This window comes from Mongoliimonas terrestris (assembly GCF_001927285.1).
Lineage (GTDB): Bacteria > Pseudomonadota > Alphaproteobacteria > Rhizobiales > Pleomorphomonadaceae > Chthonobacter > Chthonobacter terrestris.
The window spans coordinates 113553-170738 of record NZ_MSIG01000005.1; the positions used below are offsets into that span (position 1 = coordinate 113553).

Below are 57186 nucleotides of genomic sequence, written 5' to 3' on the forward strand. Positions count from 1 at the left end.
CCGGTGGCGCCGCGCATACTCGGCCAGGAACCAGCGGCCCTTCTCCGTCTCCATGACGGCAGCCTCGATGGCCTCGTAGTCGGCCTGGAGCGACGGCGCGGGTACGGACGATTCAGGCAGAGACGGTGCGGTCATGATGTCCCCGATGCCGGCATGCCAATCCTGCCGGCACGATCTCTGGAAGGAAGCCAGGGGGGCCGAACCGGTCGACTCACTGGCAGTTTCACCGATCTTTTCGGTGATTCCCTATTTTCAGTTTAACGTTGGGCGAGGCTGGATCAATTGCCGCTCCCGCATCCGCCGCCGATGGTCCGTCAGCGTTGCCGAAAGGATGCGGGCGACGGCCGATTCCGGCCCCTTCCGCCGCCGTGCTCAGCCCCACAGCGCCGGATCCGGCGGGAACACCGTGGAGCCGTCGTAGCGCAGCCCCGGCGACCGGTCCCGCGCCAGCAGCAGCGGTCCGTCGAGGTCCACAAAGCGGGCCGTCTGGGCGAGGATCAGGGCGGGCGCCATGGCGAGCGAGGTCGCGACCATGCAGCCCGCCATGATGGCGAGCCCCGCGTCGTCGGCGGCCTTGGCCATCCGCATGGCCTCGGTCAGCCCGCCGGCCTTGTCGAGCTTGATGTTCACCGCTTCGTAGAGCGCCGCAAGGCGCGGAATGTCGGCGGCGGTATGGGCGCTCTCGTCGGCGCAGACCGGCACCGGGTGGGGGAGGTCGGCAAGCACGCCGTCCGCGTCCGCCGGGAAGGGCTGCTCGACCAAGTCGACGCGGGCCTCCAGACAGGCCTCCATCATGGCGCCCCAACCGTCGACGGACCAACCCTCGTTGGCGTCGACGATGATGCGGCTCTCCGGCGCGCCGGCCCGGACGGCCCGCAGCCGCTCCACGTCGCCGGCCCCTCCGAGCTTGATCTTCAGAAGCGGACGGTCCCGTGCCGCCTCCGCCGCCGCCCGCATGGCCTCCGGCGTGCCGAGCGACAGGGTGTAGGCGGTGACGAGCGGCTCCAGCCCGCCCATGCCGAAGACGGCGGCGGCCGTCGTGCCGCCCGCCTTCGCCTCCAGGTCGACGAGCGCGCAGTCGAGGGCGTTCCGCGCGGCGCCGGCCGCCATGGCGGCGCGAAGATCCTCGCGCGAACCGCCGGCCTCGACCAGCGTCCGGACGGTCTCGATCGCGGCCGCCACCGTCTCCGGCGTCTCCCCGTAGCGAGGGTAGGGCACGCACTCGCCGCGGCCCGCGTGCGGCCCCTCGGCGATCGTCGCCACCACCACCACCGCCTCGGTCTTCGACCCCCTGGCGATGGTGAAGGAGCCGGCGATCGGCCACCGCTCGACGGCGATGGAAAGTTGACGATGCATGTGCAGCCTTTCCGCCACGGGCGCACGGGAAAAGGGTTCCAGCCGCCAGCCTCAAAAGAGATTGAACGGCTTGCCGTCGACAGGCCATCCCGTCAAGGGATAGGACGGTTGGAGAGCAGCCGCGAGATCGGGGGATCGTGCGCCGCTTGCGTGTTGGAGTGCCATGGCGGACAGGACCACGCCGGCGGCCGTTGCGCCGGGACCAGGGGGCGAAGCATCCGACCAGCCGATCGACGTGACCGCCGATCGGGCCGGTGCGCGCGTGCGCCTTTCCGGCGACTGGACCATCGAAAACGCCGGCGACCTGGAAGACCGGCTCAACCCCGACACCCTGGCCGCCACCGCAACCACGATCGTCATCGACGGCACCGCCATCGACCGGTTCGACACCGCCGGCGCCTGGCTGGTGGAGCGCACCCGCCGCACGCTCGACGGGCGCGGCCTCAATGTCTCGCTTACCGGCTTCTCTCCGGGCCAGACCACGCTGATTGCCGCCGTCGACAAGATCGGCCGCACCGAACTGCCCGAGGTGCGGCCGGTTTCCCCGGTCGTCCGTTTCCTCACCCTCGTGGGGCGCGGCGCCGCGGAGGTGATCGGCGACGCGAACGCGCTCGCCGCCATGCTGGGCGAGTTCCTGGTGGCGCTCGGCGGCACGCTCGCCTGGCGGCGGCGCATGCGCTGGCCGGCCTTCGTCAACCACATCGACCGGGCCGGCTTCCAGGCGGTGCCCATCATCGCCCTGATGAGTTTCCTCATCGGCATGATCATCGCCCAGCAGGGCGGCTTCTACTTCCGCTCGTTCGGCGCCGAGCTCTTCGTCGTGGACCTCGTCGGCGTGCTCGTCTGCCGCGAGATCGGCGTCCTCCTTACCGCCATCATGGTGGCCGGCCGGTCCGGATCCGCCTTCACGGCCGAGATCGGCTCCATGAAGATGCGCGAGGAGATCGACGCTCTCACGGTGCTCGGCGTCTCGCCGGTGGACGTGCTCGTGGTGCCCCGGCTCCTCGCCCTCGTCATCGCCCTGCCGATCCTCGCCCTCGTCTCCGATCTTGCCGCGCTTGCCGGCGCCTGGGTGGTGGCGGTCTTCTACATCGGCGTGCCGACCGACACCTTCCTGATCCGTCTGAAGGAGGCGCTCACCGTCACCACCGTCGTGGTCGGCCTCGTCAAGGCGCCCTTCATGGCGCTCATCATCGGCCTCGTCGCCTGCGTGGAAGGCATGAAGGTGAAGGGTTCGGCCGAATCGCTCGGCGAGCACACCACCGCCTCGGTGGTGAAGGCCATCTTCATGGTGGTGGTGATGGACGGCGTCTTCGCCATGCTGTTCGCGTCCTTGGGGATCTGACCGCCATGGCCGGACCCTTCCCCGACGCCCTCCACCCCAGCGCCCCGGACACGGCCGGCGACGGCGCCGGCCACGCCCGCACCGACCGGGAGGTCATCATCCGCGGCCGCGGCCTGACGGTCGGCTTCGGCGACAAGCTCATCCTGGAGGACCTCGACATCGACGTCTTCCGCGGCGAAGTGCTCGGCGTCGTGGGCGGCTCCGGCACCGGCAAGTCGGTGCTGATGCGCACCATCATCGGCCTCAACGCCAAGCGCGCCGGCACCGTGGAGGTGTTCGGCCGCGACCTCGACGAGGCGAGCCCGGCGGAGCGCAACCGCATCGGCCGCCGCTGGGGCGTGCTCTTCCAGCAGGGCGCCCTCTTCTCCTCCCTCACCGTGGCGCAGAACGTGGCAGTGCCGATCCGCGAGCATCTGCGCCTGCCGGCGGCGCTGACGGACGAACTGGCGCGCCTGAAGATCGAGCTGGTCGGCCTGCCGGCGGACGCTGCCGACAAGTATCCGGCCGAGCTCTCCGGCGGCATGATCAAGCGCGCCTCGCTCGCCCGCGCGCTCGCCCTCGACCCGGACATCGTCTTCCTCGACGAACCGACGGCGGGCCTCGACCCGATAGGCGCGGCTGACTTCGACTCGCTGATCGCCAACCTCTCCGACACCCTCGGGCTGACCGTCTTCATGGTCACCCACGACCTCGACAGCCTTATCGGCATCACCGATCGCATCGCCGTCCTTGGCAACAAGCGCGTGCTGGTGGACGGCACGTTCAAGGAGCTGAAGACGGTCGATCATCCGTGGGTCGACGCATACTTCAACGGCGAGCGCGCCGAGCGCCTCAAGATCGATTAGGCTACAGAATTCATGGAATCTCGGGCGAACTACGCGGCGATCGGCCTTTTCGTCCTCGTCATGCTGATGACGGGGCTGGGCTTCCTCTATTGGCTGACCAACGCCGGCGAGCGCGCCCGGCAGGTGGACGTGCGCATCGTCTTCAACGGCGCCGTGACCGGCCTCAACACCGGGTCCGCCGTGCTCTTCAACGGCATCAAGATCGGCGAGGTCTCCAACCTCGCCCTCGACGAGCGCGACCCGAACACGGTGGTGGCCATCATCAGCGTCGACCGCACGACGCCCATCCGCACCGACACGCGGGCGACGCTCTCCTACCAGGGCCTCACCGGCGTCGCCAACCTGCAGCTGGAGGGTGGCTCGCGCAACGCGCCGCTCCTCGTCGACTCGGTCGGCGAGGAGAACGGCATCCCCACCATCCAGGCGCAGGTCTCCCCCTTCCAGGACATCCTGGAGAGCGCCCGCAACGTGCTCACCAAGGCCGACAGCGCCATGACGGCCATCGACGAGTTCGTCACGGAAAACCGCCCGGCCGTCAGCCGCACCGTCGCAAACGTGGAGACCTTCAGCCGCGCGCTCTCCGACAACGCCGGCGCCGTCTCCGGCGCGCTGGAGGCTGTCGGCGAGGCGGCCGCCGCGGTCGGGGACATATCCGGCGATCTCCGCGGCTCCGCCGCCCGGCTTGAGGATCTCCTCACCGCCATCTCGCCGGACGACGTGCGGCGCGCCGTCGGCGAACTGGTCACCTCCGCGGAGCGGCTGAACACCGTGCTCGCCCGCGCCGAGACGGTGGCGAACGGCATCGACCCGGCGACCGTCAACGCCGCCATCACCAACGTCTCGGAGGCCGCCGCCAGCCTCAATGCCACCATCCAGCGCGCCGGTGCCGTCGTGGAGGCGATCGATCCGGCCGAGGTGGACCGGCTGATGGCCAGCCTCTCTACCGCCGGCGACGACATTTCCGCCGCCGCCCGCCGCGCCGACGGCCTCCTCGCCGCGGTCGACCCGTCCCGCATCGGCCAGATCGTCACGTCGGTGGACGTGGTGTCCCAGAATCTGGCGGACGTGTCGGCGACCATCGGCAACGTGGTCACGTCGGTGCGCGAAACCTTCGACCAGGCCGGCACGCTGATCGGCGCCGTCGATCCGGAGAAGGTCCGCTCCACGGTGGACGATGTGTCGTCTTTCGCCGGCCAGCTCCAGGCCTACGGGCCGCAGGTGGACGGCATCCTCACCGACGTGAAGTCGGCCTCCGAGAGCCTGCGCCGGCTCGGCGCCACCATCGACGAGCGCAACGGCGACGTGAACCGCACCATCACCGAGGCGCGCAACCTCGTCCAGCAGCTGAACGGGATCGCGTCCCGCGCCGACGGCGTCCTCCAGAAGATCGACGGCTATGTGGAAGGCGACGGCGAGGGGCTGATCCAGGAGGCGACCGCGACGCTGCAGTCGATCCGGGCCGTGGCCGACACGCTCGCCGCCGAGGTGGGGCCGATCACCAGCAACGTGGCTCGCTTCTCCGACCGGGGCCTCTCCAGCTTCACCCAGCTTGCCGAGGACGGACGGCGCGCCCTGTCGCGCCTCGACCGGGTGCTGTCGGGCGTGGAGCGGAACCCGCAGCAATTCATTTTCGGCGGCGAAGGCGTGCCGGAGTACCAGCCGCGCCGGCGGTGAGGAGGTTCAGCGTGCATCGATCGGGACGGGGGCAGGGCGCCACAGGCGCCGAGCAGGGCGCCACCACGGGTGCCAAGCGGGGCGCCATGGGCGGCGAACAGAGCGCCACAGGCGCGGATCTGAAGGCGCGGGCCGGACGGGCGGCGCGGAGTGTGGCGGCGTTCGCGGCGGCGCTCGGCATGTCGGCGTGCGCCTCGCTCGGCGGCGGCGGTCCGGCGCCGGACATCTACGACCTCACCGCGCCGTCGGCCTTCGAGGCGGTAGGCGGCGCGCGCACCCAGGCGCAGCTGCTCGTGCCGGTGCCGACCGCCATCAGCGCGCTCGCCACCTCGCGCGTGGTGGTGCGGCCGAGCGCGGCGCAGATCGCCTATTTCCCGGCCACCACCTGGAGCGACGAACTGCCTGCGCTCGTGCAGGTCAAGCTGATCCGGGCCTTCGAGAACGCCGGCAAGGCGCGGGCGGTTGGCCGGCCGGGCGAGAGTCTGGCCATCGATTTCCAGGTGATCGTCGACATCCGCGCCTTCGAGCTCGACCTTGCGTCCGGCCGCACCGCCTACGTGGCGCTCGGGGTGAAACTCCTCGACGATCGCAGCGGCACCGTCCGCGCCTCCCGCGTGTTCGAGGCCCGCGTGCCCGCGGCGAGCGACAGCCCCGCCGACGCGATCGCCGCCCTCGACGCCGCCGCCTCGCAGGCCTTCACCGCGATCGTCGCCTGGACGGCATCGACGCTCTGAGGCCCTCTCGAGCCGGTTGAACCATCCGGTCGCCGGAAAAAGTGCTCCAGCCGTCTTGGATGCGGAGCGACCAAGCGACGACCTGTCGAGCCCTTCATGTCGGAAAGCGCCCCAGGCGCAACCCCCGACACGACTGCGGCGGTTCGGACCTACCGACCACGGACAGTAAAAAGGGCGCCCGGAGGGGCGCCCTTTCTGGTTTCGTCGGCGCTGCCGGCGGGTCAGCCGAGCTTGCCGCTCGCGTGGGCCAGCATGGTGTAGACCTTGCCGGTGTCGCTGTTCAGGTAGGTCTGGGCGAGAGCGCCTTCCGGGTCCTTGCGGGCAGCGTCGTCGTAGAGCGAGCGGAAGTGGTCGATGTAGCGGTCGACCGCCACGCGGAAGTCCGCGTCCCGCTGGTACTTGCGGCGGATCTCGTCGAAGGTCTGCTGGCCCTGCAGGTTGTAGAGCCTGCGGGTGAAGACGTTCGTCTCGCCGCGCCGGTAGCGGTTCCAGAGGTCCACGAAGGCGTCGTGGTCGATCGCCCGGGCGATGTCGACGGAGAGCGAGTTGAGGCTCTCGATCATGTGCCCCGGCGTCCGGCCGGCGTCGCCGGTGCGGTTCGCCTCGGCGGGACGGCTTTCCGCCGACCGCGGCGTGGCGGGACGCTCGTCGTCCTGCACGCGCCGGAGGAGGTCGGAGATCCAGCCCCGCTCGCGGGATTGCTCGCCGCCCGGCGCCGGCTCGGCCCGGCGCGGTTCCTCATAGACGCGCGTCGGCCGTTCCGGCTGGGCCGGACGCTCAGGCTGGGCCGGCCGTTCCGCCGCCGGACGCTCGGTCGGAGCGGGCTCGGCCGGACGGACCGGCTCCGCCGCCCGCGGCTCGGGCGCGCGGGGCTCGGGTGCCCGCGGCTCAGGCGCCCGCTGCTCCGGCGCCGGACGCTCGATCCGCGCCGGGGCAGGGCGCTCGACCGGGGCCGGACGCTCCGGCGCCGGCGCACGGGCCGGGCGGCTCTCCAGCAGCGCGGCACCGCCGCGTCCGCCGATCGACGCCTGACGGGCGACGATGTCGTTGAGCTCGCCGAGCGCCTTGATCTGCTCGCTCACCACGCGCCGCATGGCGTTGGTGTGCTGGGCGGTCTCCTGCGGCAGGTCGAGCACGCCGCGGGAGATGTCCTGGCGGATCTGCTCCAGCTCGCGGGCCACCACCCGGGTCGCCTTGCGCATCTCCTCGGCCGCCTCGGCGAAGCGGTCCACCGCGCCGCCGATCGACCCGTTGATCTCGCCGACCAGCTGCTCGCGCAGCGACCGCACCAGATCCTGGGTCTTCTGGCCTTCCAGTTCGGCCGTATGGCCGAGCGACTGGATCTGCTCGGCCACGCTGGTGGTGGCCGCCTCGGCGCTGCGGGTGAGCATCATGCCCACCTCGCGGAGCCGCTTCTCGGACGCCGCCAGGGTGCCCTGCATCAGGCTGGCGAAGCCCGCCGCGGAGCGTTCGATGGCGCCGTTCCGCTCGGCGATCTCCTCCACGAGCCGCGACATGACCGCGGCGCGCTCCTCCACCGTGCCCTCGAAGGTGCGGCTGGACTGCTCCAGCTGGTCGGTGGCGGTCTGCAGCGCCCGGGCCTGCTCGGAAAAGCGGGTGGTCACACCCGTGATCTCGCCGAGCACCCGCTCCGAGAGGGTGTCGAGGGTCGACACGGTCTCGGCGATGTCCCGGGCCGAGGCCGCCGTATCGGCGGTCACCCGGTCGATGGTGACGCGCAGGTCCTCGGTCTGCTGGCCGAGGCCGAACTCGATGCGGTTGAGGTTGTGGGCTGTCTGGTCGAGCAGCGTCTTCAGCCGCTCGTTGGCCTCGCCCAGTTCGCCCACCACCACCGCGACCTCGGTCTTGATCTGGTCGCTGGTGCCGTCGAGCGCGTCGACGATCAGGCGGCCCTGGCTGTCCAGGCTCGCCAGCATGGTCCGGGAGGCTTCGGTGAGCGCCCGCGTGGCTTCTTCGCCGGTGGCGGCGATCGACTGGCCGATCGCCGCGCCATCGTCCGACAGCGCCCGCAGCACCGCCTCGGCGGCCGAGCGGACCCGCCCGGCGATCTCCGCGCCGCGCCCGTCGAGGGTGGCGGTCAGGCGGCTGGTGCCGTCGGTGAAGCTCCCCGCGATGGCGTCGGTCTGGCCATCGAGGAGACCGGCAAGCTCCACCATCCGGTCGCGCAGCACGCCGGCGAGCCGCTCGGTCCGCTCGTCGAGGCCGGAAGCCACCTCGTCGACCCGGCCGATGAGCACACGGTCGATCGCCTCGGTGATCTCCGCCAGCCGGCCCGCCGCGTTGGCGACGGCGGCGGTGAGGGCCGCGCTGGAGCGCTCCGTCTCGCCGGTGAGGCGGGTGGAGATCTCCTGCACGGAGCCCAGCAGGTTGGAACGCACGCGGGCGGTCTCGCCCGACAGCCGGTCGGTGACGTCGTCCACCGAGGCGGCCAGGATGTCGCGCGCCCGGCCGCTTTCCTCGCCGATGCGGTCGGCGAGGCGGTCCAGGGAGCCGGTCAGGATCTCGTGGCTGCGCACGCTCTCCTGGGTGATGCGGCCGGTCATCTCGTCGAGCGAGTTCGCCAGGATGTCCCGGGCCCGTGCGCTTTCCACCGCCAGGCGCCCGGTGATCTCGTCGAGCGAGCCGGCCACCAGGTCGCGGGCACGGGTGCTCTCGTCGGCGAGGCGCCCGGTCATCTCGTCCATCGAGCCCGCAAGAAGGTCGCGCGCCCGGATGCTCTCGTCGGTCAGGCGGCCCGTGACGTCGTCGAGCGAGGTCGCCAGGATGTCCCGGGCGCGCAGGCTCTCGTCGGCGAGGCGGCCGGTGATGTCGTCGATCGAGCCGGCGAGCAGGTCGCGGGCCCGCAGGCTCTCCTCCGCCAGACGGCCGGTCACCTCGTCCACGGACCCGATCAGGATCTCGCGGGCGCGGGTGCTCTCGTCGGTGAGGCGGCCGCTGACCTCGTCCACCGAGCCGATCAGCAGCGTGCGGGCGCGGGTGCTCTCGTCCGCAAGGCGGCCGGTCGCTTCGCCGACCGAGCCGACCAGGAGGTCCCGGGCGCGGGTGCTTTCGTCCGCGAGGCGGCCGGTGACCTCGTCCATCGAGCCGACCAGGATGTCGCGGGCGCGGGTGCTCTCACCCGACAGGCGACCTGTGACCTCATCGATCGAGCCGACCAGGAGATCCCGCGCGCGGGTGCTTTCGTCCGCAAGGCGGCCGGTGACCTCGTCCATGGACCCGACCAGGATGTCGCGGGCGCGGGTGCTTTCGTCGGCGAGGCGGCCGGTGATCTCGTCCATGGAGCCGGCGAGGAGGTCGCGGGCGCGGCCGCTCTCCACGCCGATCCGGCCGGCGACCTCGTCGAGGGACCCGACCAGAAGATCGCGGGCGCGTTCCGCCTCGCTGCCGATGCGCAGCGCCACGTCGCCGAGCGAGCCGGTGACGATGTCGCGGGCGCGTTCCGTCTCGGAGACGACGCGGGTGGCGGCGGTTTCCACCGAACCCACCATCTCCAGGCGGGCGCGGTTGGATTCCCGCTCCAGCACCTGGGCGGCCTCGATCATGGCGCGGGCGAGGGCCTCGCGGGCGGTCTCGGTCTCGCTGGTGATGGCGCCGACGATGGCCTCCAGGCGCTCGCCGAGGTTCTGCTGCAGGGCGGCCGTGCGGTTGTCCAGCGTCTCGGCGACCTCGAACACCTTGGAGCCGAGCGACACGTTGATCTCGGTGACCTTGTCGGCCAGCGTCTCGGTGAACTCCTCGGTGCGGTTCTCCAGCGCCTTGGTGATGGAGGTGAGCCGGCCCTCGATGGCGTCCACCATGTCGGTCTGGCCGGCGTTGAAGGTCTGCGCCAGCTCGCGGGTGCGGGCGGCCAGCGTCTCGGTGATCTGACGGGCGCGGGCGTCGAGCGCCTGGTCGATGCGCAGCGTCCGCTCGTCGAGGGTCGAGGCGACCGCCTCGGTCTTGGCCGCCACGTTGCTGGTGGCGGTCTCCAGGCGGCTGCCGATCTGGCTGTCGAACATCTCCAGCTGCGCGGCGAGCGCGGAGGCAAGGCCGCCGGTGCGCTTGTCGAGTTCGCCGATGATGGAGCCGGTGCGGCTTTCCACCGCCTGCACGAAGGCGTCGGCGCGGCCGTCGATGGTGCCGGCGATGGTCTCCGTGCGGCTGTCGAGGGCCCCGACCAGGGCGGCGAGCCGCTCGTCGAAGAGGCTCGCGATCCGCTCGGAGCGGCCGTTGAGGGTGTTGTCGATGACCTCCGAGCTCGCCGCGACGGCGGCCTGGATGGCGGCGGTGCGGGCCGCGAGCGCTTCCTCGAAGGCCCGGACGCGCTCGGCGAGCGAGCCGTCCAGCGCCTCGGTGCGGCTGACGAGGCTGTCGACCAGCGACGCCGCGCGGCCGTTGACGATCTCGTCCAGCGTCTTCAGGCGATGCTCGAACGTGGTCGACAGGCTGTCCGCGTTGGTGTCGAGGAGATCCGCGATGCGGCTGCCCGCCATCGCGATGTTCTCCTGCAGGCGGTCGCCGCGGGTGTTGATCGCGGTGGCGATCTCCGCCCCGATCGACGACAGGCGCTCCGCCAGCCCATTCTTGGAGGTGTCGAGGACGCCCTCCACCGACTGGGTGACCTGATCCACCAGGGTGCGGATGGCGTTGGCGCGCTCGTCGAGGAGACGGGCGATCTCCAGGCTCGAGGTGTCGAGCCGGGTCGTGATCTCCGTCGCGTCCGACACGGTGCGGGCGAGCGTCTCGCGGGCGTGCTCGGTCTCGGTGACGAGCGTGGTGGTGATCTCGCCGAGGCGGCTCGTCAGGTTCTCCTGCAGCGCGGCGGCGCGGCTGTCGAGGGTCTCGGCCACCTCGAACACCTTGGCGCCGAGGGCGAGGTTGATCTCGCCGATCTTGCCGGCCAGTTGCTCGGTGAAGGCTTCCGTCCGGTCGTTGAGCGAACCGGTGACCGCGTCCAGGCGGCCCTCCAGCGCCGTCACCATCTCGGACTGGCCGGTGGAGAAGGTCTGGGCGAGGTCGCGGGTGCGGGCGAGCAGCGTCTCGCTGATCTGGCGGGCGCGGTTGTCGAGCGTCCGGTCGAGGTCCGAGGTGCGGCCGACCAGAGTGTCGAGGAGAGTGACGGCGCGGCCCGAGACGATCTCGTCCAGCGCCTTGATGCGCTCCTCGAAGGTCGCCGACAGGGTTTCCGTGCGGTCGTCGAGCACGTCGGTGATGCGGTTGCCCGCCACCGTGACGGTCTCGGCCAGCGCGTCGCTGCGGGCGCTGATCGTGCGGGCGATCTCCGCGCCGACGACGGCGAGGCGTTCGGAGAACTGCTCGCCGGAGCCGCTCAGCAGCGTCTCCGCCGACTGCGCCGCCTGGTCGATCAGGCCGCGCATGGCGTGGGTGCGGTCGTCGAGGACGCGGGCGACTTCGCTGCTGGTCTCGGCGATCCGGTCGGCGAGGGCGCTGCCGTTGACCGTGATGGCCGTGCGCATGTCCTCGCCGGTGAGCGACAGGCGGTTGACGAGTTCGGTGCCGCGCGCGGCGATCTCGCCGGTGATGCGGCCGCCGGTCTCGTCCAGCCGGTCGGTGATCTCGCCGCCGCGGATGGCGAGGTCGACGATGACGCTCTCGCCGGTGGTGCGTAGCGTGCTGTTGATCTCGTCCATGCGGGCGGCGATCGTCTCGGAGAGCTCCGCGCCCGACCGGTTGACGGCCTCGCTGATCTCCACGGCCCTTGCGGCGAACTCGTCCGCGAAGCCGCGACCGGTGCGCTGCAGGGTGTCGGTCGCCTCGGCGCCGCGGATCTCGATGGTGGAGCCGATCTCCGCCGCGGTGCGGACGAGGGTGTCCTCCAGCGAGCGGGTGTGCTGGTCGAGCGTGCCGGCAAGATCCGCCGAGCGGGTCTCCAGCGCGCGCGCCAGGTTGTCGGTCCGCTCCTCGATGGTGCGGGCGAGAATGCCGGTGCGGTCCTCCAGCGTCACCGCCATGTGGTCGGTGCGCTCGGCGATGGTGTCGGCGAGAACGCCGGTGCGCTCGCCGATCGTGTCGGCCAGGACGGTCGTCCGCTCGGCGATGGTGGTCTCCAGCGCGTGGGTGCGCTCGCCGATGGTGTCGGCAAGGGCCGCCGTACGGGCCGCGATCGTGTCGGTGAGCGTCGCCGTGCGGGCGTCGAGCGTGCTCGCCAGGGCGTCGGTCCGATCGGTGAGCGCGGAGGCGAGCACCAGGGTGCGCTCCGCCAGCGTGTCCGCCAGGGCGCCGGTGCGCTCGCCGAGGGCCGCCGACAGCACGTCGGTGCGCTCCGCGATCGTCTCGGCGAGAACCGCGGTGCGCTCCCCGATCGTCTCTGACAGGTGGCTGGTCTGAGCCTCGATGGCGCCTGAAAGCGCGGTCGACCGCTCCTCCAGCGCGCCCGACAGCGCCAGGGTGCTGGACTGCAGCGCGTCGGTGAGGGCCGCGGTGCGGTCCTCCAGGGCGATGGAGAGCGTGCCGGTGCGGGTCTCCAGCGTGTTGGCGAGGAGGCCGGTGCGCTCGTCGATGGCCACCACGATGGCGTCCGACCGGTCGCCGAGGATGCGCTCCAGCTCCGCGGTGCGGTTGGAGAGGGTGGAGCCGATCTCCTCGGCGCGCACCGCGAGCGTGGTGCCCAGGCGCTCGGTCTGCTCCTGCACGGCGGAGGTCAGGCGGGCGCCCTGCTCGGCGAGCGTCAGGTTGAGGTCGCTGCCCCGGTTGGCCAGCTCTTCCGTCACGGTCGCGCCGGTCTCGGCGAGGCGGGCGTTGATGGCCTCGCTCTGCACCGTCAGCGTGCTGACGATCTCCTGGCCGCGGCTCGACAGCTCGTTCGCCACGTCGGAGCCGATCATGGCGAACCGGTCGACGAAGGCGGTGGTGTCGGCGGTGAGCCGGGCGGTGATGTCCTGGCCGGCGGTCTCCAGGCGCACCGCGAAGGCGTCGCCGCGCTCGGTCACGGCGGTGATCATGCCGCGCCCGGCGCCGTCGAAGGCGTTGGTCAGTTGGTCGGCCTTGTCGCCGATTTCGCGGCTGAGATCGCGGGCGGTGGCCTCCAGGCGGCCGGTGATCATGTCGCCGGCGATGCGGATCTCCTCGGCGAGGCCCTGGTGGGCGCCGGCGATCGACGAGCGCACCCGCTCGGCATTGGTGACGACCGCCTCGCGCTGGGTGATCAGCTCCTCGATCAGGCCGCGGATGCGGATTTCGTTTTCCGAATAGCTGCGCTCCAGCGCCGCAACCTCGTTGTGGACGAGCACCTCCAACTCGCTCGCCCGGGCCAGCGCCCGCTCCACGCCGTCGCCCATGGCGGCGACCTCGCGGCGGATCGCCTGACCGACGGTCACCACATTCTCCTTGGCGACCGCCTCCGGCTCGGCAAGGCGCACGGCCACCTCGGCCAGAGCCCGGGCCGCCACGCGCATGTCCTGCGCGCGCCAGATCATGATGCCGATGGCCCAGAAGAGCAGGATGGGCAGGATGATGCCGAGGCCGAACAGCAGCACGTCGGGCCGGCGCAGCAGTTCCGGGAAGGGCGTCGCGGCGGCCAGCACCGGGGCGAGCGCCTGGGAGGCGAGCCAGAGGCCGCCGGCCGCCCACAGGAAGGAGACGATCAGGCAGATCCAGAACGGCGTGGACGAGGGCCGGCGCTGGATCTGGTAGAGCACGTTCGCCGCCGAGCGGCGGTCGTCGTTGGCGGGGGTGCGCGGACGGGTCAGGCCCGAACGCGGGGCTTCCGGCTCGTTCGCCGGCTCGCCGAGGCCGCGGGGCGGCTGCGGGGGCGGCGGCGGAGCATCCACCCGGGCGCGACTTGCCTGCGGCTTTTGGTCGGGCTCGCCAAAGAGTTCGGTGTCGAAGCCGCTCGGGTCGGTGTCGGCGGTACCGAAGTCGATCTTCAGCGCCTCCTCGACCGCGGAGAGGGCCGCTTCCGCCGGATCCGTCACTTTGGTGTTCTTCGCCATGGTCCCCTGGTCCCCTCGCGTCCGTACTCGATCACAGACCGGCCGCTTCTCCCGAAGCCGGGTCGCCGCCATCACCGAAGTCGCCAGGGGCGGGATTGTTCGTGGCCTCCGAACCTTTCCGCGCCCGCGGCGACCGGCTCGCCCGCGATATCAGCCGGGGGAGCTAACTCCCCACAGGCAAACGACACCCGGGCAGACGGCGCTGCCTCTACCGTAATGGCACAAGGACCCATTCCGAACAAGAAATGGGCTTCCGACGACCCCGGTTGTTAACATGCGGTTAACTGCGATCGTCAGCCGAGCGGGCTGCGGCGGCCAAGCCCTGGCGTCGCCGCAACGCTTCCATAATACTGGCGGGGTCCCGTCGCAGAAGAAAGCCCCCGCGGCGAGCGCCCGCCCGGCGCCTTCCCTTAAAAACGTTGAGGTTCCCGGGCCTTCCCGCCCTCGGGAAGCGGACGCGGGCCCATCCCGCCGCCCGCTCTGCCGGTGCCGCGCGGGCCACTCGTCCGCGGCCGGCTGGGCCGCTCGCGAGGACCCTGGCCGGTTCGTTAAGGACCATTAACCATATCCGCAAAAACCTGCCGCCGCGGGCCCTGCCGGCCCTCCCGCCGGCCCGGTCTTAAGCGATCGGAAGGCGCCGCCCGTCCAATCTCCCCCCAGTCCGCCCGTCACGGCGGGCGATCGACGTGCCAGGGGAGTGCCCATGACCAACGCCGTTCTGAAGCCAGCCGCCGTCGACGACGATTCGGCCGCCCGGCCGGTGGATCTCGCCCATCTGGCGCGGCAGACCCACGGCAACCGGGACCTGGAGCGCGAGGTCCTGCACCTTTTCCTGATCCAGTCCGAGCGCCTCATGAAACGCCTTCTGGCCGCCGACGGCGTCCGCTCCGAGCTCGCCCACGCCCTCGTCGGCTCCGCCCGCGGCATCGGCGCGTGGACGGTCGCCGACATCGCCGCCACCGTCGAGACCGCGTCCCGGCACGATCCGCAGGGCGGCGCCGAAGCCCTGGCGGAGCTCGCGCGGGCGGTGTTCGCCGCCAACGCCTACATCCGCACCGTGATCGTCTGACCGCCGGCCGTCCTCGCCGGACGGGTCGGGCCGCGCGCCCTCAAGGCGATTGCGCTGCCGCATCCGCTTGACGCGGCGCCCGCGGGTCTATTTTTTGGGGCCACCAGACCACGCCTGCCCCTTAGGAAGCACCCCGACGATGCCCAAGATCACCTACGTCGCGTTCGACGGCGCCACCTACGACGTGGAGGCGCCCGTCGGCTCCACCGTGATGGAGAACGCGATCAAGCATATGGTGCCGGGCATCGAGGCGGAATGCGGCGGCGCCTGCGCCTGCGCCACCTGCCATGTCTACGTGGACGAAGCCTGGGCCGAGGCGGTGGGCACGCCCGAGCCCATGGAGGAGGACATGCTCGACTTCGCCTTCGACGTCCGCCCCACCTCCCGCCTCTCCTGCCAGATCAAGGTGAAGCCCGAGTACGACGGTCTCGTGGTGCGCGTCCCGGAACGGCAGGCCTGAGCGGGCCGGGCCTACCTCCACGTTCGGGCGCGTCTGATCACACGTTCAGCAGCAGATACTCCCGCTCCCAGCTCGAGATCACCCGGTTGTAGAGGCGCCATTCCAGGCGCTTCACGTCGATGTAGGCCTCCACGAAGCGGGGGCCGAGGACGCGGCGGAGGGGTTCGCAGGCTTCCAGTTCGGCGAGTGCGTCGGAAAGGTGGGAGGGCAGCGAGACGCCGAGGGTATGGGCGTCGATCTCCACCACCGGCTCCGGATCGATCGCCTCCTCCAGGCCAAGCAGGCCGCAGGCGAGGGTGGCCGCCATGGCGATGTAGGGGTTGCTGTCCGCGCCGATCACCCGGTTCTCCACCCGGCGCGACTCCGGACCGCTGTCAGGCACGCGCAGGCCGCAGGTGCGGTTGTCGCGGCCCCAGTGCACGTTGATCGGCGCATCGGATTCCAGGCGGATGCGCCGGTAGCTGTTCACATTGGGGCAGAAGAGGCTCATGGCCGTCGGTACGTAGCGCTGCAGGCCGCCGATGTAGTGGAGTAGCGCCGGGCTGTCGCTGCCGTCGGGCTCGGAGAAGATGTTGCTTCCGTCGGAGATCCGCACGATCGACTGGTGGATGTGGGTGGCCGAGCCCGGCATGTCCTGATGCGGCATGGCCATGAAGGTCGCCACCATCCGGTGCCGGCGGGCGGCGAGGCGGGCGGTGCGCTTGAAGAGGAAGGTCTGGTCGGCCCGTTCGATCGGGTCGCCGTGCCGGAAGTTCATCTCCAGCTGCGCCGGTCCGGCCTCGTGCGCCATGGTGGCGATCTCGATGCGCGACGCCTCGCAGTGGTCGTACATCAGGTTGACCACGTGGTCGAAGTCGTTGGCGTGCTCGATGCCGTAGGCCTGGCGCCCGCTCTCCTTGCGGCCGGAGAGGCCGATCGGCACGGAAAGCGGCAGGTCAGGATCGTCATTCTCTGCCGTCAGGTAAAATTCCAGCTCCGGCGCCACCACGGGCCTCAGACCCCGCTCCGCGTAGAGGTCGAGCACCCGGCGCAGCACCTGCCGTGGTGCGAAGTCCACCGGCCGGCCGTCGGCGAAGAAGCAGTCGCAGATCACCTGGGCGGTCGGCTCCTCGTACCAGGGCACCACCCGGAGCGTCGTCAGGTCGGGCACGCAGCGCACATCCCGGTCGAGCGGGTTCACCACCTTGCTGCCGTCGGCGCTGTCGCCCGTCACCGCTTGGAAGAAGACGAACTCCGGCAGCCGGACGCCCTCCTCGATGATGCGGATGAAGTCTTCCCGGGGCACGATCTTGCCGCGCATGATGCCGTTCATGTCCGGCACGATGCACTCCACCTCGTCGATGCGGTTCTCCCGCAGCCAGAGAATGGCATCGGCCGGATTGGTGAGGCGGACGGGAGGCGTGGTCGGGTGCGCCATGGTCGGCGGGATCCTCGGATGAGTCGCTGTGATCAGAGACTAGAGCGCTTTCCGACCTGACGGAATCGGCAGCTCCACAAGAAGACGGTCTGGACCTGAAGATACGGACCGGTCCGCTCGTCGCCGAGCGGCTTCAAGCCGGATCGCCGACCGCTCCGCGGCCGGACCGGCCGAGAAGGACCGCCGCCGCGCGTTCTGGCGGTGGCGCGCTCAGATCTTGGCCGAGGACCGCGCTCCGATCCGGCGCGCGTCGGGCAGCATCGGCTCCCTGACGGCACGAACCGGGCGCTCGAACGCGTCCCGCCACGGGAGAAGGTCCTCCGCGGGCATCGGCCGCGCGAACAGGAAGCCCTGCACGAAGCGGCAGCCGAGGTCCTTCAGGAAGGCCAGATCGGCCTCGGTTTCCACGCCTTCCACCAGCGTCTCGACGCCGATCGAATGGGCAAGACGCAGCATGCTGCCGATGATCTTGCTGCGCGCCGCCGCGTCGGTTTCGCGCAGGAAGGAGCGGTCGATCTTCAGCATCGCCGGCCGCATCCGCGTCATGTAAGCGATGTTGGAGTAGCCGGTGCCGAAATCGTCGAGGGCGAGGCGGATGCCCATGGCGGCGAAGTCGGCGAGGTTGGCCCGCACGGCCGCATTGTCGGCGAGGAAGACGCCTTCGGTGATCTCCAGTTCCAGGAAGCCGGACGGGATCTTGTGGCGGTTCAGGACGTCGGCCACCGTGCGGGCGAGGGTGCTCCGCTGAAAGTGCCGCGCGGAGATGTTGACCGAGAGCCGCGGCGGCGACGCGCCGGTCTCCAGCCACTTGGCGATCGTGCGGCAGGCGGTTTCCAGCACCATGCAGTCGATCTCGACGATGAGGTCGGATCGTTCGGCGATGGCGATGAACTCGCCCGGCTGCATCGCTTCGCCGGTGTCCGGGTTCGTCCAGCGGATCAGGCCCTCGGCGCCGACCATGCGCCCCGTCACGAGGTCCACCTGCGGCTGCCAGAGGAGATGCATCTGCTCGTCCGCGAGCGCCCGGCGAAGGCCGGCGCGGGTCCGGTCCACCGCGTCCCGGCGCGTCTTGATGGCCGGCTCGAACATCACGATCCGCCGCTTCCCGAGATCCTTTCCCTCGTAGAGCGCCAGGTCCGCCTTGAGGAGCACGTCCGCGAGCGTCGGCCCGTCGTCCGGCCAGATCGCCAGCCCGCCGCTCAACTGACCGTCGATGTCGTCCTGGTCGACGGTGACGCGGATCGGGTGCGCGTTCGCCGCGGCCATGCACTGCAGGATTTCGGCCCTGGTCTTGTCGCCGCACGGCCACGCGGCCACGAACTCGTCGCCGCCCCAGCGCGCCGCCTTGGCGCCGGCGGGCAGTTCGGCGCGCAGCCACGCGGACACCGCCTTCAGCAGCCGGTCTCCGGCGGCATGGCCGTAGCGGTCGTTGACCGTCTTGAAGTCGTCCAGGTCGATCACCGCCAGCACGTGCCGGCCCCGTTCCACCGGTTCGTCCATCCAATTCGTGAAGGCCCGCCGGTTGGGCAGACCGGTCAGGACGTCCTGGTTCAGGGCCGTCGCCATCTGCGCGTGGTGCCGCCGGTGGGAGACGAGGAGCACCAGCACGCCCATGGCCAGCACCGACAGGATCGCGATGCTGACCACCACCTTGACCTTGAGCTTTCCCATCTCCGCCTGCTGGCGGTTGATGGCCCGGTCGGTCCCGACCTCGATTTCCAGCACGTAGGCCGAGAGCGCATCGAGCAGCCGGTCATTGGCCTCGATGATCGGTTGGATGGTATCCCGTCGAACGGGCCTTCCGCCTTCAAGGAGACCCGTCAGGCGCGCCTGCACGTCCCCGGCCAGCCCCTGCAGCGCCACGAACGCGTCGGTCCGCGTTGGGCTGGCGTGAACCTGGAAGACCTCGAACCGATTGTGGAGGTCGTTGGCCGCCCGCCGCAGGATCGCCATCCCGTCGGGTCCGGCGGCGCCGGCGACGAGCGCGTCGAGCACCGTGCCGACCGTCACCACCTCGGCATAGGCGTAGCGCAAGCCGCGGATCTTGTAGAAGCCGTAGGCCGGCAGGTCCTCTTCCACCTCCGAGAGATCGTTCCAGCTGATGATCGCGGGTCCGGCGGCCAACGCGAGGGAGAAGATCAACCCCAGGTACAGGAACAGCCGATCGGTCCGGCTCGAACGCACCATTGCCGGCCCTCCTGAGGCATGGGCTCACTCATCGGCTCAGAATAAGTCCCCATGCAGAAACAAACAATGAATCTGTTCATCTCCGCGCAATGATCGTAGTTATGCTATGTCTGTTGGATCCTATCGTCAGCGGCCCAGGTCCTTCATGGCCCGGTCCAGACCCTCCAGCGTCAGCGGCACCATGCGGTCGCCGACGATCTGGCGGATGAGGCCGATGGAATGGGTCCAGTCCCAGGCGCTCTCCGGCAGCGGGTTGATCCAGGCGAGCTTTGGCCAGGTGGCAATGATCCGAGCCAGCCACACGGCACCGGCCTCCTCGTTCCAGTGCTCCACCGACCCGCCCGGATGACTGATCTCGTAGGGGCTCATGGCGGCGTCGCCGACGATCACCACCCGGGTGTCGGCTGGAAAGGTCCGCAGCAGGTCCACCGTCGGCACTCGTTCGCCGTGCCGGCGGGCGTTCGCCTGCCACACCCCTTCGTAGATGCAGTTGTGGAAATAGTAGTGGTGCAGCGACTTGAACTCCGACCGGGCGGCGGAGAAGAGCTCGCTCGTCACCCGCACGTGGTCGTCCATGGAGCCGCCCACGTCGAGGAGGAGCAGCACGCGCACGCTGTTGCGCCGCTCCGGCCGCAGCTTCACGTCGAGCCACCCCTGGCGGGCGGTGGCGTCGATGGTGGAGGAGAGGTCCAACTCCTCCGGCGCGCCGCTGCGGGCGAAGCGCCTCAGCCGCTTCAGCGCCAGCTTGATCTGGCGGGTGCCGATCTCCACCCGGTCATCGAGGTCGCGGAACTCGCGCCGGTCCCACACCTTCACGGCCCGCCGGTGGCGGCTCTCGTCCTGGCCGATGCGAACGCCTTCCGGGTTGTACCCGTAGGCGCCGAACGGGGAGGTGCCCGCCGTGCCGATCCACTTGGATCCGCCCTGGTGGCGCTCCTTCTGCTCGGCGAGACGCTGCTTCAGCGTCTCCATCAGCGCGTCGAAGCCGCCGAGCGCCTCGATCTGCCGCTTCTCCTCCTCGGTCAGGAAGCGCTCGGCCATCTTGCGCAGCCAGTCCTCAGGCAGCGCCTCCGGCGCCACGCCCTCCACGGACCCCTCCAGCCCCTTGAAGACGCTGGCAAACACCCGGTCGAACCGGTCGATGTTCTTCTCGTCCTTGACGAGCACCGTACGGGCCAGATGGTAGAAGGCCTCCACCTCCTTGCCGGCCAAGTCCGCCTCCATGGCGCCCATCAGGTCCAGGTATTCGCGCAAGGACACCGGCACGCCGGCCGCTTTCAGGGCGGTGAAGAAGGTCAGGAACATCGTTGCCGTCCGCCGGACATGGAATCGTCCTATACTGTGTGCCTCTTCGGGCCGCCCGTCCCGCCTCGCGGCGACCGCGGCCGCCCGCCCCACCACCAGGATCCGATCCCGATACCATGGCGCGTCTCTTTCTCCTCCGCCACGCGAAATCCTCCTGGGACGACGCGACCTCGCCGGACTTCGACCGTCCGCTCAACATCCGCGGGCGCAGCGCGGCGCCGATGATGGGCCGCCACATGGCCGACCATGCGCTGTTTCCCGAGCGCGTGCTCTGCTCCACGGCCCGGCGCACCCGCGAGACGCTGGCCGGCCTTCTGCCGCACCTGTCCGGCGACATGGAGATCCAGCTGATGCGGTCCATCTACACCGCCTCGGAGGCCGGCTACCTGGACATCCTGCGCCGGCACGGCGGCGGCACCCGCTCGCTCATGCTGATCGGCCACAATCCGGGCATGCAGGACACCGCGCTGTCGCTGATCGGCAGCGGAAACCCGGCCTTCGTCGACGAGATCCGCGACAAGTTTCCGACCGCCGGCCTCGCCGTCATCGACTTCGACCTTGCCGACTGGGCCAAGCTCGCTCCCGGGTCCGGGCGCATCGTCGCCTTCTTCCGCCCGCGCGAGATCGAGGTCGTCGGCGGCCCCGCCCTCGTCGAGGTGGACGACTGACGCGGCTCGGATCGCAGACGGACTCTGGCGTCCGGCCCGCCAAACGCCTAAATGGGCGGAGACTTCATTCGGGGCACACCACTTGCGACTGACATCCCTCTCTGACGAGGCGCGTATCGCGCTTGAAAACGTGTCCGACTTCGCCACGAGCCTCGGCTCGCCGTCGCTTCGGCTCGGCGTCACGGGCCTGGCGCGGGCCGGCAAGACCGTCTTCATCACCGCGCTGGTGCACAATCTCATCCACGGCGGGCGCCTGCCCATGTTCGAGCCGGTGCGCTCGCGCCGGCTGACCAGCGCGTCGCTGCAGCAGCAGCTGCACGACGGCGTGCCGACCTTCGACTACCGCGGCCACGTCAAGAAGCTCGTCGAGACCCGGGTCTGGCCGGAATCCACCCGCCTCATCTCCGAGATGCGGCTGACCATCGCCTACGAGAGCGCCAGCTTCCTCGGCCGCAAGCTCGGGCGCGGCAAGCTCAACCTCGACATCGTCGATTATCCGGGCGAATGGCTCCTGGACCTGCCGCTGCTCGGCAAGGACTTCCGCACCTGGAGCCGCGAGACCATCGAGCGCGCCCGCTATCCGGCCCGCCGGTCCATCGCCAAGGCGTGGCTGGAACATCTCGTCACCGTCGATCCCTCCGAGCCGGCCGACGACGAGGTCGCCGAGCGCTCGCACCGCCTGTTCGCCGGTTATCTCGCTGCCGCCCGCGCCGACGCGCATGCCCTCTCCATGGTGCCGCCCGGCCGCTTCCTGATGCCGGGCGATCTGGCGGGCTCGCCCGCGCTCACCTTCGCGCCGCTCCCCGTCCAGGAGGGCGGCTCGGTGCCGAAGGGGAGCCTGTGGGAGCTGATGGAGCGCCGCTACGAGGCCTACAAGGACGTGGTCGTCCGCCCCTTCTTCCGCACCCATTTCGCCCGCCTGGACCGGCAGGTGGTTCTCGTCGACGTGCTCGCCGCCCTCAACGCCGGTCCCGCCGCCGTGCTCGACCTGGAGGCCGCGCTCGCCGAGATCCTGTCCAGCTTCCGCCCCGGCCGCTCCACCTGGCTCAGCTCCGTGCTGACCCGCCGGATCGACCGCATCCTTTTCGCCGCCACCAAGGCCGACCACCTGCACCATTCCAGCCACGACCGGCTGGAGGCCATCCTCAGCCGCCTGCTCGACGCCGCCGTCGCGCGCGCCTCCTTCGCCGGCGCCGAGGTGGACGTGCGCGCCATCGCGGCCGTCCGCGCCACCCGCGAAGCGACCGTGCGGCGGAACGGGGAGCCGCTCGAATGCATCCTCGGCGTGCCGCAGGAGAACGAGGTCTTCGACGGTCGCCGCTATGACGGCAGCGAGGAAATCGCGTTGTTCCCCGGCGACTTGCCGGACGATCCGGATGTCCTCTTCGAACGGGTTCACAATTCGATTCCGGACGATTCCTTCGTCGCCGAGCGCGGCGGCGCCGCGGCGGTGGCGGCGGCCCGCCGGCAGGCGACCGAAACTCTCATCCCGGATCTGCGTTTCCTCCGCTTCCGGCCGCCGCGCCTGGAGATGACGGCCGAGGGCACCACCTTGTCGTTGCCGCACATCCGGCTCGACCGGGCGCTCGACTTCCTGATCGGGGACAAGCTGGCATGAAGGGACCCACCCGTCGGCCGACCGCCTTCCGGATCGGCGACGAGGATGTCGCCGTCTCCCGCGATGGCGCGCCGGTGCCTCGCACGGCCCGGGTGGTGGTGGAGCCGGAGCCAGAAGACCGCGCCATGCCGGGTCCGCCGGTGCCCAAGCGCAAGGGCTTCGGCTGGGGCAAGCTGTTCTGGGGCGCCCTCGGCGTCCTCGTGTCGCTGGCGGTCGGCCTCTGGGTCGACCAGCTGATCCGCGACCTCTTCGCCCGCAACGACGCGCTCGGCTGGCTCGCTACCGGTGTCGCCGTGCTCGCCCTCGTGGCCGCCGGCGTCGTGATCGCCAAAGAGGTGATCGGCGTCGCCCGCGTCCGTCGCATCGATGCGCTCCGCGACCGGGCCGCCGCCGCCGCCGCGTCGGACGACGCCGTGGAGGCGACCGCCGTCGCCCGCGAGCTCGCCACCTTCTACGTGGACCGGCCCGAAACCGCCCGCGGCCGCCGCGCCCTCCAACGGCACCTCGACGAGGTGATCGACGGCCGCGACCTCCTGGTGCTCGCCGAGCACGACCTGATCCAGCCGTTCGACGACACCGCCCGCCGCCTCGTCGCCGACGCCGCCAAGCGGGTGTCCGTGGTCACCGCCGTGTCCCCGCGCGCCGTGGTGGACATCATCTTCGTGCTCGTCGCCATCCTCGGCCTCATCCGCAAGCTCGCCGACCTCTACGGCGGCCGTCCCGGCCTCCTCGGCTTCCTGTCGCTCACCCGCCACGTGGTCACTCATCTGGCGGTCACCGGCGGCATGGCGATCGGCGACGGCCTCGTCCAGCAGATCGTCGGCCACGGCCTCGCCGCCCGCCTCTCGGCCCGCCTCGGCGAAGGCGTCGTCAACGGCCTCCTCACCGCCCGCGTCGGCCTCGCCGCCATCGAAGTCTGCCGCCCGCTCCCCTTCCTCCACGCCCCCCGCCCGGGTATCAGCGAAGTCATGGGCGGCTTGATGCCGAAGAGCGACAAGCCCACCGACGACGGCCGCGACGAGGACCGGGGAGGACGGTGACGATCCGGCCAGACCGGCAGCCGTTCTCGCGCCGCACCCACCCCCCGCACGCCCATCGTCATGGTCCGCGAAAGCGGACCACCCACGCTTTGGGGTGGGGTGGGTAACGTGCTGATTGAAAATACCTATCGCCGCGCCCCATGAGAATGCGTGGGTGGTCCGCCTGCGCGGACCATGACGATCGTAGAGAATTGGAAGGGATAGGTGTGTCCCCCGCAACGGGCGCGACCTCCCTACTGCCTACTGCCTACTGCCCACTGCCTCATCCCCCTGCCGCTCACCGACCCTCCCGCCGCGCCATGAACGCCAGCCGCTCGAACATGTGCACGTCCTGCTCGTTCTTCAGGAGGGCGCCGTGCAGCGGCGGGATGGCGGTCTTGGCGTCCTTGGCGCGGAGCGTCTCCGGGTCCACGTCCTCGTTGACGAGGAGCTTGATCCAGTCGAGGAGCTCCGAGGTCGACGGCCGCTTCTTCAGGCCCTGGACGGCGCGCACGTCGAAGAAGACCGAGAGCGCCTCCTCCAGGAGCCGCTTCTTCAGGCCCGGATAGTGCACGGCGACGATCGCCTCCATGGTCTCCCGGTCGGGGAAGCGGATGTAGTGGAAGAAGCAGCGCCGTAGGAAGGCGTCCGGCAGGTCCTTCTCGTTGTTCGACGTGATGATCACCACCGGCCGGCGCGCCGCCTTCACGGTGCGGCCGGTCTCGTAGACGAAGAACTCCATGCGGTCGAGTTCGAGGAGGAGGTCGTTGGGAAACTCCAGGTCCGCCTTGTCGATTTCGTCGATCAGGAGCACCGGGCGGACGTCGCTCTCGAACGCCTCCCAGAGCTTGCCCTTGCGGATGTAGTTGGCGATGTCGCCGACGCGCGGATCGCCGTGCTGGCTGTCCCGGAGGCGCGAGACGGCGTCGTACTCGTAGAGGCCCTGGGCCGCCTTGGTGGTCGACTTCACGTGCCACTCGATGAAGGGGGCGCCAAGGGCGGTCGCCACCTCGCGGGCGAGCACCGTCTTGCCGGTGCCAGGTTCGCCCTTGATGAGGAGCGGGCGCTTCAGGGTGATGGCGGCATTGACCGCCATGGTGAGGTCGCCCGTCGCCACATAGTCCGTCGTGCCCTGGAACCGCATACCCTGATCCTTGCCTGTCCGGGCGTGCCGCCGTCGCCGGATCTCGTGACCGGAAAGCATAAGGGAGGCCCCGGCCGGATCAAGCGTGCCATCCGCCACTGCGCCAGGGTGGCGACCCGGCCGATCCTGCCCGGTTCGCGGATGCCCCGGCAACTTCTGCCGGGTGCGGCGCAAGGTGCCGAGACGTTAACTCAACCGAAACCCTGTCGGGGTGTCAAAGCCTTGAAATAACACGGAAAGCAGCCGCCGACGAAGCTGGCACGACGTTTGCGCTTGAGGAACCCGGCAGCCCGGTGCGGGCCCTTGTGTGCGTCCTCAAGAGGAAAACGATCGTGGGTATCCTCTCTGCAATGAACAAGTCGGTGAGCGGCCTCAACGCGCAGTCCTTCGCGCTTGAGAACATCTCCGGCAACATCGCCAACTCGCAGACCACCGCCTACAAGCGGACGGACACGAGCTTCCAGGACATGATCCAGGGCTCGTCCAACAAGCCCGCCAACATGACGTCCGGCAGCGTCAGGGCCACCGCCCGGTCGACCCTGACCTCCCAGGGCGGCATCGAATCCTCCGGCAACGCCACCTACATGGGCGTCAAGGGCGCCGGCTACTTCGTCGTCCGGGAGAAGAGCGGCGAGGTGGACGGCTCGTCCGTGTTCAACGCCACCCCGCTCTACAGCCGGCGCGGCGACTTCCAGCTCGACCGGGAGGGTTTCCTCGTCAACGGCGCCGGCCACTACCTGACGGGCCTTGCCATCGACCAGAGCACCGGCAACGCCATCGGCGACACGCCGGAGGTGATCCAGATCGGCAACGACGAATTCCCCGCCGCCGCCACAACGGTGATCGACTACAAGCTCAACCTGCCGAAGGTCCCAACCACCGAGACCTGGGACGCGGCGCCGGAGGGCGACGACCTCCTGGCGGAGAACAACACCGCCTTCGTGGAGAACACCATCTCCGGCCAGACGGTGACCATCTACGACGCCACCGGCCAGCCGCTGAACGTCCAGTTCCGCTGGGCCAAGCTGACCACCGGGGAGGGCGAGAACACCCAGTGGCAGGTCTACTACAAGAGCGACAGCGACGCCGCCGACGGCGAGCAGATGTGGACCGGGATCGACCAGGTCTACGAGTTCGACGCGGACGGCCAGATGGTCGAGCCCGCCGAAGGCCAGGTGGATCTCACCGACATCGTGGTCGACGGCTCCACCTTCCCGACCATGCGCATCCAGCACGGCACCTCCGGCATCACCCAGTACGCCGACGAGAACGGCGCCGCCCGCGTCCGCCAGCTCACCCAGGACGGCGTGCCGTCCGGCAGCTTCGTCGACGTCTCCATCAGCGACGGCGGCCGCATCACCGCCAACTACTCCAACGGCAAGACGCTCGACATCTACCAGATCCCGCTGCGTTCGTTCGCCGGCGAGTCCTGGCTGAGGGCCGTCGACGGCGGCGCCTACATGGAGACCAAGGAGAGCGGCCCGCCGATCTCCGACGCCACCGGCTCCATCGTGGGCTCGGCGCTGGAGAGCTCCAACGTCGACATCGGCGAGGAATTCACCAAGCTCATCGTCACCCAGCAGGCTTTCTCGGCCAATTCGCGCGTCATCTCCACCGCCGACCAGATGATGAGCGACGTCCTCAACATCATCCGCTGATCGGCCGGATGCGACCGGCGTCGGGTGATCCGGCGCCGGTTCCTCGTTTGTGAGTTCCGCCGCCATGGGTATCGGGTCCGCGCTCAACATCGCTCTGATGGGCCTCAAGTCCACCCAGTCGGGCTTGGAGGTGACCGCCGGGAACGTGGCCAACGCCGGCTCCACCGGCTACAGCCGCCGCGTTCAGACCACGTCCGCCCAGGTGGCCCTCGGCGAGACGATCGGCGTCAAGGCCGACGTGGTCAAACGGGAGCTGAACCTCTACGTCCAGAAGCAGTGGCGCACCAGCGCCGCCAGCGCTGAGTACGCCACCATCCGCGCCGACGCCCTCGACCGGCTCGACCAGATGATCGGCGGGCCGAACAACGTCAATTCGCTCGACAGCGTCTTCAACGGTTTCAAGCAGGCGATGGAGACCCTCGCCACCTCGCCGGAGGACCGGGCGAGCCGGATCGAGGCCGCCGCCGCCGCCGAGACCGTGGCGACGCGTCTGCGCAGCCTCTCCACCGACGTGCAGACGCTCCGCCAGGATGCCGAGACCTCGATCTCCGCCGACGTCGCCGAGGCCAACAACCTCCTGCAGCAGATCTCCAAGCTCGACAGCCAGGTGGTCGCCCTCGGCGCCGGCAACCAGAGCACCGCCGGCGTCATGGACCAGCGCGACGCCGCCATCGACAGCCTCGCCAAGTTGATGGACATCCGCGTGGAGGAGCAGGACTTCGGCGCGGTCGCCATCTACACCGGCGCCGGCCAGCTCCTGTTCGACGACCGGGCCGCCACATTGTCCTTCGACGAGCGCGGCGGCGTCTCGCCCCAATCCACCTGGAGCCTCGACCCGGACGAGCGCAGCCTCGGCACCGTCACGCTGACCGGCCTCGGCTCCGACGGCGTCGACCTCTTCGCCTCCGGCGCCTTCCGCACCGGCTCGATCGCCGCCCACAAGCAACTGCGCGACGAGACGCTTGTGGCCGCCCAGGCCCAGCTCGACGAACTGGCCGAGAAGCTGACCTTCGCCCTTGGCAACCGCAACGACCCGGGCACCGCCGTCACCGACGACCTCGGCCGCGAGGGCTTCTCGGTCGACCTCTCGAACTTCGCCGAGGGCAGCACGCTCTCGGTCCGCTACACGGTCGACGGCGAGACCCGCAGCGTCACCTTCGTCGGCACCAAGGACGGCGTCACGCCCGACCCGGACTTCACGGCGGACCCGAACGACACCGTCATCGGCATCGACAGCACCCAGTCGATCGACGACATCATGGCGGCGATCGCCGGCGCCATGCCGGACGTCGCCGCCGAGGTCGACGGCACCACGCTCAGCGTCTTCGACGACGGCCCGGACGGCGGCACGTCGATCGGCGAGGCCCGCGCCTCCATCCCGTCGCCGAGTCTCCAGTCGGGCGACGCCACCTTGCCGCTCTTCATCGACACCGGCACCGCCGACGGCTTCTATTCCGGCTTCAACGAGGGGCGCAGCCAGAAGGCCGGCTACGCCCAGCGCATCGCCCTCAATCCGGAGGTGAAGGCCGACCCGGCCTACCTGGTGAAGATGGCCGCCGACACCCCGGCGAGCGACAACACCCGGCCCCGCACCATGGTGGACGCGTTCACGAGCCTCACCTTCACCTTCTCGCCGGATACGGGGGTCGGCTCTATTTCGTCGCCCTTCTCCGGCAGCACCGAGCAGTTCATCCGCCAGATCGTCTCCACCCAGGGGTCGGCGGCGGAGAACGCCAAGGCGGTCAAGGAGGGCCAGGACATCGTCACGGCCAACCTCGCCGACCGCTACGACGGCAGCCGCGAGGTCGACCTCGACAACGAGATGGCCCAGCTCATCGAACTCCAGACCGCCTACCAGGCCAACGCGAGGGTGCTCGCCGCGGCCCGGGAAATGCTGAACTCCCTGATGCAGATCTGACGGGCGCCCGGGGCCTCGGCCCGCGCCGCCTCGACGGGATGACCAACGATGCCGATCTCCAACGTCGCCTTGCGCACCACCATGGCCCAGCTCGCCACCATGCGCTCGCAGCTCGACACGCTGCAGCAGCAGCTCGGCACGGGCAAGAAGGCCGACACCTACGGCGGTCTCGGCGCGCAGCGCTCCATGTCCGTGTCGTTCCGTGCCCGGGTCGCCGAGGTGGAGAGCTACACCGCCTCCGTCAGCCAGGTGTCCCTGCGGGTGAAGCTGATGGACAGCGCCCTCAACCGGCTCGGCGAGGTGCCGACCGACATCCGCTCGGCCATCGATCCGAACTCCTACGTGCTCCGCCAGGACGGCAAGACCGACGCCCAGAAGGTGGCCCGGATCGGCCTCGACGAGGTGATCGGCCTCCTCAACGTGCAGGCCGACGGGCGGTATCTCTTCGCCGGCAAGGACAGCGAGACCAAGCCGGTCGTGGACCTCAACACCATGCTGGAGGGCGACGGCAGCCGCTACGGCCTGCGCCGCGTCACCGAGGACCGGCTGATCGCCGACCTCGGCGTGGAGGGTCTCGGCCGGCTGGAGCCCACCGTTGCCGGCGCGACGGCGAGCCTCGACCTGCAGAATCCGCCGTCGGAGGTGTTCGGCTTCTCCATCGCGTCGTTCGAGAACGACCTCACCGGCACCACGCTCGCCGGCGACGAGACCACCGGCCTCTCGGTCACCTTCTCCGACACGCCGCCCGCGGCGGGCGACACCTTCCGCCTGTCCCTCAACAACCCGGACGGCAGCACATCCGCCATCACGCTCACCGCCACCACGGCGGACCCGCCGGCCGACGGCGAATTCCTGATCGGCGCCGACGCCGACGCCACCGCGGCCAATTTCAACGAGGAACTGACCGCCCAGATCCGGGCGAAGGCCAAGACCGACCTTTCCGCCGCGTCCGCGGTCCAGGCGGGGCGCGAGTTCTTCGACACCTACGGCGGGGCCAACCCCAAGCGCATCGACAGCGCCAGCACCGATCCGGCCGATCTTGCCGTCGCCATCGAGCTCCGCGACGGCACGGCGGGCGACACGGTCGTGTGGTACCGCGGCTCCAACGAGGCGATCGACCCGGACGATCCCGCCACCAGCCCGCGCAACGACGTGAAGGCCCGCATCGACACCAACGTCGACATCAGCTACGGCGCCCGCGCCAACGAGGAGGGCTTCCGCACGCTGGTCTCGTCGCTCGCCACCGTGGCGGTGGCGTCCTTCAGCGCCGACGAGCCCAAGGACGGCGCCCGCTACCAGGCCATCATGGAACGAACCCGCGACGCCCTCGCCTTCGACCAGGGCGCCTCCGGCCCCAAGGACGTGCACGCCGAGATCGCCGTCGCCGCCAAGGTGGCCAACGACGCCAAGGACCGGCATGCGGTGAACAAGGGCGTGATGCTCGACATGGTCGACGGCATCGAGGGCGTCAGCATGGAGGAGGTCGCCGCCGAGATCCTGTCGCTGCGCACCCGCATGGAAGCCAGCTACTCCGCCACCGCCCGCATCTCCCAGCTCTCGCTGGTGAACTACCTCTGACGGGTCGGCAGGCAGCGATCCCGGCCGCCTCGTCATCCGACGGAAGTCCGCAGCGCCACCGCCGTCCCGCCCACAACGCCATCCGGCGAAAGTCGGCAGCACCACCGCCGCCCCACCCGCATCGTCATCCCGACGAAAGCCGGGATCCAGTCGAAGGCGGTCCGAACCGCACCGGCGTGTCGTTCACGCCCTCAACGCCACCATCGTCATGGTCCGCGCAGGCGGACCACCCACGCATTCCTTCCCGCAGGAAATCGTCCTTGCGCCAGGCCCTCGCCAAACCGCGCATTGCGTGGATGGTCCGCCTGAAGCGGACCATGACGACCGGGAATGTAAGCGGCAGGACGGGATAGGATCGGTCTTTCCGGAGGACGCGATCGGATCGGTCGTTCCGGTCAACCATCCACGCACTTCGCAACGCGCCCGAGCCGCCATTCACGTCCCCATCGTCAAGGCCCGCTCGGCGCGAACCGTGACGCAAGGGCACCGAGGGGAGGGCGCGCGGGGACGGTCGTGGGACGCGAGGGCGATACCGCGCCTCGACCCACCCCGTCTCAGCCGGCCGATCCGCGCAGGCCGGCAGCGATGTTGGCGTTGATGAAGATCAGGGAGGTGAGCTTGTCCGGCTGCGGGTCCGAAAGCACCCGCATGGAATGGGAGAAGATGAACACGGCCATGTTGGCCACGTTGGTCTTCACCTCCGGCGGCAGCGGATTGTCCGCGCGCGTGGCCGAGGTGGCCAGGATGGTCCAGAGTTTCCGGTTGAAGGTGATCGCGTCGTCGAGGTCGGCGCGGCCCTGGTCCCAGTTGTCCCGCACCGCCTGCAGCCTGGCGGCCGCCTTGATCAGCAGCGAAGCTTCGAGCTCACGCGGATTTGCCGTCGTCTGCTGGGTCCGCTGATACGCTTGAGCTACCTGATTGTACATGGCTTATCAGCTTCTGCTCGTACTCGATAAGGGCGCGGGCTTCTTTTAGAGCTTTGTACAAGGAGTTGCTTAAGATATTGTTACTTATCCGCGTGACATACGGTATAGCACTTGGCGCAGCTTCGATGATGTCGCGCACGAACTCGAAGTATTCTTCCTGGAACTTGGTGACTTCCTTGGAAAGATACATCAGTTGTACTGCGAGATAGATTCGCTTGGCAGGGCTGTCCGCGGTCTTGGCCGTGAGGATATCCTTCTCGCGAAGGATGGGCGCATTGCCTTCGATGAAGAGGCGCGTGCGCTGGTTGTCGTTCGTGATGACCGACTCGCCGATGATGATCCGTTCGCCGGGCTTCAGTTCAACCTTGAGTGCCATCTCGTCCGTCCCCTTTCTGGGGCAGAACGGACCGACTTATCCGAGAAGCCTGAGGACGCCCTGGTCGGCCTCGCTCGAGATGGTCAGCGCGTTCGCCGAAAACTGTTGCCGCAGCTGAAGGGCCAGCAGGTTCGCCGCCTCCTCGTCCTTGTCGGCCGCCGTCAAGGTTTCCGATCCGCTGATCAGCGTACCGGCGAACCCTTTCATAAAGCTTTCCCGGTTCTGAAGGATCGTGAGATTCATACCCAAGCTGGTGGCGTCCAGCCGCAGCGTCTCGCGGGCGGCCTTCATCACGTCCGTCAGCGCCTCCGCGTTCGCCGCCTCGAACCAGCTGCTCTTCTCGCCGGGGAGGGTGGCGAGGGTCTCGGTGCCTCCGCCATTGGTGGAGGTCAGCGTCACGTTGGCGGCCGCCTCGAAGGTGACGGTGCCGTCGGTGAAGCTCGCCCGAAGGCCGACGTCGAGCTTGGTGAAGGCGCGGGTCAGGTCGCCGACCGTGGTGGTGGCCGTGATGGTCAGGCTCGCCAGCACGGTGCCGTCGCTGTCGGTCGCCGCCAGTTCGTCGCCCTCTGCGAACACCCCGAGCGCGTCGACGAGCCGAGAATTCTCGGCAAGCGGCTCGCCGCCGTTCTGCAGGGCGAGACTCGCCCGTCCGATCGCGCCTTCCTCCAGGCGGGGCAGGCCGAGGCGGCCGGTGATGTCGGTGTAGTCCACCGCCTCGATGGCGAGGGCGTCCACCCGGTCGTCGCTGAAATAGAGCTTCAGGTCGTTGCCGGGGCCACCGAGCAGGTTTTTGCCCTGGTAGCCGCTGTCCTCCGCGATGCCTTCCAGATCCGTCAGCGCCTCGTTGAAGGTCTTGGCGAGGGCCGCGCGGTCGAACGCGTTCGGGTTCTCCGCCGCCCGGCCGATCAGCGCGTTGGCGGCGTCCACCACCTTCTGCATGGCGGTGATGCCGTTGTCCGCGGCCTTCACCACCTGGATGCCCTGGCCCAGCTGCTCCACCACCCGGCTGAGCGCCGCTGCCTGGTCGCTGAGGGAGCGGCCGGTGAAGTAGGCGCTCGGGTCGTCCACCGCGGTGTTCACGCGCTTGCCGGTGCCGATGCGTTCCCCGGAAATCCTCGCCTGCTCGATGGCCGTCTGCATGGCGAGCAGCGTGTTGCGATTGGCGCGGGTCATGGAAACGTCGGACATGGGAGCGGTCTCGGCCTCATGCGGGTTAACACCCTGATAACCATGTTAGGAGCGCTATGGGTTAACGAACCCTTAAGCCGCCCGAAACCGCTGGGGAGAACCGCGCGCGACCCCTCGAGTCGGGCTTCCCGTGCCGCCGCGCGAGGGCAGGGCGAACGGAAACGGGCGGAGCGTCGCCGCCCCGCCCGTCCGGACGTTCGCTGTCGGGAAAGCGCCTCGCCGGCGCCGTCCCGGTTCCGATTCGGCTTAGCCGAGAAGCCGCAGCACGTTCTGGTCGGCCTGGCTGGCGAAGGACAAGGCCGTGGACGACAACTGCTGTCGTGTGTTGAGCGCCAAGAGTTTGGCGCCTTCCTCGTTCTGGTCGGCGAGCGTCAGCCTGTCGGAGCCGGTCTGCAGCGTGTTGACCATCGCCTTGGTGTAGTCCTGGCGGATCTGCACGCTGGAAAGGTTGGTACCGAAGGTCGACGCCTGGGTGCGCAGGGTGGTCAGCGCGGTATTGAGCGAGTCGATCGTGGTGTTGATGCTCGCGTCGCCGTCGTCGCCCACGGACCAGTCCTCGACCGCGGCCAGCGACAGGTTCGACACCGAGGTCCAGCTCACGCCGCTTATGGTCAGCGAGTTCTGGGCGTCGCTGGTGCGCTCGTTGAAGATCACCTTCAACTCGTCGCCGTTGAGGAGGTTCTTGCCCTTGTAGCCGGAGTCCTCGGCGATGTCCTCGATCTGCGTGAGCAGATTGTTGTACTCGCTGGCGAAGGTGTTCCGGTCGGTGGTCGAGGCGCTGGCGAGGGCCTGGTTGGCCTTGGCCTTGGCGCTGTCGACCAGCTTCTGGATGGCCTTAATGCCTTCGTCCGCGGCCTTCAGGGTCTGGACGGCCTGCCCCATGTCGTCGAGCAGCGTGGTCAAGTCGTTGGCGCGGTCGCTGAGGGCGGCGGCGGTGAAGAAGTTGCCCGGATTGTCGAGGGCCGAGTTGACCTTCTTGCCGGTCGCCAGGCGGTTCTGGACCACCTCCTGCACGCTCGAGGTCTGCTGCAGGGCCAGAAGGTTGGCGCGGACGCCGGCAGCAAGTGTGACAGAATTCATGTCGAAGATCCCGTTCTAGGCATTTCAACCGCCTCGTTCTGGGCGGCTCGGGATCGATCCTGGCGGCTTAACCTCAAAAATGCGTAAACCGGAATTGTTAAAGCGCGCGGCGACACCGGCGAGGGAAGCCCCCGCCGGTGTCGCATTTTGCGTGACGCGTTAAGTCTTCGCCGCGATCAGAACAGGCGGAGCACGTTCTGCTCGGCCTGCGAGGCCAGCGACAACGCTGTCGAGGCAAGGCTCTGGCGGGTCTGCAGGGCCAGAAGCTTGGCGCCTTCCTCGTTGCTGTCCGCGTTCACCAGCTTGTCGCCACCCTCCTGGAGAGTGTTGATCATGTTCTTGGTGAAGTTCTGCCGGTTCTCCACCACGGTCAGGTTCGTACCGAAGGTCGAAGCCTGGTTGCGCAGGGTGGTGAGGGCGGAGGTCAGCGAGGTCAGGGTGGTCTCGATGGCGGTATCGCCGTCGTCGTCCGCGGTCCAGTCGGCCGCTTCGGAGAGCGACAGGCCGCTGGAGGCGTCGCCGTAGCTCACGCCGCTGATCGACATGGTGTTCTTGTCGGTGCCAGTCTTTTCGTTGAACGTCACCACCAGGCTGTCGCCGGCAAGCAGGTTCTTGCCCTTGTAGCCGCTGTCGTTGGCGATGCCTTCGATCTGCGTGAGGAGGTCGTTGTACTCCGACGCGAACTTGGCGCGGTCGGTGGTCGACGACGTCTGGGCGGCCTGGTTCGCCTTCGCCTTGGCGGCTTCGACGAGCGTGGTGATGCTCTTGATGCCTTCGTCGGCGGCCTTCAGCGTCTGCACCGCCTGGCCCATGTCGTCCAGGAGGGTGGAGAGGTCGTTGGCGCGGTCGTTGAGCGAGGCGGCCGTGAAGAAGGAGTTCGGGTTGTCGAGAGCCGAATTGACCTTCTTGCCAGTGGCAAGACGGTTCTGGGTCTCAGACATCAGGTTGGCGGTCTGCTGCAGCGAGATGAGGTTCGCACGCACGCCCTGAGAGATAGTAACGCCAGCCATAGTTCTGGTCCTTTCTGGTCTTCGATACGCTTCTCGTCCTGAGAAGTGAGACCATTAGGCCGGCTGACATGTAATGATATCTGAATATATCTAGTTAACAGGCATACAGGTTAATCCGGAACTACTGTTTACCATATGAGATATACGATGAATGGGCTGTTTACGTTAAGCAAACGAAACGCTTAACTATAAGTCCGGGCGCGGTTTCGGCGAGTATATCTTTCATCAACCATCCCGTTTGCGTCTTGCGAGGCAAATTGCGACGGCTGCGAAAACCGGCATGAAGCCACAAGCGGCACGGAAACGGCCGAACGGGTGCCGCCGCGGCCGACAATCGGCAGCAAGGGCGGACCGGGGGAGGGTGGTCTTGGCGTGTGGCGCGGGTCGTAAGCGGCGGATCAGCGCTTCAGGGCGCGCCGGACCTTCATGCGCGCGGAAGCCTTGCCGGCGCGGCGGGCGGGGCCCACGTGATGGATGAACTCGTCGATCACCACTGAAAGGCTGCCGCCGCACTGGAGCCAGCGGTGACAGAAGGCATAGTCTTCGCCGAGCGTGACGGTGCCGGTGTTCGGTACCGCGTCGAAGCAGCGGATATAGCTGCCGTCGAGGCCCATGGCGCGCACGACCGCCGGGGCGGTCCGATCGTGGATGTCGGGAAGCGTATCCCGCATGGTCTCCAGCACGATGCGCTCGATCAGGAGGGCGCCCGTGCCGCACCGGCTGACCGGCGCGAAAGAGCCCTCATGATCGACCAGCCGCGGCGTGGTGCCGTCCTCCGCGTCGACGCCGATCCGGAACGCGTCCTTGTTGGGGATGTATTCGTTCGAGGCGATCTCGACGATGCGCATGTCGTTGAAGCGGCGCGCCATCTTGACCACCAGGTCGCCTTTCAGCGACCGCGCCGGATAGACCGCGCCGACCACCGGCTTGCCGCTGTCCAGCATCTTGTCCATCAGCGGCGGGAAGAAGCCCATGTCGCTGTCGAGGAAGAAGAGGTGCGTGAAGGTCGGGTCGTTCAGCACACGGGACGCGAAGATGTTGCGGACGAGGCGAAGATCGAAGGTCTCGATGAAGTCGAGTTCGAACCGCACGTCCGGCCGCCGCACCGCGTAGGTCTCGATCAGTTGCAGCACGCTCGAGCAATAGTCGGCGCAAAGGTCGCCGTTCGCGGTGGGCGTGGCAATCAGGATGCGGGCGGGCGCCATCGCGGGTCCTCGCGTCAGAGGAAGCCGAGCTTCAGCTTGCTGGCGAAATGGCCGATGAAGCGATGCTCGGAGAAGCGGGTGACCATGGCCTCCACGTTGGTCCAGATCTCGCCGCCGCAATCTTCCGTCCAGAAGCGCGCGAACCCCGCGCCCTCGGCCACCTCGTCGGCGCGCCGGATGGAGGCATGCTCGAAACACTCGATGATGAGGTCGCCGTCGTAGCCGAGCTTGCCGTAGTCGCTCCGCTTCTCGCGGATGACGATGTCGGGGCGCTTCTCGGCCAGCCGCTCCAGGGCGTCGCGGCGGATGAGGAGGATGCCGGCGCCGCAGGTCTTCACCCGGGCGAAGGCGCCGCGCATCACCGGCGCCGGGCCGTTGGGACCGGGTGCCAGCACAAGGTCCTCGTCGCCGCCCACATAGGTGGCCGCCAGGGCCTCCGCCATGTTGGCGTCATCCACCTTGCGCGCCGCCTCGAGGAAGGCCTGCCGGTCGAAGGTGCGGGTGGGGTAGGGGCAGGCGACCACCGGCTTGTCGAAGGTGATCATCTGCTCCACGGTCTCCGGCGAGACCGCCATGTCGGGATCCACCAGCAGAAGATGGCTGACGGCGGTGTCGGCGAGCGCCTGGCTCGCCAGCGCGTTGCGGCAGAAGCCCATCAGCGTGCCGCTGGCCAGCTTGTGCACCATCGGCGTGTTCGGCCGCTTGCGGCGCATGTGATCGATCGTCTTCACCACCATCTGGAAATGCACGGTGGTGATGAGACCACGGGCGTTCGGGGTGCCGAACAGGATCGCCATCGCAGTTTTTCCGCCTCAAGCGCCTCAGCGACCGCTGACGAGCTTCTGTTTCAGGTCGTAGTTGCCCGTCACCACCCGCGTCCCGGCATGGGTGACGAGCGCGTCGGTGGCGACCCAGAGTTCGCCGTGGCACTCCTCCACCCAGCGGCTGGTGAACGACAGGTCCTCGCCGAGGAGCACGCCTTCCGGGCTGCGGCGGGGCGCGAAGAAGCGCACGAACCCGGCCGGCCGGCCACCATTCGGGGCCTTGAGCGTCAGCGACGGGCAGAACAGGCGCATGGTCTCCAGCGCGTCCCGCCGAATGAGGAGAAGGCCCGAACCCGTCTGCCGCGCCGGGATCAGCCCGGCGTTGTTCGCCGCGCCGATCATCCGCTCCGGGGCGAGGTCGATGAGGTCCGGCGTGTAGGAGGCCGCGCACACCTCGGCCAGCATCGGGTTGGCGTAGGTGAGGGCCATGTCGCGCAGCCCGTCCAGGTCGCGGTGGCGCTGCGGGTAGATGGTGCCGATCATCGGCTTGTCGGCCGCCAGCAGCATGTCGATCAGCGCCGGCCGGAAGCCCATGTCCGTGTCGATGAAGAGGAGGTGCGAGTAGCTGTCGTCGTCCAGCACCCGGTTCGCCAGAAGGTCGCGGGCGGCGGCGATGTCGCGCCCCTGGGGCATCTCCAGCTCGAACCGGATGTCGGGGCGGGTCCGCATGTAGCTGCCCACCAGCGACAGGAGGGCGCTGCAGTAGGAGACTTCCACCTCGCCGTCGGCGGTGGGGGACCCGATCAGGATGCGCATGGTCACTCCAGGAAGGTCGGCGGGGCGGGCCGGGTCGAGCGGGCGGCCGCCGAACGGCGGCGGCCCGCCCGATCAGACGTGGCCCATCTGCAGCTTGGTGAGGAAGTGGCCGGCGATGGTGTCCTCCACGCGGCGCTGCACCGGCTCCACGAAGCAGGCCCAAAGCGCGCCGCCGGCCTCGGTCCAGCGCTTGGCGAAGGCGTCGTTATCGCCGAAGAGGGCGTCCGGGCCCTCCGGCATGGGGTCGAAAGCCTGTAGCACCGGGCCCTTGATGCCGAACTGGCGATAGGGATCGGCGCCGTCCGGCAGATAGATGTCCGGATGGGCGGCCTTCAGCGTCTCCATGGCATCGCGACGGATGAGCAGGAGGTCGTTGCCGAGCCGCGTCACTCGCATGAAGCCGTTCTGGAGGATGAGGTCCTTGGTGCCCGGCTCGTTCGGGTTGTCGGTGAGCATCACCGCGTCGCCGCCGCCGGCGTACTCCAGGGCGCAGATCTCCGCCTCCGCGCCGGTCGAAACCTCACGGGCGCGCACCGCGAAGGCATCGCGGTCGAGGGCGCCGGTCGGGTAGGTCGCGCCGAGCACCGGCTGGTCGAAGGCGAGCATGCGCTCCACGAGGCTCGGCCGGAACCCGATGTCCGGGTCGACGAGCAGCATGTGGCTGTAGTCCGGGTCGTTCAGCAGCACGCTGGCGAACGCGTTCCGCGCCCGGTGCACCACCGTCGCCTGGGCGATCTTCAGGTCGAGCGAGATGTGATCGTAGTTCTTCGCGAACGTGGTGAACAAGGTCACCAGGCTTTGCAGGCAGGTGGTGCTGACCGTTTGCCGGTAGGCCGGAATACAGACGAGAATCTTCATAGTCAGACTCCGATATGCTTTAAGAGACCATGAACCGGCAGGGTTAATGCAGGGTTAAGACCTGGATCCAGGATGGAATGCGGGTCTGCCGCCGATGATCAGCGGCTCGGCCACAGCAGAGTCGGCGCCAGCCGCGCGTGGACGCAGGCATTCGCCATCGCCGGGTGGACGCGCCGGCAGGCGGCGAAGCGGTCGCCGTCGAAGGCCGCGAAGGCCGCCGCGGCGCGGGCCTGGAACTCCGGCACGAGGTCATCCGGGATCTGCTTGTGCACCCACCCGAGGAAGCCGACCCGGAAGCTGCTGTAGGCCGGGTAGTAGGCGTCCCGGTCCGGCCGCCCCTCGAACAGCCGATCCACCTCGTCGAGCGCCGTGAACACGTCGAACCGCTCGCGGCCCTTCCGGTTGGTCAGCCGTTCGCCGCCGTCGCTGGCCCGGTAGCGCACGCCGACCTGGTTGAACGCCAGGAAGCGCTCCGCCTCCATGAAGCTCTGCCAGTGGGCGAACACGTCGTTCTGCACCCGCGTCTCGGAAAAGCGGAGGCCATAGCGCCGCGCGGCGGTCGTGCGGTGGATCTTGTTCCAGGGAAAGTTCACGAGGCCGAGGAAGCCCGCGCCGTCGGTTCCCTCGAATCCCACCAGCATCCGGCTGCCCATCTCCTTCGTCCAGATCTCCGCGTCGCCGGCCCCCATGGCGAAGGTCTCGTCGGGCGAATGGGTGAAGACGCTGTAGCGGAACAGGAGGAAGTCGCCGCCGAACTGGTCCAGGTGGCCGATCGCCGCCTCCAGGGTCGGCGCGACGATGCGGTCGTCCGCGTCGAGGAAGAGCGTATAGGGTGCGGTGACGGACAGCATGCCCCGGTTCCGCGCAGCCCCAGCGCCCCGGTTCTCCGACTGGCGGATCACGGTGACCCGCGGGTCCCGGCCGGCCGCGGCCGCCGCCGTGTCGGCCGTGCCGTCGGTCGAGGCGTCGTCCACGACGACCACCTCGGCGACGAAGGACGCGTTCAGAAGCTCCTCGATGAGAGGGCCGATGGTGTCGGCGCGATTGAAGGCCGGAATGACGACGGCGAGCTTCATGGCTGCGGCTCCGGGAGCATGGGTCTCAGGTCGGATGGTCGGCCGGGTCGGCTGCGTCAGGCGCTTCGACCTCAGGCGACGGCCGCGCTCGATCGGCCGGTGCCGGCCTTGCCCGTCCCCGCCTTGGCGGAGCGGAGCAGCGCCGGGATGTCCACGATCCCCCGCACGGCAGCCACCAGCCGGGCCAGCGCCTTGTCGTTCGCGCCGCCGGCGTTGACGCCGTCGTAGAGGTTGGGCGACGGCCCCATGGCGGGTGGAAACTCCCAGTGGCGGGAGCCCGCCGCCGCCGGCGACACCGGGATCGCCGGCACGCCGCCGAGAAGGGTCGCGACCCGGAAGGCGAGATCGTCCTGGGCCGGGGCGAGGGCGCTCAGCGTCTCCATCACGGCAGCGTCCGGAAAGGCGAGGGTCGGGTAGAGCACGCCGCCGCGTCCGGTCGGGAACACGCCGAGCCCACCCGCCGGATCGACGGCGGTGTCCCGGTGAACGAGCGGCCAGGTCTCGTAGGGCGTCATGCCGGTGGCGGTCGCGCCGGCGATGCGGGCGCGGTAGCAGGCGATGGCCGCCGCCGGTCCGGCCGCCCGCACGAGTCCCTCCAGCCAGCGCGGCGGGTAGAGCACGTCGTCGTCGGCGGTCGCCACCCATCCGGGCGTCCCGGCGAGGCGTTCGAGCGTCGGAAGCAGTTTGCGGTAGGGTCCGGTGTTCGGCACCACCATCAGCTCCACCCGCCCGGCCGCGATCTCGCGGCGCGTCAGCGGCGGCAGATCGTCCGGGCGCACGCCCTTGTCCAGCAGGTAGGGCTCCGGCGAGATGGCGAGCATCACCTTGTCGGGCCGCAACGTCTGCTCCAGAAGCGTGACGAGCACGTAGTCCAGGGCCGGCAGCCGGTCGCTGATGACCGCAAGAGAGACGAGGAGGGGGGCGCGGCTCATCGGAAGGCCGGGCAAGCGGTGAGTGTCCGGACCGTCGCGCCAGTGCCGGCACGGCTGTGGGCCGGAGGGACCACGGAAAGCGTCATGGCGGTGCGGCTCGTCTCTTCAGGTGGCATGTGCCGCCGAGAATCCGCCCGTCATGGTTAATTTACGGTTACACTTATGTGCATCCATGCCCGCCGAAGCCAGGCGCCGCAAATGACTGCGGCCCGTCCGACCAGGTCGGCGGGCGTTGTTCGATCAGGCCCCGCGCGGGGAGGCCGGCACGTTGCCTGATCAGGTCGTCACGTCCACGCGTCCCGCGTCCGTGCGGCTGCCGGTCACGCTGTCCCAGGCCTGGATGGCGGCCCGCATGCGCAGCACGGCCTCCTCCGGCACCTGCTGGACCACGTCGCCGGACTGCACGTCGATCTTCTTGAACACGAACTCTTCAGACTTCTTGTCGTATTCAACCTCGCGTTCGACTTCCCGCGATTCCGCGTTGGCCTTCTGCTTGTCGCGGTTGGCTTTCACGGATTCGGCTCGGTTCGCCCGTTCGTCGCTGGAGGAACGGGACTCGTAGCCTCCACGCTCGCTCTTGGGCGTGTCGGTCACGGCCGCCGGTCCCGCCAGATCGGTCCGGACGGCCGTTTCACTGGCGGCCGGCGCTCGCGGCGTCGGCGCGACCAGACCGGCCGCAGCCGGTTTGATGCTGCCGATATCCATTTCGGTGTCCTCGGTTCGGCACCAGACGATATCTGGCGCTCCAAGGCTCAATCTATCGGGGAAGTTTTGCGGACCCGTGTCCCGAATCATTCAAAATTGAACGATTCGGCGTTTTCTCGCGGAGATCCGCCCGCGCCGGCGTTTGGCGAACGGCCGGTTCCAGATCCTACTCAAATCTTACGGAATCCGGCCTGCGGCGAGAAATCGCCGAAAGCCGTCCCCTGCGGGTCAGAAATTGCGATCGACGGCGATCCCGCGCATGGTCGTGTCGACCAGTTCGCCGGGTCGGCCAACCCGCCCGTAGGTGGCGGGACGCTGCTGGGAGCCGACCTCCGTGGCGACCGATCGCATCAGGTCCTCCGCCACGTCGCGGGCGGTCGCCAGCACGGCGAGGTTGATCTGCACCTCGGCGCGGAACACGTCGTGCCGGCGGCGCAGCATCTCGGTGCTGCGCGGGGCGAGGCGGCCGAGGGATGCCACCTCGTCACGGGCCATAAGCATCAGCCGGGTGTACTCGGCCGTCTTCTCCGTCTTCAGGTCGGCGAGTTCGCCGGCCGCCTTCAGCCGACCGGCCTTCACCAGCGCCGTCTCCTCGCCGAGGAGGGTCAGAACGTCGTCCATTGCCGTGTTGAGCTGCCGGATCAGGGCCTCGGCCGTTTCCGGGGAGGTGATCTTCGGCTCGCGCGCGGGGGTACGCGGGGTACTCGTCATGCTGCGCTGTCCTCTTGAATCTTCAGAAGCTCGCGCGCGACCGGTTCGGCCAGTCCAAGGCCGCCCCGCGCCACGAGGTCTTTCGCATAGGTGTCGGTCAGCATCTCCCGCCACGTCTCCGCGCCGGTGCCGCCGCCGGTCAGGGGGTCGACCGGGATCCCCTGCCACATGGTTTTGAGGGCGTCCGCCACGAACACCGCCTCGAACTCGCGGGCGACCGCCATAGCCTTGTCGTGGCCGGCGCCGGCCTGGAGCCGCGGCATGGCGGCGGCACTGCGGATGGCGGCCGTGTCGAGCGCGTTCATCACATCACCTCGACTTCGGCCTGCAGGGCACCCGCCGCCTTGATGGCCTGGAGAATGGAGATCAGGTCGCGCGGACCGAGGCCGAGGGCGTTCAGCCCGTCGACCAGTTCCTGCAGGCTTATGCCCGACCGGACGACCGCGAGCTTGCGCTCGCTCTCGTCCAGCACGTCCACCTGCGTGCGCGGCACCACCACCGTCTGACCGTCGGCCAGCGGATTGGGCTGCGAAACTTCGGGATCTTCCGTCACCAGCACCGTCAAATTGCCCTGCGCCACCGCCACGGTGGACACCCGCACGTCCTGCCCCATGACGATGATGCCGGTCGCCTCGTCCACCACCACCTTGGCGGGGAGGTCGGGCTCGACGATCAATTGCTCGATGTCGGTCAGGAGATCCACGATATTCCCCTGAAATTTGGGCGGAACCGAGACGCGCACCGTGCCCGGATCGATCGGCTCGGCGACGCCGGTGCCCATCAGGTCGTTGATCGCGAGCGCGATGCGGCGGGCCGTGGTCAGGTCGGGGTTGCGCAGCGACAGGCGAAGGCTGCCCTGGGCGGCGAGCTGGTAGGGGATCTCGCGTTCGATCACCGCGCCGTTGGAGATGCGGCCCTGGGTCGGCACGCCGCGGACAATGGTGGCGGCATCGCCCTCCGCCTTGAAGCCGCCGATGGCGAGCGGCCCCTGGCCGATCGCGTAGACCTCGCCATCGGCGCCGAGCAGCGGCGTTACCAGGAGGGTGCCGCCCTGCAGGTTCTTGGCGTCGCCGAGGGCGCTCACCGTCACGTCGATGCGCGTTCCGTTGGTGGCGAAGGGCGGCAGGTGCGCGGTCACCATCACGGCCGCCGTGTTGGCCGTGCGCATGTTGGTGTCGCGCACGTTGACGCCCAAGCGCTCCAGCATGGCCTGCAGGCTCTGCTTGGTGAAAGGCGCGTTGTTCAGGCTGTCGCCGGTGCCCTGCAGGCCGACCACCAGGCCGTAGCCGATCAGCTGGTTCTCACGCACGCCTTCCACGTCGACGATGTCCTTGATCCGCGACGCGGCATCGGCCGCCGGGGCGAACCCGGCGACGAGAAGAAGGGCGAGGGCGGCACGGCCGATCCAACGGGAAAGCATCAGGGGTCCTCGATCGAGCACGGGGGGCGGCATGGCTCCGCGGTTGCCGTCGCAAGCCGCGTGCCATGATCATGCACGCGGAATTCGCGGCAAGTCGCTGAAGATGAAGGTGTTTCGCTTTCACGCTACCCGGCGGCGTTTGCCGATCGTCAACCGTCCCGGCAAGAACTGCCGGTCGCTTAACGGCCCGTTAACCCAACCGGACGGAAATTGCCGTGCGTGGAGAGCAGCGGGCGTTCATGGCGTGGAGTGACATGCGGATCAACGGGACGAGCCGAATCGTCGGGCCCCAGGCCGGAAGCGCCGCACGGCGCGCCGACGCCTCGGGTGCGGCGTTCGCGCCGGCGGCCCCAGACACGCCGGCCCGCTCCAGCGCCGCCACGCATTCACCCATGCTGGGCGGCCTCGACGCGCTCATCGCTCTTCAGGGCCTGGAGGAGGATCTGCCCCGCCAGCGCCGCCGGCGGGCGGTCCGCCGCGGGCACGACATCCTGGACGTGCTGGAGGAAATCCGCATCGCCTTCCTCGGCGGCGCCTTCTCCGGATCTGCCCTCGACAGGGCCGCGGTTCTGCTGGCCGCCCTGGAACCCAGCGGAGATCCGGCGCTCGATGCCCTGATCGAGGACATCGCCTTGCGTGCCGAAGTGGAACTCGCCAAGCAGGGCCGTTTTCTGGAACGGTCCTGACGGGATCTTCGAAACCTGCTGCAACAGCTTGACGATCAACGGCTTTTCCCGTGTTTGTGAAGAGTCGACGAAGATTGTCCTTAGCCGTTGTGGCAACGGCTTTGCATGGCTATATTCCGCCCCGCATTCGAGGCAGGAGAGGATATCGGATGTCGATCGACTTGGCGGAAGACTATCGGCCGACCGAAGACGAGCCGTTCATGAATGACCGCCAGAGGGAGTATTTCCGGCGCAAGCTGCTCACCTGGAAGGAGGAGATCCTCAAGGAGAGCAAGGAAACCCTGCAGCACCTTCAGGACGACAACATCAACCTGCCCGACATCGCCGATCGGGCATCATCGGAGACGGACAGGGCGATCGAGCTCCGCGCCCGTGACCGGCAGCGCAAGCTGATCGCCAAGATCGACGCGGCGATCAAGCGCATCGACGACGGATCCTACGGCTACTGCGAAGAGACTGGCGAGCCGATCTCGCTGAAGCGCCTGGATGCCCGGCCGATCGCCACCCTGTCCATCGAGGCGCAGGAGCGCCACGAGCGGCGGGAGCGCGTCTACCGGGACGACTGATCGGCATCCCGCCCGAACAGGTTTTCAAGATCCGAAGCCGGCTTTGCTGACGATTGAGGCGGCGTACCCTGACCGGTGCGCCGCCTTTTTGCCGTGTCGCTTTATTCCCATCGCGTCGACGGACGCGGCCGTTCCCCATCCGCGTCGACGGACGCGGCCGTTCCCTTGGGGCCAGGAACGGCCGCGTCCATCCGGGTCGACCGGCAATTGGGGAGCGCCGGTCGGCGGGCCGGCGCGGCCAGTGGGGAGCGGGCGCGCGCAGCCGGGTCCGGCCGGCGACCTGGGGAGGGGCCGGCGCGGAGAGGGGGCGGGCCGGCGGCTCGGCTCTTTGCGAGCTGCCGGCGCCGCCGATCAGAAGGGCAGGAGGATGTCGAGCACCTGCTGGCCGACGCGCGGCTGCTGCACGTCGGAGATCTGGCCGCGCCCGCCGTAGGAGATGCGGGCCTCGGCGATCTTGGCGCTGTCGATGGTGTTGTCGGCGGCGATGTCCTCCGGCCGCACCACGCCGGCGACGATGAGTTCGCGCACCTCGAAGTTGATCCGCACCTCCTGGCGTCCCTCGATCACCAGGTTGCCGTTGGGCAGCCGCTGGGTGACGACCGCGGCCACGTCCGTGGTCACGTCCTCGGCTCGGTTCACCGTGCCGGTGCCGCGGGCCGACATGTCGCCGTTGCTGGAGACGAGCGCGTCCGCCGACGTGCCGTCCGGCAGGATCTTCAGGAGCTGGGTGCCGATCACGCCCTGGACGCCGAGGCTGTCGGACGAGGTCCGCTGGCGCTCGGTGGTGTTCTCGATCTCCGCCTGGTCGCTGATCCTCACCTTGACGGTGAGGATGTCGCCGATGCTCCGCGCGCGCTGGTCCTTGAAGAAGGTGCGGGCGCCCGACTGCCAGAGCGAGTTCGGCGCATAGCTCACCGGCTCCATCTGCGGCATGGGCATCTGCACCGGCCGGTAGCCGGGCGAGGCGGTGGGGTTCTCGATCGCCGACAGGGACGGCGGCCGGCCCACCTCCTTCAGCCGGTCGGCCTGGGCGCCGCAGGCGGCGACGGGCAGTGCCGCGGCGAGCGCGAGGGCGGCGCGGCGGCCGCGGATCGGACGGTGGGTCATTGGGTCAGCACTCCGACGCTGGCAATGCGGGACGCCCCGGTGGTGACCTCCACCACCCCGGGGGCGGTGACGATCCCCTGGACGACACGCTTGGACTGTTCGTTGAGGACGCCGACGAGCGCGCCGGAGGCGCCGTCGGCCAGGGCCCGGCCGCGCGCCGACAAGGTCAGGCCCGGCCGCCGGAAGATGATGGTGACGAGTTCGTTGCGGGCGACGAGGCGCGGCGCGTCGAGATCCGTCGGCAGCAAGGTGTCGCCGGCCCTGAGCGGCCGGCGGGCCGCCATGCCGACCGCCTGGGAGAGGTCGGTCATCACGCCGCGCGGCACCCGGCGCCGGTCGATCCGCTCCATCACCACGTCGGACGACGACAGGATAGCGCCCTTGGCGAGGGGCCGGCTCACCACCGGCAGCGTGATCGTCTCCACCGCCGTGCCGGTCAGGTCCACCGTGCGGCTGGTCGTGCCGACGTCGACCGCCACCCGGGCGGAGAAGCGGCCGGTTTGGGTCTGCAGCGCGAAGGACACCAGCACCGCCGGCGCCGCCGCCGAGGCATCCGCCGCGATCGCCTCCAGCATGGTCTCGAAGGTGACCGCCACGTCGTCCGGCCGGGCGGCGACGCGAAGGGCAGCGGCCTCGCGCACCAGCGCTTCCATCACGGCCTCGTCGATGGTCGCCGCCGGGCGCATCACCCGCACGGTGGCGAACGACGGGTAGACGAGCGGCAGGCCGGCGAGCCGGGCCGCCTCGACGGCCTGGTCCACCGGCAGTTCGCCCTCGACGCCCGGGTCGGGTGCCTGGAACACCGGCGTGCCGGCGAGCGGGCCGGCGCCGTCGTAGAGGTCGCCGAGCGTTACGTAGTCGCCGATCACCGTTACATCGCGCTTCAGTAGCGCTTCTGCGGCGGCCGGCCGGGTGGCGATGGCGGCGGCGATCGCCATGGCGATCAGGGTGGCGACGATCAGGCGGGTGAAGAACACTCGGGTCATCGGTCGTTCCCTCACCGGAGGTTGGAGGTGGCCTGAGCCATCTCGTCCGCCGCCTTGATGATGCGCGAGTTCATCTCGTAGGCGCGCTGGGCCGAGATGAGCGACGACAGTTCGGAGACCGCCACCACGTTGGCGGACTCCAGGTGGTTCTGCAGGAGGGTGCCGTAGCCCTCGTCGCCCGGGTTCGCCACCTGGGCGGGGCCGGAGGCGTCGGTCTCCAGGAAGAGGTTGTCGCCGATCGCCTCCAGGCCGGTCTTGTTGACGAACCGGGCGAGCTGGATCTGGCCGAGCACGGTCGCCGTGGAGGCGTTGCCGATGATCGCCTGCACGGTGCCGTTCTGGCTGATGGTGAAGTCGCGGGCGTTCTGCGGCACGGTGATGTTCGGCTGCAGGGCGTAGCCGTCCTGGCTGACGATCGTGCCCGTGGCGTCCAACTCGAACGAGCCGTCGCGGGTATAGGCGGTGCGCCCGTCCGGCATCAGGATCTGGTAGTAGCCTTCGCCGCGCACCGCGACGTCGGTCTCCTTGTCCGTCTGCTCGATGTCGCCCTGGCTCATGATGCGCGGCGTCGCCACCGTGCGCACGCCCGAGCCGACCGAGACGCCCGCCGGCACCAGCGTGCCGGCGTCGGAGGTCTGCGAGCCGACGCGGCGGAGGTTCTGGTAGAAAAGGTCCTGGAAGTCCGCGCGCTGGCGCTTGTAACCGGTGGTGCGCATGTTGGCGATGTTGTTGGAGATGACGTTGACGTTCATCTCCTGGGCCATCATCCCCGATGCGGCGATGCGAAGGGCCTTCATGGGTCGCTTCCTTTCCGCCGTCAGGCTCTGACGTCGCCGAGGCGTTCGATCGCCTTCTGGCGGAGTTCGTCGTGGTTGCTGATCATGCGGCTGATGCTCTCGTAGCTGCGGTTCACCTCGATGAGCCGGGTCATCTCGATGACGCTCTGCACGTTGGAGCGCTCCAGCGCCCCCTGCTGCACCCGGCCGCCTTCGGCCGGCACGGCGCCCTCGCCGGAGAAGAGGTTCTCGCCCTCCTTGGTCAGCGCCCGCTCGTCCGCGAAGGTGACCATCCGGATCCGGCCCCGGTTGCCCTGGTTGGTGGCGATGGAGCCGTCGGCGCCGATCACCACGTCGGTCTCGTTCGGCGCGAACACGATCTCGCCGCCGTCGCCCAGCACCGGCTTGCCGTCGTTGGTGATCAGCCGGCCTTCCGGGTCGAGCATGAAGTCGCCGGCGCGGGTGTAGCGCTCGCCGTCCGGCGTCTGCACCACGAAGAAGCCTTCGCCCTGGATGGCGAGGTCGAACGGGTTGCCGGTGGTCTCGATCTCGCCGGCGGCGTGGTCCGTGCTGGTGGTCCAGTCCTCCACGAAGGAGTGGATGCGGTCGGCGCGCGGGAAGGTGTTCGCCCGCGAGACCGGCATGCGGTACTCGTCCAGCTCGAGCGCGTCGCGCTTGAAGCCGGGCGTGTTCATGTTCGCCACGTTGTTCGCGATCACGTCGAGCTTGCGCCTGAGCACGAGCTGACGTGAGAGCGCCACGAGGGATGTGTTCTCCATCGGCGCAAGGTCCCCAAGTCTCGCGAACCGCTCCACGCTCCCCAGCGGGGCGGCCGCCAGGGGCCATTCGCACGCGCCGTGCCACGGTGCGAAACGAAGCGATTTCAGAGGTTTGGCTGAAAGGCGGCGGACCTGGGCGGGGGCCAATTCATGCCGACCGGCAACGGCGGGCGGCAGCTTTTGCCGGGTGGTTAACCGCTTTTAAAGAATTCGTTAACTCATATGAACGCACTGTCCTCGACAGGGACATGTCCGGTGCCGACGAGTCGGTGCACGGTGGTCAGGCGGGTGCGGGGCGATGGCCAAGAAGCCGAAGAAGGAAGAGAGTGCCGAGGCGCCGGCCGACGGCGAAAAGCCGAAGGGCCTCGTCGGCAAGCTCATGGGCAACAAGCTGATCCTCATCGGCGCGGCGGTCGGCCTGCTCGCCCTGGTGGGCGGCGGCGCGGCCTTCTTCATGATGGGCGGCGAAGACGAGACGGCGGTGGAGACCGGCCCCCCGGTGCCGGCCGAGCCGACCGCGTTCTACTACAACCTTCCCGTGATGATCGTGAACCTGACCTCCTCGGAGGAGCGTCAGGCCTATGTGAAGATCGAGGTGGCGCTGGAGGTGGGCGACCAGTCCATGCTGACGGTCATCGAGCCCAACATGCCGCGCGTGCTCGACGCCTTCCAGACCTACATGCGCGAGCTGCGCGCCTCCGACCTGCAGGGCTCCGCCGGCCTCTACCGCCTGAAGGAGGAGCTCCAGCGGCGCGTGAACGTGGCGGTCTACCCGGCGCGCGTGGACGACGTCCTCTTCAAGAACATCATCATCCAGTAGGCGGGGAGGGGACCTTGGAAAACGAGGACGAGATCGCCGACGACTGGGGCGCTGCGCTCGCCGAGCAGAACGGCGGCGGCGGCGACGACATGGACGATCTCGCCGCCGAATGGGGCGCGGCGCTCGAAGAGCAGGGCGTGGAGAACGCCGACGCGATGGCGGCCCAATGGGCCGCCATGGTGGACGACGGCGACAGCGACCTTGAGAATTCCACCCGCGGCGCCGACCGCGTGCTGAACCAGGAGGAGATCGACAACCTCCTCGGCTTCAACATCGAAGACCATATCTCAGGCGACACCAGCGGCATCCGCGCGCTGATCAACTCGGCCCTCGTCGCCTACGAGCGGCTGCCGATGCTGGACATCGTGTTCGACCGCCTCGTGCGCGAGACCACGACGTCACTGCGCAACTTCACCTCCGACAACGTGGAGGTTTCGCTCGACAGCATCTCCTCCGTCCGCTTCGAGGACTACCTGAACTCCATCCCCCTGCCGGCCATCCTCGCCGTCTTCAAGGCCGAGCAGTGGGACAACTACGGCATCGTGACCGTCGACTCTTCGCTGATCTACTCGATCATCGACGTGCTCCTCGGCGGCGGCCGCGGCACCACGGCCATCCGCGTCGAGGGCCGGCCCTACACGACCATCGAGATGAACCTCGTGCGGCGGATGATCGAGATCATCCTCGCCGACGCCGAAAAGGCTTTCGCGCCGCTCACCCAGATCCGCTTCAACCTGGAGCGCCTGGAGACCAACCCGCGCTTTGCCGCCATCTCGCGGCCGAAGAACGCCGCCATCCTGGTGCAGTTCCGGGTGGACATGGAGGACCGCGGCGGCAAGGTGGAGATGCTTCTCCCCTATGCCACCATCGAGCCGATCCGCGATCAGCTCCTCCAGATGTTCATGGGCGAGAAGTTCGGCCGGGACACCATCTGGGAAGGCCACCTCGCCACCGAGATCTACCACGCCACCGTCGAGGTCGACGCGGTCATGTGCGAGGAGGAACTGCCCCTCTCCATGATCCTCGACCTGGAGGTCGGCCAGACCCTTCTCTTCAACGTGGCGCCCACCGACCCGGTGTCGGTCAAGTGCGGCGACATCCACCTCACCTCGGGCAACATCGGCCGGCTCGGCGAGCGCGTCTCCGTCAAGGTGAACAAGCCGCTCCGCCGTCCGCGCATGACACTCGCCGCCTTCGAGCGCGCGGTTCAGAAAGATCTGGAGAAGACATGACGAGCCTCAATCTCGGGATGATCATCGAGATCATCGTCGCCATCCTCCTGGTCCTGACCATCGCCTACTGCATGGTGCTCAACAAGCGCCTGACGCGGCTGCGCGCCGACGAGGAGGTGCTGCGCGCCACCATTTCGGAGCTGATCACCGCCACCGAGATCGCCGAGCGCGCCATCCTCGGCCTGAAGGCCACGGCGTCGGAGTGCGAGAAGACCCTCGGCGGCAAGCTCAAGGCCGCCGACGGCGCCATCCTGGACCTGGACCGGCGGATCACCACCGGCAACGACATCGTCCGCCGTCTGGTGGCGATTGCCGGCGCCGCCCAGCCCGTCACGCACCCGCAGGCCGCCAGCGCCGCCGACGGCGCGTTCGCGGCCCCGGCCTATGCGCAGCCGCATGGCCATGCCCATGCGGCGCCCGCCACCGCCCGTGCCGGCGCGCCAGCCGGCGCCTTCGCCCAACCTGCCGCGCCTGCTGCGCCCGCGAACCCTGCCTTCTCGGCACCCGCGCCGCACAACCCGGCCACCGCCCCCCGCGAGCCGGTCACCCGGTCGCTCCAGCAGGCGGCCGAAGCCGCGGCGGAACGCCTGACAGCCTTCCGGCGCAACCGTGAGGAAGCCGCCTGATGGTGCGTCTGAGGCTGCTTCCGATCGTTCTCTTCGCCGTCTCGGCCCTTTTCGCGCTGAAGCTGCTTGGTCTTGCCACCGGCGTCGGCTCGTTCGGCGTCGGCCCTGCGCCCGCTGTGGCGGCGGGACCTGCCGCCAAGGGCGGCACTCTCATCGACGCGCCTCTCGATCTGCGCAGCGAGTTCCAGGCCCAGCAGAAGGCGCTGGAGGCGGCCGCGAAGTCGGCGGAAAAAGCCGAGGGCGGCACCGAACACGCGGAGGCGCCACACGCCGAAACGCCGGCGGATGCAGCCGCCGTTCCACCCGCGGAGACACCGCCGGTCGAAGCCCACGACGCCGAAGCGGCGGCCGCAGCCGCCCCCGAGGCCGAAGCCCCGGCGGCCGCGGCTCCCGAAGCCGCTGCTCCGGCCGCGGCCGACGGCCATGCACAACCGGCGGCGGCTGGCGAAGCCGGCCATGGTGCGGATGGTGGAAGCCACGACGCTCCGGCCGATCCCAACAACCCGGTCACCACGGTCCGGCCGCCCGAATACCAGCCTGAAGGCTCCAAGTCGGAGACCACCATCCTGCAGACCCTCTCCGGCCGCCGGTCCGAACTCGACAAGCGCGAGGACGACCTGATGCTCCGGTTGAAGCTGCTGGAGGCGGCCGAGCAGCGGCTGCAGAAGCGGGTCGACGAGCTGAAGTCGATCGAGACCCAGATCACCGCTGCCCGCCAGACCGAGGACACCGGCGCCGAAGAGCGCGTGAAGAGCCTCGTCACCATGTACGAGAACATGAAGCCGAAGGCCGCCGCCGCCGTTTTCGACACCCTGGACCTGCCGATCCTCCTCGACCTCGCCAAGACCATGCAGCCGAAGAAGATGGCCGCGATCCTGGCGCAGATGTCGCCGGCGAATGCCGCCCGCCTGACCACCGCGCTGGCCGCGCGACGCACCGAGACCGTCGCCGCGTCCCCCGCCGGCGCCATCCCGGGCGCCCCCGGCATCGGCCAGACCGAGCCCGGGCTCGACGCCCTGCCGAAGATCATGCCGGCCGGCTCTCAGCCGTGACCGGCCGGCCATCATCCGCGGCTCCAGAAAACCGGCATAAGCCGCGGAAAACGCAAGGACGGCGTAACAGCACATTAAGCGCGACGCATTAGTTTCTCCCCTTGGACGGACCCTTCGTCGGTCCGCGCGTGGGTGAGTGATGGTTGGGTGCGTTGACGAACGTGACGGGCGCATCGGCGCCGCGCTCCGCCGGCTGGTCCGGGCGGTTGCGGCGTTCCTGTGCCTCATCGCCGTCGCGATCGCGCCCGCCGCCGCCGCCGAACGCGCCGAGGTGACGGTGGAGGATGGCGGCGGCTACGGCCGCATCGTGGTGTCCTTCCCGGCGCTCAACCTTTTGCCCAAGCACACGGTCCGCTCCACCAACGGCGTCCTCGTCGTCGAGTTCGACACCGAGGTGGAGATGGACGTCGGCCGCATCCCGATCGTCCTCGGCCGCTATGTCACGATCGCGCGCAACGATCCCGATGGCCGGGGCGCCCGGCTTGCGCTCGCCCGCGCGATCAAGGTCAACACCATGGAGGCCGGTTCCAAGCTCTTCCTGGACCTCCTTCCCGCTGACTGGGCCGGCCCGCCGCCCCGTCTGCCCGACGAGGTGATCGCCGAGCTCGCCCGCAAGGCCGACGAGGCCGCCAAGCTGGCCCGCGAGGCCGAGATCCTGCGGCTCGCCGGCAGCGTGCGCCCGGAACTCGACATCCGCATCGGCCGCAACCCCACCTTCACCCGCATCTCGTTCGACTGGAACCTGCCGTTCCAGGCCGACTTCAGCCGTGGCGAGACCAGCGTGGTGCTGACCTTCGACCGGAAGGCGGAACCTGACCTCGGCCCGCTGAAGGCCGACATGCCGCCTTTTCTGGAAGACATCTCCGCCGACACGGAGAGCGGCGACGGGGTGGTGTTCCGCCTCGTCGTGCAGCCTGTGGCGGACGTGCGCGCCTTCCGGGACGGCGACAGCTACGTGGTCGACATCCAGGGTCCGATCGATGCGGCGAGTCTCGCGCCCGCCGACCGAAACCTGCGCGCCGCGCTTTCCGCCGACACCCCGGACGAATCGGCGCGCAGCGAGCGCGTGACCTCCCTCGGCGCGGAGACGGCGACCCCCGCTCCCGCGCACGAAGATCCGGCGCATGGGGCCGGCGACCATTCCGCTCCGCCGATGGTCGAAGACGCTGCCGCCGCGCCTGTCCGCGAAGCCGCGGCGCCGGCCGGTCGTGACCCGTCCACCTTGCCGGACGACGCGATCGATCAGGCCATCGCCGAGTCCAAGCCCGTCGCTCCGAAGCTGCCGCTCGTGGTGGAGCGCCGCGCTCCCGCCGCCGACACGGCCGACACTGCCCACTCATCCGATGCTGCCCATTCGGCCGACACGGCCCACGCCGCCGATCCGGAGGCGGAGGTTGGGGAGTCCGGCCCCGCCGCGGCCTCGCCCTCGGCCAACGACTCCGACACGTCCGTGGAGGGCGGCGCGCTGCCGCTCGTCGATGCGGCCATCCGGGTGGAGGCCAAGCGCATCGGTCGGGCCACACGCCTGGTCTTCCCCTACAAGACCAACGTGGGCTCGGCCCTCTTCACCCGCGGTCCCGCGCTCTGGATGGTGGTGGAGGATCCCGCGCCGCTCGAGCTCGATTCCCTGCGCGAGGCGCTGGCCGGCATCGCCACGTCCGTGGAACTCATCGATCTCGATGGGGCGCGGGCGCTGCGGATCGTGCTCGGCGAGCCCATGCTCGCCACCCTCAACGCGGACGGCACCTACTGGATCGTCACCATCGGCGACATGGTGATGGAGCCGAGCCGCCCGCTGCCGGTGAAGCGCTCCATCCGCGAAACGGGGGCGAGCGCCCTCGACATTCCCTTCGGCCGGGTGAGTTCCATCCGCACCTTCAAGGATCCGGCGATCGGCGACGACCTCATCGTCGTCACCGGCCTCGGGCCGGCACGCGGCCTGATCAAACCGCAGAGCTTCGTGGAGGTCGACGCTCTTTCCTCCGCCCACGGCCTCGCCTTCGTGCCGAAGGTGGACGACATCCGCGTCACGGCCGGCAACACGTTGGTCAGCATCGACCGGCCGGAGGGGCTGGCGGTCTCCACCGCGGTGCCGAACCAGCGGGCCTCGATCATCGAGATGCCGCGGGCGGTCGGCGCCATCTCGGACGACCGGCCCGGCTACGTGGACTTCGGCGACCTGGAGGCGCGAACACCCGCGGACTTCTGGACAGGTCGCCACGAGCTCAACGCCAGCATCGCCCAATCCAAAACCCGCGAAGAGCGGGTTTCGCGTTGGTACCGGATGGCGGAATTCCTGCTCGCCAACAATCTCGCCTACGAGGCGCTCGGGGTCCTCGACCTGATCGCCGACTTCGCCGCCGACGAGGCCACCTCCCAGCGGATGGCGATGCTGCGCGCCGCAGGTTCGGTCATGGCCCACCGGCCGGCCGACGCGGTTGAACTCCTCGACAGACCGGAGTTCGAGACCAGCCCGGATGCGGCGGTCTGGAAGACGATCGCCCTGGAGGAACTCGGCGACCATCCGGGCGCGCGCCGCTCCTACGCGCGCGGCGACGCGGTGGTCGGCAGCTATCCGAAGCCGATCCAGACCCGCTTCCTCCTCGCCGGGATCGGGTCGGCCGTCGAGCTCAACGATTTCGGTCGGGCGCGCAGCCTGATGACGCAGCTCGACCCGACCTACCTCACCAAGAACGACCTTGCCACCATCGACCTCCTCAACGCCCGCGCGTCCGACGCCACCGGCCACATCACCGACGCCATCGACCTCCTGTCGAAGGCCGTCCAGTCGTCCACCGGCCCGGTCGAGGCGGAGGCCACGTACCGGCTCGTCAACCTGCAGCGCCGGGAGGGCTTGATCACGCCCGACCAGGCGGCCGATCGTCTGGAGCAACTCGCCGTCTCCTGGCGCGGCGACGACATCGAGCTCCGCACCCTGCGTACGCTCGCCCAGCTGTCGGTGGAGCGCGACGACTATCGGCGCGCGTTCGAACTGATGCGCATCGCCAACGAGATCGGCCCGGGCTCGGAGATCACCCGCCTGATGGAAGAAGAGATGCAATCCGCCTTCTCGGCGCTCTTCCTCGACGGCAAGGCCAAGGAGATGCCGCCGATCGACGCGCTGGCGCTCTACTACGATTTCCGCGAACTGACGCCCACCGGCAAGCGCGGCGACGAGATGGTCCGCAAGCTCGCCGACCGGCTGGTCTCCGTCGACCTCCTGCCGCAGGCGGCCGAACTCCTCACCTATCAGGTGGACAACCGTCTGCGCGGCGCCGCCAAGGCCAAGGTCGCCGCCGACCTCGCCCTCATCTACCTCCTCGACAACCGGCCCGACCGGGCGCTCCTCACCTTGAGCCGCAGCCGGCAGGCGGAATTGCCGGTCGCGATCGAGCGCCAGCGCCGGCTGGTGGAGGCGAAGGCGCTCGCCGACACCGGCAAGCCGGATCTCGCCCTGGAACTCCTGAAGCCGCTCAACGGCGGCGAGATCCAGCGCCTCAAGGCCGAGATCCTGTGGGCCGCCGGCCGCTACCAGGACGCCGGCGAGTCGTTCGAACGGCTGGTCGCCGGCCGCTGGTCGGAGGCGACGCCCTTCAGCGCGCGCGAGCAGCTCGACGTGATGCGCGCCGGCATCGCCTATGCGCTCGCCGAGGACCAGCTCAGCATCGACCGGCTGCGCTCCAAATTCGCGCCCAAGATGGCCGACACCCCGAACGACGGCGCCTTCCGCGTCATCACCAATCCGGTGGAGGGCACCGGCAACGCCTTCAACGACATCGTGCTCCGGATCGCCGCCGAGGACACGGTCAACGGCTTCCTGGAGGACTACCGGGAACGCTACATCCGGGGCGACGAGGACGCGCGACCGATCCTGATCGAGACGCCTGAGCCGCCCGCGCTCTCGCCGTCCATCCCCGCGCCGGACGCGCTGGGGCCGGCCGCCCCCGTGTCCAACCTCGACCCGGTGATCGAGCCGGCGCCGCGCCCCCTCGCCGCCGGCTGAGCGCACCCCGAAGCGGGAGCGGCCCGGAAAAAGGAAACGGCACGGACCCGAAGGATCCGCGCCGCCATCCGTCAGCCGATCGGGCCGGTTACTTGGCCGCGATGTCCTTGCCGAGCTTCATGAAGTAGGTCTCGCCGGAGGAGTCGTCGGTACCGTCGTTGTCGGTCACCACGTAGGCCTCACCGTTGGCATCGACCGCGAAGCCTTCCACCTTGTCGACCACATAGCCGTTGAACTGGGCCAGGTCGGGGATCAGGTCGCGGACCATGGTCTTCTTCACCACCGGGATCTCGGCGGCGCCGATGGCGGCCGGGGTGACGCCGGCGAGCGACACCTCGGTCAGCGCCTTCAGCTTGGCCGCCGCGCCGATCTGGTTGTCGCGCTCGATCAGCACCAGCTTGTCGCCGACGGCGGTGATCTCGGAGAGACCCACCCACACGCCTTCGCCCTCGGCCGCCTCGAGCGGGTAGTGGACGACGCCCCAGGCCTTGGTGGCCGGGGTGTAGGCGAGGAGCATGACCATGCCCTTCGGATCGCTCTTCCACTCGCGCTGCACGGCGAGCCACACGGTCTCCGCGTCGCCTTCGCCGACGACGGTGACGCCTTCCAGGCCGTTGGAGGACATGCCGGCGGTGATCTCGGCCGGCAGCTCGATCTCCTCCTGGATGGCGCCGTCGGCACCGACCTTGAGGAGGAGGTTCTTCAGTTCGTTCTTCACATGGCCTTCGGAGGCGACCCAGAAGCTGCCGTCGGCACGGGCGGCGATGCCCTCGAAGTCGAGCTTCTCGCCGGCCTTGCCGTCACGGGTGACGGTGACGGCGTCGGTGATCAGCGCCGGCTTCTTGGTGGCGTCGATGGTGAGGATGCGCGGGGCGCCGGAGAAGATCGAGTCCGTAACCGCGTAGAGCTTGCCGGCCTCGGCGCGGTCCGCCGTCAGGCCCGAGAGGGCGCCGAACGGGATCGGCATGCCGTCCTTGGTGGCCGACGCGATGGTCGGGTAGACGGCCTCGCCCTCGCCGCGGGCGTAGATCATCACGTGGGCGCGCACGCCGCCGTCCTCGATGAGGTCGCCCTCGTTGGCGGTGACGAAGAGGTTGCGGGACGGGATCGGCAACGTGCCTTCCGGGCCGATGCCCGACGGCAGCATCTGCAGGAGTTCCGGCTCGGCGCCGGTGTCGCGGTAGACCGCCACCAGGGACGCGCGCTCGGAGGCGACGAAGATCAGCTTGTCGCTGCCGTAGGTGGCGGCGTCGACGGCCTCGATCTCCACGCCCTTCTTGTTGCGCTTGTCGTTGTAGTGGCCGAGCGCCACCATGGCGTGCTCCAGCGTGGCGCCGCTGTCGTAGGCCACCGACCCGTCGCGATTGAAGATGGTGAAGCCGCGGGTGCCGCCCTTCCAGTCGCCCTCGTTGGCGGTGACGAAACGGTCGTTGTCGAGCCAGATCGCGCCGTCCGGTTCGCGCGGGACGTCGGTCATCGAGCCGGTCAGCTCGATCGCGCCGTTCTTCTCGGTGTCGATCTTGTCCAGCGACACGGTGC

46 protein-coding genes (2 of these 46 running past the window's edge) are annotated in these 57186 nt (G+C 69.3%); 19 read left to right on the top strand and 27 right to left on the bottom strand.

What is annotated here, in order from left to right; all coding sequences use genetic code 11:
* Positions 1-135 carry the 5' end (the start) of a protein phosphatase CheZ gene (locus tag BUQ68_RS08860; RefSeq protein ID WP_075215602.1) on the bottom strand. 1092 nt of this gene lie to the left of the window's left edge, so only the first 135 of its 1227 coding nucleotides appear in the window; its start codon is at positions 133-135; the stop codon falls past the left edge of the window.
* A 237-nt stretch (positions 136-372) separates the two neighbouring features.
* Complete coding sequence (gene dgcA / locus BUQ68_RS08865; RefSeq protein WP_075215603.1) at positions 373-1356, bottom strand: N-acetyl-D-Glu racemase DgcA; 984 nt, start codon at positions 1354-1356, stop codon at positions 373-375.
* A gap of 163 nt (positions 1357-1519) precedes the next feature.
* Here dgcA and BUQ68_RS08870 point away from each other — a divergent pair, with 163 nt between their 5' ends.
* The 4 genes from BUQ68_RS08870 to BUQ68_RS08885 are packed head-to-tail and all read left to right on the top strand — an operon-like array spanning position 1520 to position 5954.
* Positions 1520-2701: an ABC transporter permease gene (locus tag BUQ68_RS08870; protein WP_075215604.1), complete on the top strand. Its 1182-nt coding sequence runs from the start codon at positions 1520-1522 to the stop codon at positions 2699-2701.
* A gap of 5 nt (positions 2702-2706) precedes the next feature.
* Complete coding sequence (locus BUQ68_RS08875; RefSeq protein WP_083656418.1) at positions 2707-3546, top strand: ABC transporter ATP-binding protein; 840 nt, start codon at positions 2707-2709, stop codon at positions 3544-3546.
* Between the two features lie 12 nt (positions 3547-3558).
* Entirely contained in the window at positions 3559-5220 is a 1662-nt protein-coding gene (locus BUQ68_RS08880; RefSeq protein ID WP_075215605.1) for an MlaD family protein, read from the top strand.
* A gap of 11 nt (positions 5221-5231) precedes the next feature.
* Complete coding sequence (locus BUQ68_RS08885) at positions 5232-5954, top strand: ABC-type transport auxiliary lipoprotein family protein (RefSeq protein WP_139315182.1); 723 nt, start codon at positions 5232-5234, stop codon at positions 5952-5954.
* Positions 5955-6175: 221 nt separating this feature from the next.
* Here BUQ68_RS08885 and BUQ68_RS08890 read toward each other — a convergent pair whose 3' ends face one another.
* The gene (locus BUQ68_RS08890; RefSeq protein ID WP_075215607.1) at positions 6176-13906 is read right to left on the bottom strand and encodes an apolipoprotein A-IV repeat region-like domain-containing protein; all 7731 of its coding nucleotides are present in this window, start codon (positions 13904-13906) and stop codon (positions 6176-6178) included.
* A 703-nt stretch (positions 13907-14609) separates the two neighbouring features.
* On the opposite strand from BUQ68_RS08890, the gene BUQ68_RS08895 reads away from it, so the two are divergent.
* Both BUQ68_RS08895 and BUQ68_RS08900 read left to right on the top strand, forming a co-directional pair.
* Positions 14610-14975: a hypothetical protein gene (locus BUQ68_RS08895; RefSeq protein WP_075215608.1), complete on the top strand. Its 366-nt coding sequence runs from the start codon at positions 14610-14612 to the stop codon at positions 14973-14975.
* Between the two features lie 139 nt (positions 14976-15114).
* Positions 15115-15435: a 2Fe-2S iron-sulfur cluster-binding protein gene (locus BUQ68_RS08900; RefSeq protein ID WP_075215609.1), complete on the top strand. Its 321-nt coding sequence runs from the start codon at positions 15115-15117 to the stop codon at positions 15433-15435.
* A gap of 37 nt (positions 15436-15472) precedes the next feature.
* Here the strand turns inward: BUQ68_RS08900 and BUQ68_RS08905 are convergent, their stop codons facing one another.
* From BUQ68_RS08905 to BUQ68_RS08915, 3 genes are all read right to left on the bottom strand, one after another.
* Positions 15473-16852, bottom strand: coding sequence for a glutamine synthetase family protein (locus tag BUQ68_RS08905; protein WP_075215610.1), 1380 nt, complete (start codon positions 16850-16852; stop codon positions 15473-15475).
* Positions 16853-17062: 210 nt separating this feature from the next.
* Entirely contained in the window at positions 17063-19039 is a 1977-nt protein-coding gene (locus tag BUQ68_RS08910; RefSeq protein WP_075215611.1) for a putative bifunctional diguanylate cyclase/phosphodiesterase, read from the bottom strand.
* Between the two features lie 126 nt (positions 19040-19165).
* Positions 19166-20344: a vWA domain-containing protein gene (locus BUQ68_RS08915; protein WP_075215612.1), complete on the bottom strand. Its 1179-nt coding sequence runs from the start codon at positions 20342-20344 to the stop codon at positions 19166-19168.
* A gap of 116 nt (positions 20345-20460) precedes the next feature.
* Between BUQ68_RS08915 and BUQ68_RS08920 the strand changes: the two genes are divergently transcribed.
* The 3 genes from BUQ68_RS08920 (at position 20461) to BUQ68_RS08930 (ending at position 23670) form a co-directional block, all read left to right on the top strand.
* A complete protein-coding gene (locus BUQ68_RS08920; protein ID WP_075215613.1) occupies positions 20461-21012 on the top strand; it encodes a SixA phosphatase family protein in 552 nt (183 codons plus the stop codon).
* An 82-nt stretch (positions 21013-21094) separates the two neighbouring features.
* On the top strand, positions 21095-22630 hold the full coding sequence (locus BUQ68_RS08925) for a YcjX family GTP-binding protein (RefSeq protein ID WP_075215614.1): 1536 nt from the start codon (positions 21095-21097) through the stop codon (positions 22628-22630).
* Complete coding sequence (locus tag BUQ68_RS08930; protein WP_075215615.1) at positions 22627-23670, top strand: YcjF family protein; 1044 nt, start codon at positions 22627-22629, stop codon at positions 23668-23670. Before BUQ68_RS08925 ends, BUQ68_RS08930 begins: the two co-directional genes overlap by 4 nt.
* Before the next feature lie 277 nt (positions 23671-23947).
* Here BUQ68_RS08930 and BUQ68_RS08935 read toward each other — a convergent pair whose 3' ends face one another.
* Positions 23948-24793 carry an AAA family ATPase gene (locus BUQ68_RS08935; protein ID WP_075215616.1) on the bottom strand — a complete coding sequence of 282 codons (846 nt, stop codon included), beginning with the start codon at positions 24791-24793 and terminating at the stop codon, positions 23948-23950.
* 332 nt (positions 24794-25125) lie between these two features.
* Between BUQ68_RS08935 and BUQ68_RS08940 the strand changes: the two genes are divergently transcribed.
* The 3 genes from BUQ68_RS08940 (at position 25126) to BUQ68_RS08950 (ending at position 29947) form a co-directional block, all read left to right on the top strand.
* A complete protein-coding gene (locus tag BUQ68_RS08940) occupies positions 25126-26451 on the top strand; it encodes a flagellar hook protein FlgE (protein ID WP_075215617.1) in 1326 nt (441 codons plus the stop codon).
* Positions 26452-26515: 64 nt separating this feature from the next.
* A complete protein-coding gene (gene flgK, locus BUQ68_RS08945) occupies positions 26516-28369 on the top strand; it encodes a flagellar hook-associated protein FlgK (protein ID WP_075215618.1) in 1854 nt (617 codons plus the stop codon).
* Positions 28370-28417: 48 nt separating this feature from the next.
* Positions 28418-29947, top strand: coding sequence for a flagellin N-terminal helical domain-containing protein (locus BUQ68_RS08950; RefSeq protein ID WP_075215619.1), 1530 nt, complete (start codon positions 28418-28420; stop codon positions 29945-29947).
* 554 nt (positions 29948-30501) lie between these two features.
* Here BUQ68_RS08950 and flaF read toward each other — a convergent pair.
* From flaF to BUQ68_RS09025, 15 genes are all read right to left on the bottom strand, one after another.
* Positions 30502-30873 carry a flagellar biosynthesis regulator FlaF gene (flaF, locus tag BUQ68_RS08955; protein WP_075215620.1) on the bottom strand — a complete coding sequence of 124 codons (372 nt, stop codon included), beginning with the start codon at positions 30871-30873 and terminating at the stop codon, positions 30502-30504.
* The gene (gene flbT / locus BUQ68_RS08960; RefSeq protein ID WP_075215621.1) at positions 30812-31249 is read right to left on the bottom strand and encodes a flagellar biosynthesis repressor FlbT; all 438 of its coding nucleotides are present in this window, start codon (positions 31247-31249) and stop codon (positions 30812-30814) included. Before flbT ends, flaF begins: the two co-directional genes overlap by 62 nt.
* A gap of 36 nt (positions 31250-31285) precedes the next feature.
* Positions 31286-32437 carry a flagellin gene (locus BUQ68_RS08965; RefSeq protein ID WP_075215622.1) on the bottom strand — a complete coding sequence of 384 codons (1152 nt, stop codon included), beginning with the start codon at positions 32435-32437 and terminating at the stop codon, positions 31286-31288.
* 246 nt (positions 32438-32683) lie between these two features.
* Positions 32684-33517: a flagellin N-terminal helical domain-containing protein gene (locus tag BUQ68_RS08970; RefSeq protein WP_075215623.1), complete on the bottom strand. Its 834-nt coding sequence runs from the start codon at positions 33515-33517 to the stop codon at positions 32684-32686.
* 176 nt (positions 33518-33693) lie between these two features.
* Positions 33694-34527: a flagellin N-terminal helical domain-containing protein gene (locus BUQ68_RS08975; protein ID WP_075215624.1), complete on the bottom strand. Its 834-nt coding sequence runs from the start codon at positions 34525-34527 to the stop codon at positions 33694-33696.
* Positions 34528-34925: 398 nt separating this feature from the next.
* Positions 34926-35732 carry a hypothetical protein gene (locus tag BUQ68_RS08980; protein WP_075215625.1) on the bottom strand — a complete coding sequence of 269 codons (807 nt, stop codon included), beginning with the start codon at positions 35730-35732 and terminating at the stop codon, positions 34926-34928.
* Between the two features lie 14 nt (positions 35733-35746).
* On the bottom strand, positions 35747-36529 hold the full coding sequence (locus tag BUQ68_RS08985; RefSeq protein ID WP_075215626.1) for a glycosyltransferase family protein: 783 nt from the start codon (positions 36527-36529) through the stop codon (positions 35747-35749).
* A 24-nt stretch (positions 36530-36553) separates the two neighbouring features.
* Positions 36554-37312, bottom strand: a complete 759-nt coding sequence (locus BUQ68_RS08990; RefSeq protein ID WP_075215627.1) for a hypothetical protein — start codon at positions 37310-37312, stop codon at positions 36554-36556.
* Positions 37313-37384: 72 nt separating this feature from the next.
* Positions 37385-38170 carry a hypothetical protein gene (locus tag BUQ68_RS08995; RefSeq protein ID WP_075215628.1) on the bottom strand — a complete coding sequence of 262 codons (786 nt, stop codon included), beginning with the start codon at positions 38168-38170 and terminating at the stop codon, positions 37385-37387.
* A 98-nt stretch (positions 38171-38268) separates the two neighbouring features.
* On the bottom strand, positions 38269-39246 hold the full coding sequence (locus BUQ68_RS23650) for a glycosyltransferase family 2 protein (RefSeq protein WP_075215629.1): 978 nt from the start codon (positions 39244-39246) through the stop codon (positions 38269-38271).
* A gap of 71 nt (positions 39247-39317) precedes the next feature.
* The gene (locus BUQ68_RS23655; RefSeq protein ID WP_075215630.1) at positions 39318-40193 is read right to left on the bottom strand and encodes a hypothetical protein; all 876 of its coding nucleotides are present in this window, start codon (positions 40191-40193) and stop codon (positions 39318-39320) included.
* Between the two features lie 261 nt (positions 40194-40454).
* Positions 40455-40883 carry a flagellar protein FlaG gene (locus tag BUQ68_RS09010; RefSeq protein ID WP_075215631.1) on the bottom strand — a complete coding sequence of 143 codons (429 nt, stop codon included), beginning with the start codon at positions 40881-40883 and terminating at the stop codon, positions 40455-40457.
* Between the two features lie 228 nt (positions 40884-41111).
* Positions 41112-41594 (bottom strand): hypothetical protein, encoded by a 483-nt coding sequence (locus BUQ68_RS09015; protein WP_083656423.1) that lies wholly within the window; start codon positions 41592-41594, stop codon positions 41112-41114.
* On the bottom strand, positions 41591-41899 hold the full coding sequence (locus tag BUQ68_RS09020; RefSeq protein ID WP_075215632.1) for a rod-binding protein: 309 nt from the start codon (positions 41897-41899) through the stop codon (positions 41591-41593). The genes BUQ68_RS09015 and BUQ68_RS09020 overlap by 4 nt, the downstream gene beginning before the upstream one ends.
* Complete coding sequence (locus BUQ68_RS09025) at positions 41899-43014, bottom strand: flagellar basal body P-ring protein FlgI (protein ID WP_075215633.1); 1116 nt, start codon at positions 43012-43014, stop codon at positions 41899-41901. The genes BUQ68_RS09020 and BUQ68_RS09025 overlap by 1 nt, the downstream gene beginning before the upstream one ends.
* 254 nt (positions 43015-43268) lie before the next feature.
* On the opposite strand from BUQ68_RS09025, the gene BUQ68_RS09030 reads away from it, so the two are divergent.
* Both BUQ68_RS09030 and dksA read left to right on the top strand, forming a co-directional pair.
* Complete coding sequence (locus tag BUQ68_RS09030) at positions 43269-43700, top strand: flagellar assembly protein FliX (protein ID WP_075215634.1); 432 nt, start codon at positions 43269-43271, stop codon at positions 43698-43700.
* Between the two features lie 149 nt (positions 43701-43849).
* Entirely contained in the window at positions 43850-44266 is a 417-nt protein-coding gene (gene dksA, locus BUQ68_RS09035; protein WP_075215635.1) for an RNA polymerase-binding protein DksA, read from the top strand.
* Positions 44267-44617: 351 nt separating this feature from the next.
* Here the strand turns inward: dksA and flgH are convergent, their stop codons facing one another.
* Genes flgH through flgF form a run of 4 tightly spaced genes read right to left on the bottom strand, consistent with a single transcriptional unit; the run spans position 44618 to position 47914 of the window.
* The gene (gene flgH, locus BUQ68_RS09040; protein ID WP_075215636.1) at positions 44618-45373 is read right to left on the bottom strand and encodes a flagellar basal body L-ring protein FlgH; all 756 of its coding nucleotides are present in this window, start codon (positions 45371-45373) and stop codon (positions 44618-44620) included.
* Positions 45370-46359 (bottom strand): flagellar basal body P-ring formation chaperone FlgA, encoded by a 990-nt coding sequence (gene flgA, locus BUQ68_RS09045; protein WP_075215637.1) that lies wholly within the window; start codon positions 46357-46359, stop codon positions 45370-45372. Before flgA ends, flgH begins: the two co-directional genes overlap by 4 nt.
* Before the next feature lie 11 nt (positions 46360-46370).
* The gene (flgG, locus tag BUQ68_RS09050) at positions 46371-47156 is read right to left on the bottom strand and encodes a flagellar basal-body rod protein FlgG (protein WP_075215638.1); all 786 of its coding nucleotides are present in this window, start codon (positions 47154-47156) and stop codon (positions 46371-46373) included.
* Positions 47157-47176: 20 nt separating this feature from the next.
* Entirely contained in the window at positions 47177-47914 is a 738-nt protein-coding gene (gene flgF, locus BUQ68_RS09055) for a flagellar basal-body rod protein FlgF (RefSeq protein ID WP_075215639.1), read from the bottom strand.
* A gap of 298 nt (positions 47915-48212) precedes the next feature.
* Between flgF and BUQ68_RS09060 the strand changes: the two genes are divergently transcribed.
* The 5 genes from BUQ68_RS09060 to BUQ68_RS09080 all read left to right on the top strand — a co-directional run bounded on the left by BUQ68_RS09060 (position 48213) and on the right by BUQ68_RS09080 (position 55647).
* The gene (locus BUQ68_RS09060; RefSeq protein WP_075215640.1) at positions 48213-48734 is read left to right on the top strand and encodes a flagellar basal body-associated FliL family protein; all 522 of its coding nucleotides are present in this window, start codon (positions 48213-48215) and stop codon (positions 48732-48734) included.
* An 89-nt stretch (positions 48735-48823) separates the two neighbouring features.
* Positions 48824-49966, top strand: a complete 1143-nt coding sequence (gene fliM / locus BUQ68_RS09065; protein ID WP_280949696.1) for a flagellar motor switch protein FliM — start codon at positions 48824-48826, stop codon at positions 49964-49966.
* The gene (locus tag BUQ68_RS09070) at positions 49963-50592 is read left to right on the top strand and encodes a DUF6468 domain-containing protein (protein ID WP_075215641.1); all 630 of its coding nucleotides are present in this window, start codon (positions 49963-49965) and stop codon (positions 50590-50592) included. Before fliM ends, BUQ68_RS09070 begins: the two co-directional genes overlap by 4 nt.
* Entirely contained in the window at positions 50592-51644 is a 1053-nt protein-coding gene (locus BUQ68_RS09075) for a MotE family protein (RefSeq protein ID WP_075215642.1), read from the top strand. Before BUQ68_RS09070 ends, BUQ68_RS09075 begins: the two co-directional genes overlap by 1 nt.
* Positions 51645-51783: 139 nt before the next feature.
* Positions 51784-55647, top strand: coding sequence for a tetratricopeptide repeat protein (locus BUQ68_RS09080; protein WP_075215643.1), 3864 nt, complete (start codon positions 51784-51786; stop codon positions 55645-55647).
* A gap of 88 nt (positions 55648-55735) precedes the next feature.
* Here BUQ68_RS09080 and BUQ68_RS09085 read toward each other — a convergent pair whose 3' ends face one another.
* A protein-coding gene (locus tag BUQ68_RS09085; protein ID WP_075215644.1) for an esterase-like activity of phytase family protein crosses the window boundary here: on the bottom strand, positions 55736-57186 show its 3' portion. Its footprint extends 745 nt past the window's final position; only the last 1451 of its 2196 coding nucleotides appear in the window; its start codon lies off the right edge, out of view; it ends in the stop codon at positions 55736-55738.

What these genes read in the sequence shown, in the direction of transcription:
- dgcA (WP_075215603.1), bottom strand. Translation starts at nt 1,356, where the DNA reads ATGCATCGTCAACTTTCCATCGCCGTCGAGCGGTGGCCGATCGCCGGC.
- BUQ68_RS08870 (WP_075215604.1), top strand. Translation starts at nt 1,520, where the DNA reads ATGGCGGACAGGACCACGCCGGCGGCCGTTGCGCCGGGACCAGGGGGC.
- BUQ68_RS08875 (WP_083656418.1), top strand. Translation starts at nt 2,707, where the DNA reads ATGGCCGGACCCTTCCCCGACGCCCTCCACCCCAGCGCCCCGGACACG.
- BUQ68_RS08880 (WP_075215605.1), top strand. Translation starts at nt 3,559, where the DNA reads ATGGAATCTCGGGCGAACTACGCGGCGATCGGCCTTTTCGTCCTCGTC.
- BUQ68_RS08890 (WP_075215607.1), bottom strand. Translation starts at nt 13,906, where the DNA reads ATGGCGAAGAACACCAAAGTGACGGATCCGGCGGAAGCGGCCCTCTCC.
- BUQ68_RS08895 (WP_075215608.1), top strand. Translation starts at nt 14,610, where the DNA reads ATGACCAACGCCGTTCTGAAGCCAGCCGCCGTCGACGACGATTCGGCC.
- BUQ68_RS08900 (WP_075215609.1), top strand. Translation starts at nt 15,115, where the DNA reads ATGCCCAAGATCACCTACGTCGCGTTCGACGGCGCCACCTACGACGTG.
- BUQ68_RS08905 (WP_075215610.1), bottom strand. Translation starts at nt 16,852, where the DNA reads ATGGCGCACCCGACCACGCCTCCCGTCCGCCTCACCAATCCGGCCGAT.
- BUQ68_RS08910 (WP_075215611.1), bottom strand. Translation starts at nt 19,039, where the DNA reads ATGGTGCGTTCGAGCCGGACCGATCGGCTGTTCCTGTACCTGGGGTTG.
- BUQ68_RS08915 (WP_075215612.1), bottom strand. Translation starts at nt 20,344, where the DNA reads ATGTTCCTGACCTTCTTCACCGCCCTGAAAGCGGCCGGCGTGCCGGTG.
- BUQ68_RS08920 (WP_075215613.1), top strand. Translation starts at nt 20,461, where the DNA reads ATGGCGCGTCTCTTTCTCCTCCGCCACGCGAAATCCTCCTGGGACGAC.
- BUQ68_RS08930 (WP_075215615.1), top strand. Translation starts at nt 22,627, where the DNA reads ATGAAGGGACCCACCCGTCGGCCGACCGCCTTCCGGATCGGCGACGAG.
- BUQ68_RS08935 (WP_075215616.1), bottom strand. Translation starts at nt 24,793, where the DNA reads ATGCGGTTCCAGGGCACGACGGACTATGTGGCGACGGGCGACCTCACC.
- flgK (WP_075215618.1), top strand. Translation starts at nt 26,516, where the DNA reads ATGGGTATCGGGTCCGCGCTCAACATCGCTCTGATGGGCCTCAAGTCC.
- BUQ68_RS08950 (WP_075215619.1), top strand. Translation starts at nt 28,418, where the DNA reads ATGCCGATCTCCAACGTCGCCTTGCGCACCACCATGGCCCAGCTCGCC.
- flaF (WP_075215620.1), bottom strand. Translation starts at nt 30,873, where the DNA reads ATGTACAATCAGGTAGCTCAAGCGTATCAGCGGACCCAGCAGACGACG.
- flbT (WP_075215621.1), bottom strand. Translation starts at nt 31,249, where the DNA reads ATGGCACTCAAGGTTGAACTGAAGCCCGGCGAACGGATCATCATCGGC.
- BUQ68_RS08965 (WP_075215622.1), bottom strand. Translation starts at nt 32,437, where the DNA reads ATGTCCGACGTTTCCATGACCCGCGCCAATCGCAACACGCTGCTCGCC.
- BUQ68_RS08970 (WP_075215623.1), bottom strand. Translation starts at nt 33,517, where the DNA reads ATGAATTCTGTCACACTTGCTGCCGGCGTCCGCGCCAACCTTCTGGCC.
- BUQ68_RS08975 (WP_075215624.1), bottom strand. Translation starts at nt 34,527, where the DNA reads ATGGCTGGCGTTACTATCTCTCAGGGCGTGCGTGCGAACCTCATCTCG.
- BUQ68_RS08980 (WP_075215625.1), bottom strand. Translation starts at nt 35,732, where the DNA reads ATGGCGCCCGCCCGCATCCTGATTGCCACGCCCACCGCGAACGGCGAC.
- BUQ68_RS08985 (WP_075215626.1), bottom strand. Translation starts at nt 36,529, where the DNA reads ATGGCGATCCTGTTCGGCACCCCGAACGCCCGTGGTCTCATCACCACC.
- BUQ68_RS08990 (WP_075215627.1), bottom strand. Translation starts at nt 37,312, where the DNA reads ATGCGCATCCTGATCGGGTCCCCCACCGCCGACGGCGAGGTGGAAGTC.
- BUQ68_RS08995 (WP_075215628.1), bottom strand. Translation starts at nt 38,170, where the DNA reads ATGAAGATTCTCGTCTGTATTCCGGCCTACCGGCAAACGGTCAGCACC.
- BUQ68_RS23650 (WP_075215629.1), bottom strand. Translation starts at nt 39,246, where the DNA reads ATGAAGCTCGCCGTCGTCATTCCGGCCTTCAATCGCGCCGACACCATC.
- BUQ68_RS09010 (WP_075215631.1), bottom strand. Translation starts at nt 40,883, where the DNA reads ATGGATATCGGCAGCATCAAACCGGCTGCGGCCGGTCTGGTCGCGCCG.
- BUQ68_RS09015 (WP_083656423.1), bottom strand. Translation starts at nt 41,594, where the DNA reads ATGACGAGTACCCCGCGTACCCCCGCGCGCGAGCCGAAGATCACCTCC.
- BUQ68_RS09020 (WP_075215632.1), bottom strand. Translation starts at nt 41,899, where the DNA reads ATGAACGCGCTCGACACGGCCGCCATCCGCAGTGCCGCCGCCATGCCG.
- BUQ68_RS09025 (WP_075215633.1), bottom strand. Translation starts at nt 43,014, where the DNA reads ATGCTTTCCCGTTGGATCGGCCGTGCCGCCCTCGCCCTTCTTCTCGTC.
- BUQ68_RS09030 (WP_075215634.1), top strand. Translation starts at nt 43,269, where the DNA reads ATGCGGATCAACGGGACGAGCCGAATCGTCGGGCCCCAGGCCGGAAGC.
- dksA (WP_075215635.1), top strand. Translation starts at nt 43,850, where the DNA reads ATGTCGATCGACTTGGCGGAAGACTATCGGCCGACCGAAGACGAGCCG.
- flgH (WP_075215636.1), bottom strand. Translation starts at nt 45,373, where the DNA reads ATGACCCACCGTCCGATCCGCGGCCGCCGCGCCGCCCTCGCGCTCGCC.
- flgA (WP_075215637.1), bottom strand. Translation starts at nt 46,359, where the DNA reads ATGACCCGAGTGTTCTTCACCCGCCTGATCGTCGCCACCCTGATCGCC.
- flgG (WP_075215638.1), bottom strand. Translation starts at nt 47,156, where the DNA reads ATGAAGGCCCTTCGCATCGCCGCATCGGGGATGATGGCCCAGGAGATG.
- flgF (WP_075215639.1), bottom strand. Translation starts at nt 47,914, where the DNA reads ATGGAGAACACATCCCTCGTGGCGCTCTCACGTCAGCTCGTGCTCAGG.
- BUQ68_RS09060 (WP_075215640.1), top strand. Translation starts at nt 48,213, where the DNA reads ATGGCCAAGAAGCCGAAGAAGGAAGAGAGTGCCGAGGCGCCGGCCGAC.
- fliM (WP_280949696.1), top strand. Translation starts at nt 48,824, where the DNA reads ATGGACGATCTCGCCGCCGAATGGGGCGCGGCGCTCGAAGAGCAGGGC.
- BUQ68_RS09070 (WP_075215641.1), top strand. Translation starts at nt 49,963, where the DNA reads ATGACGAGCCTCAATCTCGGGATGATCATCGAGATCATCGTCGCCATC.
- BUQ68_RS09075 (WP_075215642.1), top strand. Translation starts at nt 50,592, where the DNA reads ATGGTGCGTCTGAGGCTGCTTCCGATCGTTCTCTTCGCCGTCTCGGCC.
- BUQ68_RS09080 (WP_075215643.1), top strand. Translation starts at nt 51,784, where the DNA reads ATGGTTGGGTGCGTTGACGAACGTGACGGGCGCATCGGCGCCGCGCTC.